General features: G+C 47.7%; 38 protein-coding genes and 3 pseudogenes (2 of these 41 running past the window's edge). 24 read left to right on the forward strand and 17 right to left on the reverse strand.

What is annotated here, in order from left to right:
* Positions 1 to 1,331, forward strand: the 3' portion of a protein-coding gene (locus EPB59_RS17565; RefSeq protein ID WP_154174097.1) for a M4 family metallopeptidase. Its footprint begins 508 nt before the window's first position; 1,331 of the gene's 1,839 nt are visible here — the last part of the coding sequence; its start codon lies off the left edge, out of view; it ends in the stop codon at positions 1,329 to 1,331.
* A gap of 70 nt (positions 1,332 to 1,401) precedes the next feature.
* On the opposite strand, the gene EPB59_RS17570 is transcribed toward EPB59_RS17565, so the two are convergent.
* The 3 genes from EPB59_RS17570 to EPB59_RS17580 form a co-directional block, all read right to left on the reverse strand.
* Positions 1,402 to 3,798 carry a VolA/Pla-1 family phospholipase gene (locus tag EPB59_RS17570; RefSeq protein WP_154174099.1) on the reverse strand — a complete coding sequence of 799 codons (2,397 nt, stop codon included), beginning with the start codon at positions 3,796 to 3,798 and terminating at the stop codon, positions 1,402 to 1,404.
* Between the two features lie 15 nt (positions 3,799 to 3,813).
* The gene (locus EPB59_RS17575) at positions 3,814 to 5,049 is read right to left on the reverse strand and encodes an outer membrane protein transport protein (RefSeq protein WP_154174101.1); all 1,236 of its coding nucleotides are present in this window, start codon (positions 5,047 to 5,049) and stop codon (positions 3,814 to 3,816) included.
* 381 nt (positions 5,050 to 5,430) lie between these two features.
* A complete protein-coding gene (locus tag EPB59_RS17580) occupies positions 5,431 to 7,491 on the reverse strand; it encodes an alpha-amylase (protein ID WP_154174103.1) in 2,061 nt (686 codons plus the stop codon).
* 288 nt (positions 7,492 to 7,779) lie between these two features.
* On the opposite strand from EPB59_RS17580, the gene EPB59_RS17585 reads away from it, so the two are divergent.
* From EPB59_RS17585 to EPB59_RS17630, 10 genes and pseudogenes are all read left to right on the forward strand, one after another.
* Complete coding sequence (locus EPB59_RS17585) at positions 7,780 to 8,703, forward strand: aldo/keto reductase (RefSeq protein WP_154174105.1); 924 nt, start codon at positions 7,780 to 7,782, stop codon at positions 8,701 to 8,703.
* 374 nt (positions 8,704 to 9,077) lie between these two features.
* Positions 9,078 to 9,728, forward strand: a complete 651-nt coding sequence (locus EPB59_RS17590; RefSeq protein ID WP_095457581.1) for a hypothetical protein — start codon at positions 9,078 to 9,080, stop codon at positions 9,726 to 9,728.
* Between the two features lie 8 nt (positions 9,729 to 9,736).
* Positions 9,737 to 10,419 (forward strand): annotated as a pseudogene (locus EPB59_RS17595) (ABC transporter ATP-binding protein).
* Positions 10,407 to 11,666 carry an ABC transporter permease gene (locus EPB59_RS17600; RefSeq protein WP_055034245.1) on the forward strand — a complete coding sequence of 420 codons (1,260 nt, stop codon included), beginning with the start codon at positions 10,407 to 10,409 and terminating at the stop codon, positions 11,664 to 11,666. The pseudogene EPB59_RS17595 and the gene EPB59_RS17600 overlap by 13 nt, the downstream one beginning before the upstream one ends.
* Entirely contained in the window at positions 11,659 to 12,408 is a 750-nt protein-coding gene (locus tag EPB59_RS17605) for an outer membrane lipoprotein-sorting protein (protein ID WP_055034246.1), read from the forward strand. The genes EPB59_RS17600 and EPB59_RS17605 overlap by 8 nt, the downstream gene beginning before the upstream one ends.
* Positions 12,405 to 13,661 carry a hypothetical protein gene (locus EPB59_RS17610; protein WP_431355117.1) on the forward strand — a complete coding sequence of 419 codons (1,257 nt, stop codon included), beginning with the start codon at positions 12,405 to 12,407 and terminating at the stop codon, positions 13,659 to 13,661. The genes EPB59_RS17605 and EPB59_RS17610 overlap by 4 nt, the downstream gene beginning before the upstream one ends.
* On the forward strand, positions 13,662 to 14,717 hold the full coding sequence (locus tag EPB59_RS17615) for a sensor histidine kinase (RefSeq protein ID WP_055034247.1): 1,056 nt from the start codon (positions 13,662 to 13,664) through the stop codon (positions 14,715 to 14,717).
* A gap of 23 nt (positions 14,718 to 14,740) precedes the next feature.
* The gene (locus EPB59_RS17620; RefSeq protein WP_154174107.1) at positions 14,741 to 15,523 is read left to right on the forward strand and encodes a LytR/AlgR family response regulator transcription factor; all 783 of its coding nucleotides are present in this window, start codon (positions 14,741 to 14,743) and stop codon (positions 15,521 to 15,523) included.
* A 369-nt stretch (positions 15,524 to 15,892) separates the two neighbouring features.
* Complete coding sequence (locus EPB59_RS17625; RefSeq protein ID WP_154174109.1) at positions 15,893 to 28,276, forward strand: retention module-containing protein; 12,384 nt, start codon at positions 15,893 to 15,895, stop codon at positions 28,274 to 28,276.
* A 134-nt stretch (positions 28,277 to 28,410) separates the two neighbouring features.
* Complete coding sequence (locus EPB59_RS17630; RefSeq protein ID WP_055050375.1) at positions 28,411 to 29,397, forward strand: GGDEF domain-containing protein; 987 nt, start codon at positions 28,411 to 28,413, stop codon at positions 29,395 to 29,397.
* A 19-nt stretch (positions 29,398 to 29,416) separates the two neighbouring features.
* Here EPB59_RS17630 and yjeH read toward each other — a convergent pair whose 3' ends face one another.
* The gene (gene yjeH / locus EPB59_RS17635; RefSeq protein WP_154174111.1) at positions 29,417 to 30,667 is read right to left on the reverse strand and encodes an L-methionine/branched-chain amino acid transporter; all 1,251 of its coding nucleotides are present in this window, start codon (positions 30,665 to 30,667) and stop codon (positions 29,417 to 29,419) included.
* Positions 30,668 to 30,852: 185 nt separating this feature from the next.
* Between yjeH and EPB59_RS17640 the strand changes: the two genes are divergently transcribed.
* A complete protein-coding gene (locus EPB59_RS17640) occupies positions 30,853 to 31,467 on the forward strand; it encodes a LysE family translocator (RefSeq protein WP_055050376.1) in 615 nt (204 codons plus the stop codon).
* Positions 31,468 to 31,516: 49 nt separating this feature from the next.
* On the opposite strand, the gene EPB59_RS17645 is transcribed toward EPB59_RS17640, so the two are convergent.
* The 3 genes from EPB59_RS17645 to EPB59_RS17655 all read right to left on the reverse strand — a co-directional run bounded on the left by EPB59_RS17645 (position 31,517) and on the right by EPB59_RS17655 (position 34,489).
* Positions 31,517 to 31,741: a hypothetical protein gene (locus EPB59_RS17645; RefSeq protein ID WP_154174113.1), complete on the reverse strand. Its 225-nt coding sequence runs from the start codon at positions 31,739 to 31,741 to the stop codon at positions 31,517 to 31,519.
* A 304-nt stretch (positions 31,742 to 32,045) separates the two neighbouring features.
* Positions 32,046 to 33,482 carry a glyceraldehyde-3-phosphate dehydrogenase gene (locus EPB59_RS17650; protein WP_154174115.1) on the reverse strand — a complete coding sequence of 479 codons (1,437 nt, stop codon included), beginning with the start codon at positions 33,480 to 33,482 and terminating at the stop codon, positions 32,046 to 32,048.
* Between the two features lie 521 nt (positions 33,483 to 34,003).
* Positions 34,004 to 34,489 carry a dCMP deaminase family protein gene (locus EPB59_RS17655; protein WP_055050378.1) on the reverse strand — a complete coding sequence of 162 codons (486 nt, stop codon included), beginning with the start codon at positions 34,487 to 34,489 and terminating at the stop codon, positions 34,004 to 34,006.
* Between the two features lie 898 nt (positions 34,490 to 35,387).
* Here EPB59_RS17655 and EPB59_RS17660 point away from each other — a divergent pair.
* From EPB59_RS17660 to yddG, 4 genes and pseudogenes are all read left to right on the forward strand, one after another.
* A complete protein-coding gene (locus tag EPB59_RS17660; protein WP_055050379.1) occupies positions 35,388 to 35,792 on the forward strand; it encodes an OsmC family protein in 405 nt (134 codons plus the stop codon).
* A gap of 180 nt (positions 35,793 to 35,972) precedes the next feature.
* On the forward strand, positions 35,973 to 37,283 hold the full coding sequence (locus tag EPB59_RS17665; RefSeq protein ID WP_055050380.1) for a hemolysin family protein: 1,311 nt from the start codon (positions 35,973 to 35,975) through the stop codon (positions 37,281 to 37,283).
* A gap of 85 nt (positions 37,284 to 37,368) precedes the next feature.
* Complete coding sequence (locus EPB59_RS17670; RefSeq protein ID WP_195707139.1) at positions 37,369 to 37,926, forward strand: sugar O-acetyltransferase; 558 nt, start codon at positions 37,369 to 37,371, stop codon at positions 37,924 to 37,926.
* 34 nt (positions 37,927 to 37,960) lie between these two features.
* Positions 37,961 to 38,898: pseudogene (gene yddG, locus EPB59_RS17675) on the forward strand (aromatic amino acid DMT transporter YddG).
* A 74-nt stretch (positions 38,899 to 38,972) separates the two neighbouring features.
* On the opposite strand, the gene EPB59_RS17680 reads toward yddG, so the two are convergent.
* Positions 38,973 to 39,869 carry a cation diffusion facilitator family transporter gene (locus EPB59_RS17680; RefSeq protein WP_055050382.1) on the reverse strand — a complete coding sequence of 299 codons (897 nt, stop codon included), beginning with the start codon at positions 39,867 to 39,869 and terminating at the stop codon, positions 38,973 to 38,975.
* A 196-nt stretch (positions 39,870 to 40,065) separates the two neighbouring features.
* Positions 40,066 to 40,944, reverse strand: coding sequence for a LysR family transcriptional regulator (locus EPB59_RS17685; RefSeq protein ID WP_154174117.1), 879 nt, complete (start codon positions 40,942 to 40,944; stop codon positions 40,066 to 40,068).
* Between the two features lie 195 nt (positions 40,945 to 41,139).
* Here EPB59_RS17685 and EPB59_RS17690 point away from each other — a divergent pair, with 195 nt between their 5' ends.
* Positions 41,140 to 41,727, forward strand: a complete 588-nt coding sequence (locus tag EPB59_RS17690; RefSeq protein ID WP_195707140.1) for a class I SAM-dependent DNA methyltransferase — start codon at positions 41,140 to 41,142, stop codon at positions 41,725 to 41,727.
* A 441-nt stretch (positions 41,728 to 42,168) separates the two neighbouring features.
* Here the strand turns inward: EPB59_RS17690 and EPB59_RS17700 are convergent, their stop codons facing one another.
* The gene (locus EPB59_RS17700) at positions 42,169 to 43,086 is read right to left on the reverse strand and encodes a LysR family transcriptional regulator (protein WP_055050385.1); all 918 of its coding nucleotides are present in this window, start codon (positions 43,084 to 43,086) and stop codon (positions 42,169 to 42,171) included.
* Between the two features lie 111 nt (positions 43,087 to 43,197).
* The gene (locus tag EPB59_RS17705) at positions 43,198 to 45,165 is read right to left on the reverse strand and encodes an acetoacetate--CoA ligase (protein WP_154174121.1); all 1,968 of its coding nucleotides are present in this window, start codon (positions 45,163 to 45,165) and stop codon (positions 43,198 to 43,200) included.
* Between the two features lie 234 nt (positions 45,166 to 45,399).
* Here EPB59_RS17705 and EPB59_RS17710 point away from each other — a divergent pair.
* Positions 45,400 to 46,025: pseudogene (locus EPB59_RS17710) on the forward strand (phenylalanine 4-monooxygenase); the annotation flags it as partial.
* A gap of 157 nt (positions 46,026 to 46,182) precedes the next feature.
* A complete protein-coding gene (locus EPB59_RS17715; RefSeq protein WP_154174123.1) occupies positions 46,183 to 46,521 on the forward strand; it encodes a 4a-hydroxytetrahydrobiopterin dehydratase in 339 nt (112 codons plus the stop codon).
* 196 nt (positions 46,522 to 46,717) lie between these two features.
* On the opposite strand, the gene EPB59_RS17720 is transcribed toward EPB59_RS17715, so the two are convergent.
* Complete coding sequence (locus EPB59_RS17720; RefSeq protein ID WP_154174125.1) at positions 46,718 to 48,118, reverse strand: MATE family efflux transporter; 1,401 nt, start codon at positions 48,116 to 48,118, stop codon at positions 46,718 to 46,720.
* A 96-nt stretch (positions 48,119 to 48,214) separates the two neighbouring features.
* Here EPB59_RS17720 and EPB59_RS17725 point away from each other — a divergent pair, with 96 nt between their 5' ends.
* Complete coding sequence (locus EPB59_RS17725) at positions 48,215 to 49,060, forward strand: AraC family transcriptional regulator (protein WP_154174127.1); 846 nt, start codon at positions 48,215 to 48,217, stop codon at positions 49,058 to 49,060.
* Positions 49,061 to 49,098: 38 nt separating this feature from the next.
* On the opposite strand, the gene EPB59_RS17730 is transcribed toward EPB59_RS17725, so the two are convergent.
* Positions 49,099 to 49,998 carry an AraC family transcriptional regulator gene (locus tag EPB59_RS17730; RefSeq protein ID WP_055050391.1) on the reverse strand — a complete coding sequence of 300 codons (900 nt, stop codon included), beginning with the start codon at positions 49,996 to 49,998 and terminating at the stop codon, positions 49,099 to 49,101.
* A 622-nt stretch (positions 49,999 to 50,620) separates the two neighbouring features.
* On the opposite strand from EPB59_RS17730, the gene ectA reads away from it, so the two are divergent.
* The 4 genes from ectA to EPB59_RS17750 are packed head-to-tail and all read left to right on the forward strand — an operon-like array spanning position 50,621 to position 54,314.
* On the forward strand, positions 50,621 to 51,175 hold the full coding sequence (gene ectA, locus EPB59_RS17735) for a diaminobutyrate acetyltransferase (protein WP_195707141.1): 555 nt from the start codon (positions 50,621 to 50,623) through the stop codon (positions 51,173 to 51,175).
* An 11-nt stretch (positions 51,176 to 51,186) separates the two neighbouring features.
* Complete coding sequence (gene ectB, locus EPB59_RS17740; RefSeq protein WP_154174129.1) at positions 51,187 to 52,452, forward strand: diaminobutyrate--2-oxoglutarate transaminase; 1,266 nt, start codon at positions 51,187 to 51,189, stop codon at positions 52,450 to 52,452.
* Positions 52,453 to 52,476: 24 nt separating this feature from the next.
* Positions 52,477 to 52,893: an ectoine synthase gene (locus EPB59_RS17745; protein WP_154174131.1), complete on the forward strand. Its 417-nt coding sequence runs from the start codon at positions 52,477 to 52,479 to the stop codon at positions 52,891 to 52,893.
* A complete protein-coding gene (locus EPB59_RS17750; RefSeq protein WP_195707142.1) occupies positions 52,893 to 54,314 on the forward strand; it encodes an aspartate kinase in 1,422 nt (473 codons plus the stop codon). The genes EPB59_RS17745 and EPB59_RS17750 overlap by 1 nt, the downstream gene beginning before the upstream one ends.
* A gap of 73 nt (positions 54,315 to 54,387) precedes the next feature.
* On the opposite strand, the gene EPB59_RS17755 is transcribed toward EPB59_RS17750, so the two are convergent.
* The 4 genes from EPB59_RS17755 to EPB59_RS17770 form a co-directional block, all read right to left on the reverse strand.
* The gene (locus tag EPB59_RS17755) at positions 54,388 to 55,734 is read right to left on the reverse strand and encodes a magnesium transporter (protein ID WP_154174135.1); all 1,347 of its coding nucleotides are present in this window, start codon (positions 55,732 to 55,734) and stop codon (positions 54,388 to 54,390) included.
* 2 nt (positions 55,735 to 55,736) lie between these two features.
* Positions 55,737 to 56,297, reverse strand: a complete 561-nt coding sequence (locus tag EPB59_RS17760) for a mechanosensitive ion channel domain-containing protein (protein ID WP_055044791.1) — start codon at positions 56,295 to 56,297, stop codon at positions 55,737 to 55,739.
* A 142-nt stretch (positions 56,298 to 56,439) separates the two neighbouring features.
* The gene (locus tag EPB59_RS17765; RefSeq protein ID WP_154174137.1) at positions 56,440 to 57,663 is read right to left on the reverse strand and encodes an HlyD family secretion protein; all 1,224 of its coding nucleotides are present in this window, start codon (positions 57,661 to 57,663) and stop codon (positions 56,440 to 56,442) included.
* Positions 57,660 to 57,671, reverse strand: partial view of an MFS transporter permease gene (locus EPB59_RS17770; RefSeq protein WP_154174139.1) — the 3' end only. Its footprint extends 342 nt past the window's final position; 12 of the gene's 354 nt are visible here — the last part of the coding sequence; the start codon falls outside the window, past its right edge — the gene reads right to left on this strand; the stop codon is at positions 57,660 to 57,662. Before EPB59_RS17770 ends, EPB59_RS17765 begins: the two co-directional genes overlap by 4 nt.

Genomic DNA, 57,671 nt, shown 5'->3' on the forward strand with positions numbered 1-57,671 from the left:
TGGCTTCACAATCACCGGCGCGCCCCTTCTACTTTATGAGTGCCGCAACGGGAGAAGTGCTAGAGCAATGGGATGGGATTAATCATGTTCAGGCAATGGGTTCAGGGCCTGGGGGTAATCAAAAAACAGGTCGTTATGAATATGGCAGCAATGGTTTATCCGGATTCACGATTGATAAAACCGGTACAACTTGCACCATGAATAATAGCGCAGTGAAGACGGTCAACCTCAACGGAGGAACAACAGGCACAACTGCATTCAGTTACGGTTGTACTGATAGCACCAATTACAACAGTGTGAAAAGTGTGAATGGAGCCTATTCCCCCCTCAACGATGCACACTATTTTGGTCAAGTAGTGTTTGATATGTATAGAGAATGGTTGAACACTTCACCGCTCACTTTCCAGTTAACCATGCGCGTACATTATGGCAATAATTACGAAAACGCATTTTGGGATGGCAGTGCGATGACCTTTGGGGACGGTTACACCCGTTTTTACCCATTAGTAGATATCAACGTTAGCGCCCATGAAGTGAGCCACGGTTTTACCGAACAAAATTCAGGCCTTGTGTACCAAGATATGTCTGGCGGGATTAATGAGGCCTATTCGGATATTGCGGGTGAGGCTGCGGAATATTTTATGCGTGGCAGTGTTGATTGGGTAGTCGGTGCTGATATTTTCAAATCATCCGGCGGCTTACGCTATTTCGATCAACCTTCTCGTGATGGTCGTTCGATTGATCATGCCTCACAATATTACAGTGGGCTTGATGTTCACTTATCGAGTGGGGTCTTTAACCGAGCGTTTTATCTTTTGGCGAATAAATCAGGCTGGAATGTACGCAAAGGCTTTGAAGTGTTCGCGGTTGCTAACCAATTGTACTGGACGCCAAATAGCACTTTCGATCAAGGTGGTTGTGGGGTAGTGAAAGCCGCGCAGGATTTAAACTACAACACCGCGGATGTGGTGGCGGCGTTTAATACGGTTGGTGTAAATGCCTCATGTGGTACAACCCCTCCACCGGTCGGTAAAGTGCTTGAAAAAGGTAAGCCGATTTCTGGGTTGAACGGTTCACGCGGCGGTGAAGATTTTTACAGCTTTACCGTGGCGAATTCAGGCAGTGTCGTTGTGTCCATCAGCGGTGGAACAGGCGATGCGGATCTGTATGTTAAAGCGGGCAGTAAACCCACCACATCGTCTTGGGATTGCCGTCCGTACCGTTCAGGCAATGCAGAGCAATGCACCATTTCCGCAGTAGTGGGGACAACGTATCATGTGATGCTGCGTGGTTATAGTAACTACTCGGGTGTCACGTTACGACTCGATTAGGTTCGTTTCTGCTCAAAAATAAAGCGCACTCTTAGAGTGCGCTTTTTCATGGAGGGTAAACCCTGCAGTTTTATTTCAGGACAGCGGTATTGGCAATGGCATCTAAACTGTCATCAAAAAGGAAATCAGCCGTTTCGGTTTGCATCTCAGTGTGATGTGCTAAATCTGCATATCCCGCATCTTGCGGTGCAACAAAGGTCGAGTGTTTCGCCGTGCTGCTAAACTGAACAAAACTGTTTGTGGCGTAAGGTGTTGTCTGTGCTGCATTGACAGAGTTTAAGCTCAGCAAAGTCGCGAGTGGTTCAGTACCTGCAAATTGTGGGCTGAGATACACCAATTGGCCACCAGGGTTACTGACGCTATTAGGTACCACGCTATCGCCATCCACCTCTGAGAAGTAAAGGGCGGTTGTGAGTGCGCCACTGCTCAGTTTGGTACTGACCACTGAATATGGGTCAATAGTGTCTAGCAGAGTTTGTGCAGCGTACGAGAACAGTTGGAAGCCAGAGGTGACTTGAGCCAATTGCTCTTGGGTGGCTAAATTGGTAAACAAGGTATAGCAAGCTGAATCGTCTAGGCTGGCACATTGTGCATCCGCAAACCCTTTGTATTGTGTGCTAGCACTTAATGCCACATTGTGTTTGATCTGCGGACCAAAGAAATCCGAGCCCAATAACAGGTTGGAAATTTGGCCACCTGAGTTTTGAATGGCCGCGCCAGAAAAACTGTATAGCGCATTGGCTGCAGCAGAGCCTAACGTTTTATTGCTCTCGGCCACTGCGGAGGTGCCAACGATGCCACCCAAAGAGTGACCAAGCATACGTACTTTAGAACCAGTACCCACATTGATACTAGAAAGTGGCGTGCCTGTGAACAGCTGCTGTGAAACGGTTAACGCAGCTCGCAGTCCCAATACATCGAGAATGCTTTGGCGCAAGTTATCCCGCGCGACAGCCAAGTAGGTGAGGTTGATGTAAGCGAGCGGATCACTATTGGCTGAGCGTGTGCTGTCTAAACTGCGTTCACCGTGTAGCGGTAAATCAATTGCGATTACGGCAAGCCCTACTGCAGTGAGGTTTTTCGCAAATGCATATGCATTTTCTTTCGCCGAGGTCACACCGTGTTGATAGATCACAATATTCGTTGGGGTACTGCCATGGGGTGTAAACAGCAAAAACGGCACATCTTGCACTGATTTCACTTTCGGCACTGGCGAGTAACGCGTGATATAGCGGTCGGGATCCAGCGGAGTGCCATCTGATTTCGTCAATGTTAGACCAATCAGCTTGAGCTGCTCGCTAGCATCGGTGGCCAACTTACTGGTATCAATGCCAGCTGCGAGCAGTTGGCTACCAATCGCAAATTGCTCATTGCTGTCTGCCAGTGCGGCTTTGATTTTGGCCAAGCTTGGCATTGCAGATTCAAACGGTTGAGTATTCCAGTTACTGCCGGTTTCGAGGTAGTAAGGTAGACGTACCGTGCCTTTGGTTACATCCACGGACGCTGTCGGTGCAGCATTAAATGCAGTGATAACGGCTGCTTTTTTATCTGCACCAATATAAGTACTGAAATTGGTGTCATTGGTCAGTGCTGTCACAAAGTCAACCGGTGTACCTAATTGCATTGTGTAAGCCGTATCGAGCCCGATTCCGGTTTGCTTCCAAATGGTTTCTAGCTGATTGCTGCCACTGGCAAAGGCCGATGCCGTTGCGCCGCGTGTGGCAAACAGCGTATTACTCACTGATTGAGTGGAAAACCAAGTTGAGTAAACGATTTGAGTATCATCTACACCACTGAGTTGGAAAATTTTCTCTACACCTTGAGTGACTTTTTGCAGCGTTGCAATGTCCCCTTCTGCGTAAATCTTTTTCTTGGATTTTAGGGCGGCGTAACTGGAAGATGTGCCAACCGGATTGCCGTTGGCGTCTGAAACGTCAGAGGTCACTGCCAGAATATATTCCGATGAGGCATTGAGTGCTTTGGTCGGCACGATGAGAATTTTATCGGAAGCCGCACTGGAGATAGCGGTGTAATCCACCCCATTGGTTAATAAGGTTTTGATGGTCGGAGACCCAGTCATCGAGTCGGTTAACTCATACAAATAGATGCCGGAAGAGATCACGCCATCGGCTAAGCCTGCGCCTTTAAAATCGAGGAATAGTGGCATAGTGATAGGCCAACCATCCACTTGCCCCATTGCGACCAATGGGTTAGAGCCAGAAGTATTGCTTCCTGGCGGAATTTCTAATGTGCCGTCACTGGCATTCATTAAAGCAAACGAAGGAAGAGGCACGTTAGCATTACTGCCACTTAACGCAAATTTAATGGTGGTATCTCGTTTCAATGCTTGCTGAATATAGGATTCATACTCAACTGTGGTGCTGTCACCAGAGCTGGTCGTTTCATCGCCACAGCCGACTAACCAGAGTGCTGAGCAAAGAAGAGAAATCTTAATTATCTGTTTCATGTTCGGCTCCGGAAATCAGTTAAAACGATAGTTAAATTGCAGCGCGCTGATGTAGGCGACCGCCTCAGAATCAAATTTGAGGTTTTCCCCAACTTGGTTGGTTTCGATGAACGAACCTTTACGGCTTTGTACAAGGGCAAAACCCGCATCCATAGTCAGCTGCGGAGTCACGCTATAGGTCAAACCTGCTGAATACCAAAAGCGGTCACTATCGGGAATGCTCAAAGTTGCCTTGCCGGCTTGTTCATCAAAGGCGAAACCGGCACGCAATGTCCAATTGGCGTTGAGAGTGAAAGTCGTACCGACAGACCAGCGGCCGTTGTCTTCGTATTTCTCTATTTTCTGGAAACAAATTCCATTTTTACATTGGCTTGAGGTGGCACTCAGCTCTTTAAAACTGCTCCAATCGGTTTGTTGATAGCTGTAATGCACCGCCCATTGATCATTCAACTGATGAAAACCAGACAGTTCCCAAATGGCAGGAAGTTCAATTTTCAGTTGTCCCGGCACCACAGCACTGGTGGCGATGCCTGAGTCGTAACTGGAAAAGTCGCCATCATCAAAGTTGAGTTTAACGCGTGAACGGTAGCCAAAACCGATGCGGTTTTTATCATCCAATTCGTAAAGTGCGCCAATATTCCAGCCGAAACCCACGGTTTCACCGGTCATGCCAATCAAGTTGTCACTAGGGCTTCCACCAAGGAATGGGGCTAGTCCGCCTTTATGGCGCGTTAGCTCTGCTTTTGCGGCGACCAGATCCAAACCAAAACCAAGACTGAATTCTTGATTAACGCGATAGGCAATATTGGGGTTAAGGTTAATGGAAATTAAAGAGGTATCTCCCGCTAAATCGCCCGCATAAATATCATTGGGATAGTCTGTTGCCACGCCGTAAGTGGTAAACATGGCAAAACCCCATGCCCATTGGTCATCAATGGGGCTGATGTAATAAGCCGCAGGGACAATTTGCATCGGCGCGACATCTTTCATCGATTGATGGTTTGACAGGTCATCTACGTTGACTTCGGGATCGACGATAGACAGTGCACCAGAGAATTGTGCTGTATCGAACAGCATCATGGCGGCGGGGTTGCGTGCCAGTACACTGGCGTTATCGGCGACGGCGGCTTCGCCGGAAAAAGCGCGGCCTAAGCCTGATGCAGAGTGTTCGGCTACTTGAAAGCCTGCTGCGCTGGCGTGCCCCGCTAAGAGCACGCTAATACATGCAGCAAGTGAAGATTTGTTCAACATTCTCGACCTCCTGAGGTCTTAGTTATTGTCGTTATTCCATTGACGATCCTGCAAGTCACTTACCCACCTCAATGTGCGTTTGGACTGAGCAGTACAAAGCGATTTGGGTGCGAGAAAGATCAAGCATAGTTTGATGTTAATTTTGTGTTAATTCGATGTCAAAGGTAATGGTGGATTTATTTTCAAGAGGGGGCGAAAGATAGAGATTTAATCCAGATGAATCAATGAATTAAATGGATTTTCTGGTTGTACCAGTATAAGTTTGTCGAGTTTACAGTAAGTTACATCGAAAGGTTGATATTGCACACTTTTCTAATCTAAGCCGAGGTTTGATAGAAGGTTTAACCAGAGGCATTATTACTATGCCTCTGGTTGATGGGGTTAGCGACCGATAAACGCGACGATGACTTTATCGTCACCGAACTGTCGAGTGAACAGGTAAGCGTTGGATTGAGGGATCTCACGATGGATTCCGGCGCCAATTGCGGGATGGCGTTGACGAAATTGTCCGAGCGTTTGCCAGTGTTTGAGTAGGTTTTGGCGCTCGGTATTCCATTCCCAAGGCATGTCAGAGCGTGTTCCTTGGTGGAAATCATCGGCGTAAGGTCCCGCTTCGCGAGCGATTTCATCCCCGTAATAGACTTGGACTGCCCCCGGCGTCAGCAGCAGGGCATTGGCGGCATTGCGCTGCATCTCGAAAGATTTAAAGCGACCGAAGAACAGCTCTGTATCGTGGGAGGACATGTAACTGACCGGATTGAAATCCGGATATTTGGCGAGGGTCTGAGCGTAGTCACGGTACACCATTGCCATTTGGCTTAAACACGCCGCGCCATTATCCATACGTTTTTGGATATCAAAGTTAATGAGCGCATCGAAGCCATCATCAAAATAGGGGCTGCGATAGGCACTGTGTCCCCATACTTCTCCCATCATCCAAAACGGTTCACCGCTCTGCTTATGTTCTTTTCGCCATGCGGTTAGGTTTTGGCTAGCTTGCTGCTTTAAGCGTTGCCACACTTCCCCTTCCACATGTTTGACGGTGTCGATGCGAAAACCGTCGATCCCAAAGCGGCGCACCCAATCGCTTTGCCATTCGATTAAATAGTCAGCGACAGTGTAATGAGGTTTACTGACCACTCGTGTGCCGGGGTTGTTGAGTAACCACTGTGGTGGCGTGACGGCTTGAGTCGACTCGGTACGAAAATCGGGTAAGCCAGCCAAGTTCATGGTGATGTCGCTGCTGCCCGGTGCCGGGTACCCCGGAAGTCCAGCACGTACCCAATCACCTCCCCACCATTGCTTCCAGTTGTTACTTTGGTAATCAATCGCTTGATGAAAACTGTGCCAGTTTTGGTCTGCGTTGGGTTTCCAATCACTCCAGCGTTCGGGCAGCATGGGCGCGTTCACCACTTGTACCGCATCTTGCTGTAAATCGGCGAGTGTCGCGTAACCTGCGTGATTGATCACCGCATCCATCAAAATTTTAATGCCGCGATGATGCGCCTCACGCACTAAGGTTTGTAAATCCTCATCTTTCCCAAAGTTGGCATCGATCTTGGTGAAATCGCGGGTCCAATAGCCGTGATAGGCATAAAACGGGAATGATCCTTTCTCACCGCCACCGACAAATCCGTGTACTTGTTCCACAATCGGGGAGAGCCAAATTGCGTCCGTGCCTAAGCTTTTTATGTAATCGAGTTTGGCGATAACCCCTTTCAGATCGCCGCCATGAAACGTTCCGATCTCCTCTTGTCCGTCTTTTTGCCGACCGTAACTGCCATCATTGCTAGGGTCGGCGTTGTAAAAGCGATCGACCATCACGAAATAAATATTGGCATTTCTATAGGTAAAGGGTTGAGCTTGGGTTTGTTTAGGTTCAAGCAGCACTAAACCGCCACTGTTTGTGGAAGGGGTCAGGCGTACTTTGCCTTGCTCTACGGTCACCACTTGTCCGGTAAAGGCCTCTTTTAGTTGAGTGCCATCGGCGAAGCTGTCAGCCAAGTCTAAAGTGACATCACCGCCTTGGTACACTTCACAGCTGACGTTTGGGATCGGCCGGCGAAATTCGGTTTTGGCTGCTTTCGTTGTTTGGCGCACAAAAGTGAGTGTGTTGTTTTGCGCTTGCCACTGGAATGCGTAGTCGCCAGTAAAGCGTATGCGCAAAGGCAGTTGAGTCGGGGTATTACAATTTAGGGTTAGCGGTGTATTGAACTTGATTTCTTGAGCAGGGGCGGGTGGGCAATTCCCCTCAATCCCGCTGATCGTTAGGGTGTAATCTCCTTTAGTCAGTGGGATCACCAACGGCTCATCGGCTTGCAACGGAAAATCACGACTGTTGGTGGTGGTTGCCACGCTTAAATTCGCGGTCGTATTAGAGGCGGCAAGCGCGGGCAGCGCCAATATTGAGAGTAGGGACAAGGTCAAAGGGTTCAGTTTCATTGTCTATCCTTATTGTTATTACTTCGGCTTACCTATCGTAATGGCGCCGATTTTTGAACTGATAAAGGATAAATCGCTCGACGTCACTCAACATCATTCTCAGCTCTACGCCTTGTTAACTTGCACTGCATCACAACTTGTTACTGGTAGGCGTAGAGCGACATCGGATGTCGGCATCATGGTTAAAAATCCAATCTAAGTCACAACTTCACCTTTGGGTATTGATAGGTTTTGCACCGAGCTGTGCTCCTGCTTAGGATGTGCTTAGTGAAGAACAGGAGAAAGACCATGCAACAACAAGCAACCGTACAGAAAGTCACGATGGCGCAACAAGGGCCAGAACTCTCTGAATTGGTTCAAGGTTACTGGCGGCTGGCCGAATGGAATATGACGCCTCAACAATGCTTAACCTTTTTGAAGCAGCACATTGAGCTAGGGATCAGCACCGTCGATCACGCCGATATTTATGGTGGTTATCAGTGTGAGGCCTTATTCGGTGAAGCGTTAGCCCTTGAGCCCTCACTGCGTGAGCAGATCCAGATTGTCACTAAATGCGATATTAAACTGTGCAATCCGAACTTTCCGGAGCGCAAAATTAACCACTACGATACCAGTGCCGCGCACATCTATCAGTCGGTGAACAATTCACTAGAGCGTTTGGGTGTAAATGACATCGACGTGCTGCTGATCCACCGTCCAGATGTACTGATGAATGCTGATGAAGTCGCGGAAGCGTTTTCTGAACTGCACAAGGTCGGTAAAGTGAAACACTTTGGTGTTTCAAACTTCAGCCCAGCGCAGTTCGATTTGTTGCAATCCCGCTTAGGCAAGCTGTTAGTGACCAATCAAGTCGAAATCAACCCTCTTAATTTTGAGGTGGCGCACGATGGCACTTTGGATCAATTACAACGTTTACGTATTCGCCCGATGGCGTGGTCATGTCTTGGGGGCGGTGCGATTTTCTCCGGCCAAACCGAACAGGCGCAACGTGTACGTAAGGTTTTAGAAGAGATCCGCGCGGAGTTGGGTGCAGAATCGATTGAACAAGTGATTTATGCTTGGGTTCGCAGCTTACCAAGCCAACCATTGCCAATCATTGGTTCGGGCAAGATTGAACGTGTTGAAAGTGCGATTGCGGCACTCTCCTTACAGCTGACGCGCGAGCAGTGGTACCGAGTGTGGGTCGCATCGAAAGGCCATGGTGTGCCGTAACGGTTTTATGGCTCTATCCCCTTAAAGCGGCAGCGGTGTTGGTTACGTTCGTTCACCCCAATCACATCGTTTGCTTATGCTCATGGGGACTCACTTAATGCCTACCTGCAACGCCAAGTTGATTGAGTACGTACGCTCTTGCGCCAGTCTTTGTACTGGCGCAGTTTTTCTCAAGTCATCCTGTCTCTTAACTTGTTGCCTCCCATTCGCTCCCGCTATTGTCCATTCACGCCCAATAAAGACCATTGGTCGCAAACCCCGATAAGCGCGGTTCATATTCAGTAACCTGATCCCATTCCTAATTGCTGCGGCACTGTTGTACGAAACACGGTGAGCAGTTTGGACCGATTATGTTATTGAAAAGGATCGTTCACATGAAAATCTACCCTCTGTTTAACTTCTCATTTTATGCCGTTGCTTTACTGCTCAGTTTAGGTTCTTGGCAAGCCATGGCACAGCCAAGCGAAGCGATGATTGAGCGTTATAACCAAGCAGCACAAGGTGATGAAACACTCGTTGACCCTCTGTATGCCGATTTAGAAAAATTGGTGGAGCAAGAAGGAGCAACACCGCTGACCTTGGTGTATTTAGGCAGCACTCGAACGCTGATGGGGCGTGATGCGTTTTTACCGTGGAAGAAAATGCGTTATAGCGAAGAAGGGCTTGCCACTATTGAAAAAGGGCTTTCTTTATTGAGTGATGACGCGGCAAATTCACAAGAGCGCCGCAATGGTTTGCCGACCCAAATGCTAGCGATCGCCGTGGCAGCGGCGACTTACACGGCCATGCCTGACATGTTTAACCATTTTGAGCGCGGATATGATCTGTACCTGAATTTGTTGGCGGATCCGCAATTTCAAGCGCAGCCATTTGCTGCTACCGCGTGGATCTATCGTCTCGCCATCGTCGCGGCCTTGCGCGCGAAAGATCAGGCGCAAGCCAAACAGTGGCTAGAAACCATGCAGCAAACGGATGCTCAACATCCCGACACCCAACAAGCTCAAACCTTATTGAGCCAAGGGTAGGAGGGTATATGCTTCAATTTCAATCCGTTGAGAAACAATACACGCTGGGTTCGCAAAGCGTATCGGCTCTGCGCGGCGTGAGTGGTGTTGTGCAGCAAGGTGAAATGCTGGCGTTGTGTGGCCCCTCTGGCTCTGGAAAAAGTACCTTATTGAATATTCTGGGCTTGCTTGACCCTTGCTACCAAGGTGAGGTGATGTTGGAGGGCAAGGCCTATCCACGGCGTGGTAAGTCTGCGGCATTATTGCGCCGAAGCCAGTTTGGTTTTGTCTTTCAAAAATTCAACTTAGTGCCGGTGATGACCGCACTAGAGAACGTGGCTTACCCTTTGATGCTCAATGGTTTCAGCCGCAATGACCAGCAAAAATTAGCGCGAGAAATGTTGCTTAAGGTGGGGCTCGAAGACGTCATGCAGCAGCGCCCAGATCATCTTTCGGGGGACAGCAGCAACGCGTGGCGATTGCGCGGGCTTTAGTCCATGGCCCGAGATTGGTGGTGGCAGATGAGCCTACCGCGAGTTTGGATAGCCGAACGGCCACGTTGGTGATCGGGCTGATGAAAAGCCTTGGTCATGAGTTAGGTACCACCTTTGTGGTGGCCACTCACGATGGTCGTATGGCGGCGCAGTGCGATCGCACACTCAATTTGGTTGACGGACAAATTTCTGTGGAGGCCATGCAATGGGCAAGTTGATCTCTCAAGCGTGGCGTTTAGCGGCGCTGAATCTGCAACGCAATCGCCGCCGTAGCTTACTTTCTATCTCGATCATTGCCATTGCGGTACTGGCGTTAACCTCCGCAGGTGGTTATGGGCTTTACACATACGATTCGCTACGTGAATCGACCGCGCGTGACGTTGGGCATTTAACCATTAGCCAGTCTGGTTATTTTGAACAAGAGGAAGAAACCACGCTCGCCAATGGGCTCGCAGACAGTGAACACATTCGCCAAGCCTTACTGGCGAACCCTGCAATTCGTGGCATTCAGCCTCGAATTGAACTCACGGGACTGGTGTCGAATGGCGTGAAATCCACCATTTTTGTTGGGCTTGGGGTGGATTACAAAGAGTTTGATATGAAAGGGCCGTTTCTAGATGTGCGAGCAGGGCAAACCTTGCAAGATCCTAAATCTCCGCGCTTTGACTCTACTCAACCGCAAGTGATGCTTGGGGTTGATCTGGCGCGCAACTTAAGTGTGGGCGTCGGTGATTGGGTGACGTTACTCGCGACTACTGCGGATGGCGCACTGAACGCGCTGGATTTTCAAGTGCGTGGTCTGTACTCAACGGGCGTACCGGAACTGGACAAACGTCAGCTTTATCTGCACTTGGCTTCCGCGCAAGAGCTGCTCAACTCAAGCAAAGTTAGCACGTTATCTGTGTATCTATTCACCACAGAGCAAACAGAAGCTGTGCAAGCGTGGGTTGGAACACAGTTGAGCAAACAGCCTTTAGCTCAGGATCTCCAAGTCACGCCATGGCAGCAGCTCGCATTTTTCTACTCCCGAGTGAAAGATTTATACGATCGACTGTTTGGTGTGATGGGAACCGTGATGGCGTTGGTGGTGTTTGTGGCACTGTTTAATACCTTAACCATGTCAGTCAGCGAAAGGACTCGGGAAATCGGCACTCTGGCAGCACTGGGAGCATACCCGAATGACATTGTGGCTGGGTTTATGCGTGAAGCGACCTTGCTGGCGCTGTGCGGCTCACTCTTAGGAGCCTTGCTTAATGGAATGACCATCGTGGCAGTACGTGTAGCGGATATTCAAATGCCACCGCCTCCGGGCAGAACCGAAGGTTATCCCCTAGATCTCTATTTCTCGTTCACTCTGGTTGGGCTTTGTACGATCGGAACGGTGATGATTTGTGTACTCGCGGCGTGGTTTTCTGCCCGCAAAGGCGTGAGTAAGCCCATTACGGAGGCATTAGCGTATGTGTAAATGGATAGCAACTTTGTGGTTGGTGCTTGGCTGGGCGTGTAGTGCTGCCGCAACTGAGTTGGATGTGGTCAGCATGGTGCAAAAAGCCGACGAGTATCGACTCAAAGAATCGGCTGCCAAAGTGACTTCGGTGGTTAAGCTTTATCACGATGATCATTTGGAGAAAACCAATCAATATGATGTGTATGTGCGTGAAAATCGCGAGTCGCTAGTGCTGTTTCAATCGGCGACAGAAGCGGGGCAGAAAATGCTGATGCTTGGCGATAACTACTGGCTTCTGATGCCGAAAAGCCGCCGCCCAATCCGCATTACTCCGATGCAGAAGCTGCTTGGTGAAGCCTCGGTGGGGGATATTTCAACGTTGACTTGGAGTGATGATTACCAAGCAAGTTTGGAGGGGGAAGACTCGGTGCAACGTGATGATCAATCCAGTGTTGAAACGTACCGCTTGTCGCTCAAGGCGAAAACTGCAGGCGCGAGTTATCAGGCGATCACCTTGTGGCTAAATAAAGCGGATGCCTCCCCTGTTAAAGCCGATCTTTATTTGCATTCAGGCAAGTTGGCTAAAGTTGCGTGGTTTACGGTGCAAGATGAACGCGTCATCGAAATGATTTTGCAGGATAAAATTCAAGCGCAGAAGCGGACGGTCATTCAATACCTAGCGGTGCAGCCATTACGGTTGGCAGACAAGTTCTACAACCCTGCGTATTTAATCCAAAACCCGTCATTGGAGCAGAAATGAACAGGATGACCAGAGGACTGAGCATCTTCATGTTGGGGAGCACGTTTCCGCTCTTGGCACAAGCAGAGCCAAGCTTCGACTGGGATTGGATGGTAAGTGCTGCTCACATTCGTCCTAGTGATTCTTCCTTGTTCACTTCTGTCACCGGGCAACATTCGGAAACGTATGAACAGATGGATGCATTGCTTGATCTGCAAACACGTTGGCAAGGGTGGACGACGAGCCTCGCACTCACCGCTTCTCCGCTCTATGACAATGGTGATCAGTCCCGCGATACCACCTTCACTCTCAGTGAACTGTTCTGGCAAGGGGAAAAAGAGGTGGCAGGAAAAATGCTGAATATTACTGCCGGAAAAATTCGCCTCGATTGGGGTGTTGGCTATGGCTATCGGCCGTTGGATCTCTTTTTACCGTATCGCCGTAATCCATTAGGCATTCAGGTTGAAGAAGGCGCCGGCGTGCTGGCTCTCTCGTCTTACCAAGGGCTAGGGGAGTGGACGTTGATTGCCACCGACAGTTCTTGGCAACGTTCGAGTGAAGCGCAATGGGGAGAGAGTAATGAACAGCAAGGTATTGGGTTGCGCCACTACCGTTTAGTGGGAGAGAGTGACATTCAAGGCATTGTGTATTACGACAATGTGCGGCGTGGTTTGGTGGGTGGCTCTTGGGTCTCTGTGCTCAATCCTGCTTGGAGTGTACACACCTCGTGGCTTTATCAACGAGAATATTGGCAGTATCAACCACAAACTGAGCACCCGCTCGAATTGGTTAAAAAGCAGCATGCCGCGCAATTTTTGTTTGGCTTAAACTGGGCAAATGCTGCGGGACACAATGTGATTGCCGAATATTGGTACGATGGGCGCAGTTGGAATGAGCATGAATGGCAAGAGGCAATCAACACGGCAAAACAAATGCATGCGGCTGGCCTTACTCAAACCGTTGCGTCATACGCGCAAGGTTATCAAGCCGCCAATATTGTTGCGCATAACGTCATGTTGAATTGGACATGGGATGGTGCCACGGGTCGGCCGTTGGGTATCGATAACGTAACGCCGACCATCGACCTGCTATGGTCGGCCGAAGATGGAGGGCTCATTGTGACACCGTGGCTCAATTGGCAGGCGTACGATAGTGGTGCCTCCTCGTTGGAACTGGAACTTGCAGCACGCTTTTTTAGTGGGAAATCAGACTCGGCGTATGCAAATTTACCTGATAACGCTAGGATTCTGTTCAATCTAAAAGGAAAATTCTAGATGATGGAACGCTTTGATATTTCAATCTCCGATGTAAAAAGCTTGGGGTTTACCACGCTATTTTGCATCGTGATAGCTTTGACCACGATGACCCTGTGGGAAGGGGATTTTTCTGAACATCTTGTGATCAGTTTAGGTTACGGCTATAGCGCATTTTTATCGGCACAATGTATTCAACGGCGTTGGCCTGAACTCTCAAAACGCTTGGTTAATGTGTTGTCATTAAGCTGCTCGGTGGTGTTGGGGACTTTAGGCGCGTATTTTTGGTTGCATGAGTACCCCGGCTTCGATGATTTTTCCGCGTATAAACCGATCATGGTGCTCGGTTTTATTTTTTCTGCCGTGTGCTTTTTATACTTCTACTCTCATGAGCAGAAGTTATTGGCACTCGGTGCATTGGAAGCCGCAAGACGGCGTCAATCTGAGCAGGAAAAGGCCTTACTTCTGAGTCAGCTTAAGCAACTACAAAGCCAGATGGAACCGCATTTCCTATTCAATACCTTGGCCAACATAAATGCGCTAATTTCTGTTGAACCCTACAAAGCTCAACTCATGCTCGAAAAATTGACGGAATTGATGCGCGGTGCAATGCGTTTGCGGCGCACCAATACCGGCGATTTGCGTGAAGAAATCCAGTTGATTGATGCTTACTTGGGTATTCAAAAAATTCGCTTGGGTGATCGGCTAGAGTATACGCTGCCCGAACTGGCTGAGTGGGGTAAGCTCGGCATGCCGCCAATGCTCATTCAACCTCTCGTGGAAAATGCGGTATCGCATGGCATAGAGCCTAAAGCTGAAGGCGGAATGATCAATATTCGTATCGATGTCGCGGGTGATTGGTTTGAATTAACCGTTGCAGACAACGGCATGGGACTCAGCGATACCCCCAAAGGAAACGGTATTGCACTGGAGAATGTTCGTCAGCGTTTATCTGGTTTATTTGGTCATGAAGGATTACTGACCGTAGCGCAAAATTGTTCAGGAGGCGTGACCGCAACAATTCGGGTGCGACTGCACCATTTGCAAGCGTTACAACGTGCCACGTATGGCGAATGACATTACAAAAGAGCAGATGAACGATGAACTCAACTTATACCGCGGTGATTGCAGATGACGAGCCTTTATTGCGTCATCACCTGAACAAAATGTTAGCGGATCTATGGCCTACGCTAGACATAGTGGTGAGCGCGGAAAATGGCGAAATGGCATTGCATGCGATAACACAGCATCAACCGGATGTGGTCTTTCTGGATATTCGCATGCCCAAACTGGATGGAATGGAAGTGGCGCGTCGTTTGTTGTCATTACCTAAAGTACCTCTGGTGGTGTTCATCACCGCTTACGACGAGTACGCAGTCAGTGCTTTTGAAGCTAACGCGATCGATTATCTGCTTAAACCGTTTTCTGTTTCACGTTTGGCGGATTGTTGTGAAAAGTTGCAACAGCGATTGTCACGTCAAACTTCGCCCACTCCTGATTTAACGCAGCTATTCCAGCAATTTGAGCAACTGATGCGCCATACCAAACCTGAGTATCAAGTGTGGCTGAAAGCCAGCAAAGGCGAAGAGATACATTTGCTCTCGGTCAGTGATGTTTTGTATGTGAAAGCGGAGGATAAATACCTCTCTTTGTACAAAACGGATGGTGTTGCTGTGCAAGAATATCTGCTACGCGCTTCCTTGAAAGATCTATTATCTCAACTAGATCCCAACCAGTTTTGGCAAATTCATCGCTCCTTAGTGGTCAATGTCGGGAAAATAGACAAAGTCACCCGTGATTTGAACGGGAAAATGTGGGTGCACATCGATCGGGTACAACTTCCCGTGAGCCGCGCCCTGCAACATCTGTTTAAAGCGGGTTAGCACTCCGCTTTCATATCCTTCCAGCCTGTGTCCTTAAGCCGAATTCACAAGCGTCCAATTTGAGCAATATTGTGAATTTCGAGCCATTTCACAATTGAGACGATGTATATATAGTTTTGGTATGAGTAGTTATTTAGTTATGCATCGCGTATAACTTAATCGGGAAGTTTAGTTACAAAATTATAATTACTTCCACTGAAAAAATAGATCTATCCCTAAACTACTTGAAATCATGGATAGGCCGCGGTGCGCTCCTCGTTATGAACATCAGTACACGATGCGATGTGGAGTGAGAAAAATGCGCATGCCTCGATCATTTTAAATAGCCAAGGGTAATCACCACTTATCGCGAGAAGAAATGGGGGCAGTATGGAATCTCAAGTCGTCACTCAACCAGTAACCGTAACCAACGTGGTTGGGTATGTCGTTGCCGTTAATGCACAAGGCCAAGCGCGAACGGTGAATACAGGGGATGTACTGCAACCGGGTGACATTCTTATTACGATCAACCACTCAGAAGTGGCGTTGCAGACCCAACAGGGCACTGTGCAAGTGGATGCGAACTGTGTGGCTTGTTTACCTGTCCTCTCTTTAGATGGTCAGCCTGAGGTTCAAGCTGCGCCGGTCCAAGGTGAGATCAACGTAGATCTTGCGCAGCTTGATACAGCGAATTTTGATGAACAAGCTATCGCCGCGATTCAACAAGCGATTTTAGATGGTGTCGACCCGACAACCGCATTACAAGCGGCAGCCGCTGGTGGTAATGCGACCGGTTCCGCTAACGAAGGTGCGGTCACCATTGCCTATAATTACCCCGAAGTGCTTGCCAGCACTGCATTTGATACCCACGGTTTTAATCAAACCTTTTCGACAACTCAAACTTTCGTTAACCCACTGCGCTTTGCCGCAGGTGGTGAAAGCCTGAGTTCGCAAGTCACCGAAGGTTCTTTGTCACTTGGCACTTATCCGCAGACGTCGACGGTCACTACGTTAATTACTGCCGGTAGCCTTGCACTGCTGCCTGCCTCTTTTGTACCTGAAGCAGCCTTTTTAACCTCGCTGCTTGCCGAACTGAACCAAGACATTACTTCTTCCGGCCAACCTGTGGTTTTCCGTTATGATGCCGCGACCAATAGCATTATTGGTGAGCAAAACGGTAGCACAGTATTAAGTATTGCGATCAGCGCAGAATCTGTTGGGCGAGATTTGAACTTGACCGTCACCACCACGCTGAGCCAGCCGATTGACCATCTACCGTCGGTGGGTGGTGGTTTGGTTTCGATCAGTGGTGATCAAATTTCAATTGCACTCCAACTTACGGGAACCGACAGCAACGGTAACGTGATCCAAGCCCCCATTGATGTGGTTGTGGCCATTAATGATGGTAGTGCGCCGGTGATGGTGGATGAACCCACCCTCAGCCTGAATGAAAATGATCTGCCAACGGGATCGGATGGTGCGGATTCACTGACCGTGTCTGGCCAGTTTGATACTCAGTTAGGCTCCGATCAGGTTGCGTCTTATCAGATTGCTCCCAGCACTGCTAACCCTATCGCAGGGCTGACTTCGCAAGGTGAAGCGGTGATCTTAGGTGAACCCACATTCATCGATGGTAATCGAGTTTATCAAGCCACCGCAGGCGGCCGTGATATTTTCCAACTGACGCTCAATGCCGACGGCAGTTACCAGTTCGTGTTACAAGGCACTCTGGATCATGCGGTGGGCAGTGATGCTCTGACCATTAGCTTGCCAATTGTCGCGATAGATTACGATAACGACAGCTCTGCGCCGGGCAATTTGAACATCGAAATTCAAGATGATAAGCCTTTAATTACGGGTGTTGAGCCACTCACCGTGGCTGAGAAAACACTAGATACTGGCTCGATCGGTGGTGGTGCGAGTTTGGTTGCCGATGGCAATTTTACTACCACTCAAGGTTCAGATGGCGTGGTGTCTTATCGTTTAGACAGCCTAACGGATGCCGTAGCAGGTATCACGTCAGGTGGTGTCGCGGTGACATTGAGCGAATCGGTTGATGCTAACGGCAATTACACCTATACCGCGACGGCTGGTGGTGAGCCAGTATTCACTCTGCTGCTCAACCAAGATGGCAGCTACCGCTTTACCTTACAAGGTTCACTCGATCACGCGCTCAACAGCGATGAGTTGTTGGTCAATTTTACCGTGGTCGCGACCGATTTTGATGGCGATACTGCAAGCATAACTTTGCCAGTAACGGTAAAAGACGACAAACCGTATTTCACCAATGTCACCAGCTTGAACGTTCATGAAAACGATCTGCCGCAAGGTTCTGATGTGACAAAAGAGCCACTCACCGCGAGTGGTCAGTTTGAATTAGTGCAGGGCTCGGATCGCGTATCGAGCTTCACGCTCGATGGTAGCGTCAATCCAGTACAAGGGTTGACCTCAAATGGCGTAGCGGTCACGCTGTCAGCGCCTGTCGATGATGGCAATGGCAACCTGACTTACACCGCGATGGCGGGCTCAGTGACTGTCTTTAGCTTGACGCTAAATAGCGATGGCACATACAGCTTTACATTGTCAGCACCGGTTGATCACGCGCTGAATAGCGATAGCCTGACACTGAATTTCAAAGTGATTGCCACTGACTTTGATGGCGATAGCGACAGCATAGTACTGCCGGTCAAAATCAATGACGATAAGCCTTACTTCACCAATGTACAGGGCTTGTACGTACATGAAAACGATCTGCCGCAAGGCTCAGATACTGATAAAGAGCCCGTGACCGTCAATGGTCAATTCCAGTTGGTGCAAGGGGCCGATACCGTATCGAGCTTCACGCTCGATGGTAGCGTAAACCCAGTACAAGGGCTGACTTCGAATGGCGTGGCGGTGACGCTGTCAGCGCCTGTCGATGATGGCCATGGCAACCTGACTTACACCGCGATGGCGGGCGCAGTGACTGTCTTTACCTTGACCCTGAATTCTGACGGCACCTACAGTTTCACGCTGGCGGCGCCGGTTGATCACGCGCTGAATAGTGATAGCCTGACACTGAATTTCAAAGTGATTGCCACCGACTTTGATGGCGATAGCGACAGCATCGTGCTGCCGGTGAAAATCAATGACGACCGTCCGCATTTCGTGAATGTGCAAGATCTGAACGTACATGAAAACGATCTGCCACAAGGCTCCGATACTGACAAAGAGCCGGTGACCGTTAATGGTCAATTCCAGTTGGTGCAAGGGGCAGATACCGTATCGAGCTTCACGCTCGATGGTAGCGTAAACCCAGTACAAGGGCTGACCTCGAATGGCGTAGCGGTCACGTTGTCAGCACCTGTCGATGATGGTCACGGCAATCTCACTTACACCGCGATTGCGGGTGCAGTCACCGTCTTTACCTTGACCCTGAATTCTGACGGCACCTACAGTTTCACGCTGGCGGCGCCGGTTGACCATGCGCTCAATAGCAACGATTTAACGCTCAACTTCCAAGTGATTGCCACCGACTTTGATGGCGACAGCGACAGCATCGTATTACCCGTTAAAATCAATGACGATAAGCCTTACTTCACCAATGTGCAGGGCTTGTACGTACATGAAAACGATCTGCCGCAAGGCTCAGATACGGATAAAGAGCCCGTGACCGTCAATGGTCAATTCCAGTTGGTGCAAGGGGCAGATACCGTATCGAGTTTTGCGCTCGATAGCAGCGTCAATCCTGTACAAGGGCTGACTTCGAATGGCGTGGCGGTGACGCTGTCAGCGCCTGTCGATGATGGTCACGGCAACCTGACTTACACCGCGATGGCGGGCTCAGTGACGGTCTTTACCTTGACCCTGAATTCTGACGGTACCTACAGTTTCACGCTGGCGGCGCCGGTTGACCATGCGCTCAATAGCAACGATTTAACGCTCAACTTCCAAGTGATTGCCACCGACTTTGATGGCGACAGCGACAGCATCGTATTACCCGTTAAAATCAATGACGATAAGCCTTACTTCACCAATGTGCAGGGCTTGTACGTACATGAAAACGATCTGCCGCAAGGCTCAGATACGGATAAAGAGCCCGTGACCGTCAATGGTCAATTCCAGTTGGTGCAAGGGGCAGATACCGTATCGAGTTTTGCGCTCGATAGCAGCGTCAATCCTGTGCAAGGGCTGACTTCGAATGGCGTGGCGGTGACGCTGTCAGCGCCTGTCGATGATGGCCATGGCAACCTGACTTACACCGCGATGGCGGGCGCAGTGACGGTCTTTACCTTGACCCTGAATTCTGACGGCACCTACAGTTTCACGCTGGCAGCTCCTGTAGATCATGCGCTCAATAGCAACGATTTAACGCTCAACTTCCAAGTGATTGCCACCGACTTTGATGGCGATAGCGATAGCATCGTGCTGCCGGTGAAAATCAATGACGACCGTCCGCATTTCGTGAATGTGCAAGATCTGAACGTACATGAAAACGATCTGCCACAAGGCTCCGATATTGACAAAGAGCCCGTGACCGTTAATGGTCAATTCCAGTTGGTGCAAGGGGCAGATACCGTATCGAGCTTCACGCTCGATGGTAGCGTAAACCCAGTACAAGGGCTGACCTCAAATGGCGTAGCGGTGACGTTGTCAGCACCTGTTGATGATGGTCACGGCAATCTCACTTACACCGCGATGGCGGGTGCAGTCACCGTCTTTACCTTGACCCTGAATTCTGACGGCACCTACAGCTTCACGCTAGCGGCACCGGTTGATCACGCGTTGAATAGCGATAGCCTGACACTGAATTTCAAAGTGATTGCCACCGACTTTGATGGCGATACGGCGAGCATCGTGCTGCCGGTGAAAATCAATGATGACAAACCCTCGTTTATTAATCGCCAACCCTTGAGCGTCAATGAAGATGATCTGCCACAAGGCTCGGACAACAGCAAAGAGTCGCTGAGTGCCAGTGGCCAATTTACCGTAGTGCAAGGCGCGGATCAGGTGGTTAGCTATCAGCTCGATAGCAGTGTCAATCCGGTGCAAGGGTTAACCTCAAATGGTGTTGCCGTGGTGCTCTCTGCACCAGTGGACGATGGCAACGGTAATTTAACCTACACTGCAACGGCGGGTGGTAACCCAATCTTTACCTTAGTGCTGAATACCGATGGTAGTTATACTTTCACCCTGTCTGGTCCGATTGATCATGCCGCAGGCAGTGACAGCAAACAGCTTAATTTTAAAGTGTTGGCAGTGGATTTTGATGGTGACGCAGCCAGCGTGAATCTGCCCGTTACGATTATCGATGACAAACCGACCATTACCGGTGTGCAAGCGCTATCGGTCGATGAGGATGATCTAGCTCAAGGCTCGGATACCACGAAAGAATCCTTAACTGCCACCGGACATTTCACCACGACGCAAGGTGCGGATCATGTGGTTTCCTACACGCTGAATCTTACTACCAACCCATTGGCCGGAGTGACTTCTGGTGGTCAAGTGCTAACTCTGTCTGACAGTGTCGATGCCAGTGGTAACCATACTTATACCGCGACTAAACCCGATGGCACGCTGATTTTTACCCTGCAGCTCAATGCGAATGGTAGCTATCAGTTCACCTTATCAGGGCCACTGGATCACGCTGCAAGCCGTGATGAATTGCTGCTGAATTTCAATGTGGTGGCGACGGATTACGATGGCGATACCTCAAGCATTGTATTGCCCGTGACCGTGGTCGATGACCAACCTTCTGTGATCAGCGCGCAAGCCTTGTCGGTCAACGAAGATGATTTGGCTTCTGGCACCGATCAAACGAAAGAATCAACCACTGCCAATGGCCAATTTACGACCACCCAAGGTGCAGATGGCATCGCCCATTATCAGATTGATACCAGTGTAAGCAGCAACACTGGGCTGACTTCACAAGGCCAACCTGTGGTATGGGGCGCGCCTAGCATAACCACAACCAGTAGTGGTCAAGTCTATACCTATCAAGGCATCGCCAATGGCGTGGTGATCTTCACCCTAGTGCTAAGAGCCGATGGCAGCTATAGCTTTACCTTAAACGGCGCGGTAGATCATCCTGTTAATGCTGATCAGCTCATTCTGAATATTCCAGTGCTGGCGCAAGATGCGGACGGCGATACCTCACCGATCACCTTGCCTGTCACTATCGTGGATGATGTACCGATCCTGCATGATAAAAATATCGCCTTGCAGGAGGGGGCTTCGGCATCGTCGGTGAATCTATTCTCGCGTGACAATAACTTAAGCCCAGATACACAAGGCGCAGATCGCGGAGTGATTACTCACTTTAGCGCAGTAGATGAAGCGGGGCGTGATATCCAGTTCCGTGAAGGCAATGTGCTGAGCAATGATATTGAGCTCAATGGCGCCGAGAAAACCGTCACTGTGGTGGAAATTGTTAATGGTGTGAGCCGCGATCTTGGTACGTTAACCATTCAACCTAACGGTACGGCCACTTTCACTCCAGTTGCACAGTTGGATCACACTGATGGAAACGACATCAAATTTACGGTGGATGTGACGGCGACCGATTACGATCACGATACCTCGACGGAACAGCTCAACATTACGATTTCCGATCACAAAGCGACCATTACTCAGCAGAAATTTACGGGCTATGAAGACCAAGGCCACGATGCGGCTCTGAACTTGGTGCCTGCGGGTGAGCAAAGCAATGCGCAAGATAACTTGGGTGGATTACCGGTTGAAGCTCTGAAACTCGCTTTGCAGGTCAACCTGTATGACGTAGACCAAGGGGAAAGTCTAGGTGAAGTCTCGATTTGGAATCCAAACCAGATCCGTGGCGATTTCTATTATTTGGATAGCGCCAACCAGCTAGTGAAGCTGGATGTCGATCCGGCAAGCGGACATGTTGTGCTGCCTGCCGCACTGTTGCAACAGTCGATCAATGGCACTATTGCCACGGTCGAAAACCTCTACTTTGTGCCGGATCGTCACTACTCGACAGGCAATGGAGGCATGAATGCCTCAGTGAGTGTGGAAATTCTGCACAATGGTGTGCGTGATCATTTCACCAACGGCAACATGCGCATCGAGATTGAAAGCGTAGCGGATATTGCGACTTGGAAGAGTAGCAGTGAGTTTCACTATGATGCGGTGGAGGATGGCAGTAATGTTAGCCTCAATATCGCAGCGGAGACTCAAGACAACAGTAATCCTGAAGCGATCACCTACCAGATTCGTTTTACTGAAAATGGCGCAAATGCCAACTTGGTTTACAGCGATGGCTCGCCGATCCCAACCAAAACCGATGCTAATGGCACTTACTATGAAGTACCGGCCAACAAAATAGCCCAAGTTCAGGTCGATCCGGCGGATAACTTCGCAGGCCAAATCAAACTGGATGTCACGGCCATCACTAAAGAGTCCACCAATTACGTTGCTGGCAAGCAGACGGCGCAATCAGAAACCAAAGAGATTGTGATTGATGTCGCGCCAGAAGCCGATCGCGGTAGTTTCACGGTCAATCGTATTTCGATTTTTGAAGATAATGCTTCCAATCAAAATGCGGTTGATCCGAGTGTTGAGCACGATCCTCTCCTGCTCAGTGAAGTGATTTCCATGACAGGCTCAAGCGATGCGGATGGCTCAGAAGCGCTATTCGTTCGTCTGTCCGATTTTACGGATACGGGCGCCACTTTGGTGTGGTTAGGCTCTGGCCCAAGTCCGATCACGGTTGGAACCTATCCTAACGGGGAAACTTACTATGAGATCCCGCAGAGTGCGCTATCTCAGGTTGAGGTTCTACCAACGAAACACAGCAATGAGAATTTCTCGTTTGTGGTCGAAGGTATTGTGAAAGACACGGTTAACCTATCAACGGGTCAAGCGCAGGATATTGAATCGCTAGGCAGCAAAACCGTCAATGTCACCGTGAAAGGAGTCGCCGATCTTCCGAATGTTGATTTTATTAGCGGCAATACGCAATGGCAGTCATTTAATGACGGTACTCATCAAGGTGTGATGACTACCGTAGCGGAAGATAGCTTAGTCGATCTCAACTTCAGCATCATTTCCGGTGAAATCGCGGACAGCCCGACGGACAGCTCAGAAACCATTTCGGTACTGCTCTCGAACATTCCGGACGGTGTAAAGCTGTTTGACAGTGACGGTACGAGCGTCGATTTGGTGTTTGCCGGCTACGACAGCAACCATAAACCGATTTATCAAGCCAACTTGACGGTCGCTCAGGTAGTCACCGGTATTCAGGTTCAGCCAGTGGCATCATCGACAGCCAATATTGATATCAAGGCAACGGTGATAGTGACCGAAAACGATGGTCATGTTCGCCAAGTGGAAGAGACGATCCGTATTTTGGTCGAGCCGAAAATTGATGTGACCGAAAACTACCACAATGCCGTGTCTGGTAATGAAGATGACCGTATTCATGTCACTTGGGTCCCACAAAACACACCGGGAAATATTCAAAACCCTGATGCGCAAGAGTACTTCAGCCGAGTTGAAATCTCTGGCTTCCCAGATGGTAGCCGAGTGTTCGTCAATAATGTTGAAGTGACCTTAATCAATGGCGTGCTGGTACTTGAACCTGCAGCAGGACAATCGGATCTCGATTTCTCAAATCAGGTTTCCGCGGCGGGCTACATTCAGGTCATTCCTCCGCACAACTCCAGTACTGACTTTACACTGGATACGACGATTACCGTAAAAGAGCAAGACCACGAGTACGTGGATGCGGCTAATCCGGGCCAAGGTATTGCCGAGGAAGTGATCCACGGTTCAATTGGCGTGAAAGTGAATCCGATCGTTGAGCCGGATGGACAGCTGTTAGTCGAAAATGCAGGCAGCGTAACCCAAACCGTGCAAGCTGATCCGAGTGGCAAGATTGATTTCACCATCAATGATGCCAGTGGTGGCCAAGCGGGGGCGAATGTGATTCGCTTTGATAACCTTGATAGCAACACCGCAGGCAGTTATCAGTCCGATGAGTTAGTGGATCAACTGGTGGTCAGCTTTGGCAACGTACCGCAGGAGGTATTGAACCAACTGCTGATCACTGGCGCAATCAACAACGGTGATGGAACATGGACAATCACCAACGAAGCCGATTTCAGCATCAAAGCGCCCAATGGTTTGGTGTACAACAGTAATAACGACCCAGATAACAACGGTTTCAACGACATCAAGATCACCATCACTGCTAAAGTCTATGACCAAGGTGAAGACAGCAGCGAAGTGAAAATCACCAAGCAGGTGAGCACAGAGTTAACCTTGAGTTTCCCCACCGTGGTCACGGGTAATAACAGCGTTGCCGCGCAGCTCAACTGGGTTGGCGATGCCGATGATTTGGTGATTGGCAAAGAAGATAACGCGGTGGACTTGGGGCAACAGATCCAAGACAAACTCATGGTCAATGCGACCGGTTTTGATGCGGTAGCCGACGAACTGAGTATTGTGATTAACGCGAGCGATCTGCCTGCTGGAGCCTCGATTGGTGGGCAAGATTTCAACTTTGTTGATGGTCAATATGTATTTAAAGGCACGCTGAATCCTGATGGTTCAATTTCTGGATTGGAAGGACTGGTGCTGATCCCACCGCGCGATTTTGCGGGGGATTTTAAGCTGCCGATCACGTTTGTGACGACAGATACCCAGTCGGGTGATGAGAAAACATTGACGGCGCAAGTGCCTGTCGCGATCTCTCCGGTTGCGGATGTACCCAGCAGCAGTGGCGATCAGCCACTCGATAATCATGTGACCCCAAGCATTACACTGAATGTGCAAGAGACACTGGGACTGGATGCGAACCATCAACCGACCGATTTGGCGAACGATACCCCAACGCAAGACGGTATCGCCTATGAAGATGGCATTGTGCACCTCAATCTCGCGATTGGCTTGGCGGATAGCCTCAATGGCAGTACGCAAGGCCAAGAAGTGTTAACCGAAGTGACACTGACTTTGAATGACACCAACTCTGGTGTCTTCGTGGATGCCAACGGCCAAAGTTTGGGAACCAGTATTACGCTCACTCAAGCTGAGCTACCGGCTGCACTCGGCGAAATTTACTTCAGACCAGCGCCGAACTATCCAAGTGGTAACGACATCAATACCGTGGGAATTACTGTGACCGGAAAAGTCACTGACAGCACCGTATTTGATGAAACCAACGCCAGTTCACAAGGTGTGAGCAGCAGCGATGCCGATAAAACCTTCACCTCACAAGTCAGTTTTGAAGTGAAACCAGTGGTGGATGACATCACGATTGGTTCTGGTAGTCCGATTTCGGTGACGGGAGATGAAGACAGTTGGATTGCCCTTGCCGATCAAGGCAATGCGTTCAACGTCAGCCTGAATGACAATGATGGCTCGGAACAATTTGTTTCCTTGGTTCTTACTGGACTGCCGACCGATTTCCTCGTCAAGTCACTGTCGAGTGACTATGTGGTGAAAAATAACGGCGGCGGCGAGTGGAGCGTGCAAATCCGCAATCCAAACTTAACCAGCTTGGATCTATCCGCACTGGCGATTAAACCGGCCAAAGATTTCAGTGGCGAAGTGCAATTGGGGATCAAAGTATTTACCCAAGAATCATTGCTTGGTGAACCCGTTGAACACACAGGGCAGTTCACACTCAATGTAACGCCTGTTGGTGATGATGTGGATATTGCTCCGATAACGAATGTTGCTGGCAATGAAGGTCAAGCGATTGACATCAGCCTTGGTGCGCAAATTCTCGATAAAGCACCAAGCTTACCGGGTGGGGCGAATTACACCGAAAACAGCCCAGAGACTTTGCGTGTTGAGATCTCCGGTGTGCCGGATGGCGCATCCTTGAGCTTGGCGGATGGTACTTTGGGAACACCTCTTGGTGGCGGCGTTTGGGTATTTGAAATTAATGCGCAGCAGCTTGATAAAGTGGTGTTCAATTCCGGCGATAACAACCAACTGAATTGGAATGGCAATCTGCATTTTAAAGTGCAGTCCGTGGATACCGGATTGGCAGGCGATCAGCACCTTGGCAGTGCGCAAGAGTTTGATGTGCATGTGGATGTGACGGCGGTGAATGATCGTCCTGAATTGATTAACGTGCAGGATCAAGTGACGGAAGAAGATACACCTCTACTGCTCGATAGCTTTACGTTGGCCGATATTGATGCCCAGTTGGATGACCCGAATGCGGATTATACGCTGCAAATCGGTGTGAATAGCGGCGTGCTGATCATCGACTCATCGCTCAGCAGCGGTTTGACCATTCAGGGCGATGGTACGGGGGCGCTTTCCATCACAGGTAACGTGGCCGAGATCAATGCTGCGATTGGCGCTGGCTTAGTGAAATTCGTCCCATCACCGGATTTTTATGGTCAGGTCGCCGTCACGCTTAACGTGAATGATAACGGCAATGCGGGGATTGAAATTGCGGGCGATGCTTCAACCGCGCACGATAACAGTGCACAGTTTGTGATTGATGTGACCGCGATTAACGATAAACCCGAGGTGGATGGTAGCCATGTAACGACTCAAATTAATGAGTTGTCAGAGCAAAAACTGACTGGAATTGTCGTATCGGATGTGGATTACACGGGAACCCATGCTAACGATGTGATGAGGGTGGCATTGAGTGTGACTGAGGGTGTCTTAAGTGTGCAAGCACCGACAGGAAGCTCAGTTGTTATCAGCTATGCGCTAGATGGTAGTGTGATTTTAGAGGGTAGCCCAGATGCGATTAATGCACTGATTAATCACAGTAGTCCTCTGTATGGTGTTTTTGTTGATGCGACCGCTATCGCGAGTACAGAGATCGAGCTCACGGTGCAAGCCCAAGACATGGGTGTGTATTTCGAAAATGCCTCAGGCATGGCGTTGGAAGAGACCAAAACCTACCCGATTCAGGTCACCCCAGTTGCGAATGCCCCCACATTAAGCATGAATCCTGCGTTGGGCTATGCGCAGCAAATTTATGCTAACCAGAGTGTCAGTGGCCAAGGTATTGCCCTTTTAGGCGCGATTGCGGCGTTAGTGGATTTACACGAAACACTGAGTTTACGCATTGACCATTTACCTACCAATGCAAACTTGGAGAGCAGTGCTGGCACGATAACCGATTTAGGTAATGGCAGTTGGGAAATTTCTCCAGATGCACTGGATAGCCTGAAAGTTGTCGGTTTGGATCAAGGGGTACATACATTGTCTCTGACGGCTATCTCGACAGAAAGTGATGGTAGTCGTGCTGAATCCTCGAATGTGATTGATTATCGTATTGAGATCGCTGCGGATGGTTTATCGCTTGATCACAGTAGTACAACCCATGACAGCTCAGTGATTGCTGACCATAGTGGCATGACGTTGATTTCCGGTAGTGGTAACGATTATGTACAAGGCGGTGATGGAGACGATGTGCTGATTGGCGGTTTGGGCGCCGATATCTTGGTGGGTGGCGCTGGTGCGGACTTGTTCAAATGGACCCTCAACGGGGTAGACGACAAAACAGACCACATTCGGGACTTTAATGTAGTGGAAGGTGATAGCATCGACTTGATGGACGTAGTGCAGGATTTGGGTAATCACCTCACGATGGAGCAGTTATTGAATAACTTAAGCTCGTCGAACCAACTGACCGCTCAAGTCGTTGATAATAATATCGAGTTGGCTGTGACTACCGACAATAATGTGCAGCAGACTATTGTGATTGATAATCTAGCTACTCAGATTGATTTCACCGGTATGAGCTCACTGGATATTATCAGTACGCTGCTTGACCAAAACGTACTGCGTCACGATTAAGATCCTATCGTCATAGCGTAGACTATTGGCCTCTCGTTTATTCGAGGGGCCGTTTTTTTAGCATGGCATTTTTCCATGTCGGATTTCTTTTCCTATACTTCAGGGAAAGCGGTTCGTATTAAGGTTGAGGTTTCATGAATGACAAGGTGTTGGAATCTGTTATCGAAATCACTGAGCAGAAAAACTCACTTGCACTCAGCTATAGCATTTTAGCGACATTATCTCAGCTTTTACCCCTCTCATCTGCAACTCTGTTCCATCACTTAGGTCGTTCTACCGTCATGGTCGCTCGCTTAACCATCACTAAAAATGCAGATGATGGCAGTACGCAGTATCAGTGGTTGTATGATCAAGTGTGTTCGGACAATGGTTATATTCACAAGCAAACTGAGATGTCATTCAGTTTGCAGCCGAATGGTCAGTATCAATGTCGTTGCCCGATACCAATCGAAGAGCATTTTTCTGCCGAATTATGCCTCCATCTCAATGAACCTCCGGAGCAATATCGATTATTGATTGATGGATTCGCCAAGATCTACCGAAATTACACTGTGATTTTGCATGAGAGTGAGCGCGATAAACTGACAGGGCTTTTAAACCGCCGAACCTTAGAAGACCGTTTACGTCATACTTTTGCAATTAACCCAACGGCAGAAGAAAATCATAAACTCTGGATTGCCATGCTAGATATTGACCATTTTAAAGCCATTAATGATCACTTCGGGCATATGATTGGGGATGAAATTCTGCTGATGTTTGCTCAGCAAATGCAGCATTATTTTGGGCATTCCGCGCAACTATTCCGTTTTGGTGGCGAAGAGTTTGTGATCATTTTTGCGAGCGGAAACGAACAAGAAATCAACCGACAGCTGGATGGTTTTCGGCACCATATCCGTCGTCACGATTTTCCTCGGATTGGAGAGTTGAGTTTTAGCGCCGGTTTTTGTTCGCTGAGACCAGGAGACTATCTACCCACCATTTTGGATCATGCTGACAAAGCACTTTATTACGCGAAAGAGCATGGCCGTAATCAGGTGCACTGTTATGAAAACTTGTGTGATGAGGGCAAAATTGCCAGCCCTCAACACCATTCTCCCGAAGACGATGTTGAGCTGTTTTAAATTCTTGCTTCGAGAGTGATTATGATTCTGTCGCTTGAGCCGTCGATTGCCAAGGGCGAACTAAAAGCAGGAAAACCGTGAGCGCGTATAACATCGACCAGCCTAAGCAAACGAAAACCCCAGTACACAATAATAATGCTATTCCCGCCAGATATTTACCCATCCCGGTAAGCAGTTTAAAAGCAGCTAACATGGCGAGTAGATAAACCAAGACAAAGATGCCATTGGCAAGCTTGAGGAAAAACTCCAGATCCAATCCAGTCAAATGGCCAACCAAACAAGAAACAAACAGCACGGCTCCGACCAATATTGTTGCGTGTGCAGGCACACCTCGAATTGAAATTCGAGCCACGGCGCTTTGTGGTCGATATTCGCGTGCTTGAGCCCAAACCATACGTGCAAGGCTTTGCGTGTAAAGATTGAGGCTAGCAAAGCAGGCTAAAAATCCAATCACGCTGATCACCGTTGCCCATCGTGTGCCAAATAATTTATCACTGAGCCACGGGATGGCTCCTCCGTCAAATTGAGCTTGGCCATAGGCGCCAAATTTTAATACCACCACAGAGCAGGCCCAATAGGTCAGGCCAGCCACTAAACTGCCAATCAAAATCGCTAAGGGGAAATCGCGCTGCGGATTGCGAAATTCCTCTCCCATGTGGGCAAAGGCTTCAATACCGACAAAACACCAAAACATCACTGCTAATGCCGCACCAATTGAGAGTAACCCTTCGCGGGTCAATTTTGGCATGACTAAATCGAGTGTGGAAACCTCGCCTCGCCATAAAAAGGCGATCACTAAACTGAAAATAGCTAAAGCAATCATGGTTTGTAATCGTCCAGAGGATTTGGTTCCGACCAGATTTACCCCTACCAATAAAAGAATCGTGAGTGTTTGTGTGAGTAGAGGATTTGCCAAAGGTTCTGGCAGCAAAGCCTGCAAAAAGCTGGCCGCGAGTGTGACGGCCGCAGGAACACCGACAGGAATGACGCTGAGAAATAACCACGCCACCGCGCGTTCAAGGCGAGGGTTAAATGCTTGACGTACAAAATACGCTGTGCCGCCAGCATTTGGGTAACGCTTACCGAGTTGAGCAAAGGTCAGTGCTATCGGGCATATGGCGATAAACAGTACTAGCCACGCCCATAGTGAAAAAGCACCCGCAATCCCCGCTGCAATGGCAGGAACCATAAATAACCCAGTCCCCATGAGCGTAGTCGAGAGTTGAGCCACCCCTGCGCCGAGAGAAATATCCTTTTTCAGTTGATTCACGTTGAGCATCCTGCGCTAAATTTGAGCTTTAGCATACTCTCTTTCATAGCGCCTTTCACTGAATAAAAATTCACTAAAAATCATTCATTCAAAAGTTAGGCACAATATTTATTACTCTTTTATCTATATTTTCCAATCATTTGCTTATATTGTTGCTCGCAGAGTGAATAAGTTTAGGAATTAACATGACACTAACGGTTTGGTTATCGCTGTTTACGATTTGTATCTTAGGCGCGATGTCTCCGGGGCCCAGTTTGGCAATGGTGGCAAAACATAGTCTTGCAGGTGGGCGTAAAAACGGTTTTGCGGCCGCTTGGGCGCATGCATTTGGGATTGGTGTCTATGCTTTTATTACGCTGATCGGATTGGCCGTTGTACTGCATCAATCTCCTTTGTTGTTTAAAACGATCAGTTACGCAGGTGCGGCTTATCTTGCTTATTTGGGTTGGAACGCATTGCGCTCAAAGGGGGGCGTGGCTGCGAAATTGGAATCGGGTGAGTCAGTGAGTGTTTGGCAATCCGCCCGAGAAGGTCTGTTGATTTCGCTGCTTAGTCCGAAAATTGCACTGTTTTTTATCGCACTATTTAGTCAATACGTTGCCGTGGGATCGGATTTTGCGAGCAAAGCTGCGATTGTGTTTACACCGTTTATCGTCGATGGGCTTTGGTACACGTTTATTACGTTGATCTTGTCTTCCCCACGCTTGCTCGACAAACTGCGTGCTCGCGCGGTACTGATTGACCGCCTCTCTGGCCTCGTGTTGATAGCTTTGGCCATTCGAGTGATCTGGACGGTATAAGTTGCCCTTTCTGGGTTTGAGATTCACTCAAACCCTAAGGCTATCGCCACTAGCGACGTGGCGAAATCTCTTCGTACTCACCTTCAATAACATTCGAATGAGTGGTGTACGCTGCTGGTTGATTAAATTGGTAAGCTCGTGCTTTGAGCTGTTTTTGCAAACGTTTACCGGTGATCAACGCGATAATCGTCAGTGGGATCGCCAGCAATAAGCTGAATATCAAAGCAAACACGCCAGTAATCATTGACAGTAAAGTGATCAGGAATCGGTTCATAATGGTTCCTCCAAGTAACAGAGCCACCATACCCTGAATAAGATTAATCGAAAATGAACAATGTTCATTTTCACCACAAATGGACAATCTTGACAGTCCGATGACTTGTGTCGCTGTGGCATCAGCACAAAAAAGCCGCCTACATCAGTGAGGCGGCAAGCTTGAGGGAGAGGTCGGTGTTGCTGATCACCGAAGCGATCAGCGCAGCACGACTTATGGTTTTTATTGTGATGACCCATTCCACCTGCCGTGAGACTATCGAGCTTCTCTGCACGCAGTTTGGGCCTGTTGTGGAGACGGTGATTTATTGAGCGGGATAAGTTGGGTAACGCACACCCATCATCTGTTCCATACAATGTACCACTTGGCAGCTATAGCCAAATTCATTGTCATACCAAACATACAGAACACAACGGCTATCTTGTGCAATCGTTGCTGTGGCATCGACCACGCCCGCATAACGTGAACCCACCAGATCGCTGGAAACAATTTCCGTAGATTCGGTGTAGTCAATCTGCCCTGACAACGGTGAGTTGATTGCTATATCGCGTAAGTAAGCGTTCAGCTCTTCTTTGGTTGTCGAGTGAGCTAAGTTGAGATTGGCGATCGCCATCGACACATTCGGAGTCGGGACGCGAATCGAATTACCCGTCAGTTTGCCGGTTAACTCAGGAAGCGCTTTAGCAACAGCTTTGGCCGCACCTGTCTCAGTGAGTACCATATTGAGTGATGCCGCTCGACCACGACGCTCACCTTTATGGAAGTTGTCGATCAGGTTTTGATCATTGGTAAACGAATGAACGGTTTCAATGTGACCTGAAGTAATGCCGTAGCGATCGTTGACTGCTTTTAACACGGGGGTAATCGCGTTGGTCGTACAACTGGCAGCGGAAATGATGGTGTCTTCGGGGTGAATCACCGACTGGTTGACGCCAAACACCACGTTTTTAATATCACCTTTACCCGGCGCAGTAAGCAGAACCTTACTCGCCCCTGGAGAGGCAAGGTGCTGGCTTAAGCCTTCGCTGTCGCGCCATACGCCCGTGTTATCCACTACCAAAGCGTTATGAATGCCGTAAGCGGTGTAGTCCACATCTTGTGGGGAATTTGCATAGATAACTTGGATAAAGTTGCCATTCGCGATCAGAGCTTTGCGTTCTTTATCAATGGTAATACTGCCGTTGAATTGGCCATGAACAGAATCACGACGTAGTAGACTTGCACGTTTTTCTAAATCCCCGTTTTTACCACCACGCACAACAATCGCGCGTAAGCGCAATGGGTAACCTGCACCACTTTTTTCAATCAATAGGCGAGCAAGCAAACGTCCAATACGGCCAAAGCCATACAGCACAACGTCTTTAGGCTGAATACGGTGTGTGGTCTGTAATGCTTCATCCAGAGCTGTGAGCAGAAAATCATTCAAAGCGTGCGTATCTTGATGCTGTTGCCAATATTGTTCGGCAAGCCGCCCAATATCAATACGACAAGGAGCAAGTTCTAGCGTGGCGATTTGCTGTACCAAAGGTAGGGTTTTATCGATTGGCAACGATTCACCAAGGTAGCGTCGGGCCACGCGGTGAGTTTTAATGATGTCGATGGTGGTCGCATTGATCAACGTTTTACCACACAACACCGTTTCCACCCCTTGCTGGCGATAGAGCTGACCAACTAAGGGAGAGAGTGTTTCAGCAAGAGTTTGGCTTTTTTGCCAGTCTAGAAAATAGTTCTCTGGACTCATAGTTTACTTGGGACCTTTCACGTTAGAGGTTATTCCTTTGCCACTCATCGTGCGTAGCATCAGGAGAGTTATTGGTTTAAACACACCGAAGTAGGGAGTGTGTTGAACAATGTTGACCATTCGATGGCATCGATAAGTCGTTGTTATTTTTATGTGGCGCGATTGTAAAGTTGGGATCGTTTTTCTGCTAGGAAAAATAATGCGCTGAGAAGTCACGCAATAGCGGTGAGTTTTGCGGAGGTTTTCGGTTAATTTGTGCTATTTTCGACGGTTGACTTTTAAAAAATTAGTGACTTATTTCGCTAGGATAACAACGCATGTCAAACTTTTAGTCGATTGATGACGAATTTGTTACAGGAAGAATGTGGCTTCGATCGATGAAATCTGTTTCGGTCAGCAAAAAATCAAACAGATGAGTCACGTAGTCAATCAATGCAAAATTTCCATGTTCGGAGTAAAACTGTGATGGTAAAAAATGGGACACATCAGTCCCATTTTTTATGTTTGCGATGATTATCGAGTTAATGATTGTTTGTCTCAGAGGGCAGTTCAATGGTATTGATGTGTTGTAGCTCAAGTAATGGTAGCCAATGTACTTTGACACCAGCCTGCAAAAACATATCTTGGCTGACTTTAATTTTGTCACCCCAACGAGATAAAAAATCGTCAGATTGTTCTGGACAATGCACTGCTGAGATGCCTGTTTGAATAATCTTTGCTGCGCAATTTGGGCATGGGAAATGGGTCACGTAAATTTCGCACCCATCCAGATCACGCTTCGCAAATAAGATGGCATTCTCTTCGGCATGAAGGGTTTTCAAATACTTCATATCCCGATCATCCGTGCTAGCGCTGTCGGAAATACCGTGTGGATAACCATTAAATCCCACGGATACAATACGGTTTTGTTTGGTGATCACAGCGCCTACCTGTGTGGAAGGATCTTTACTCCACGAGCCAACTAATTCGGCCATCTGGAAAAAACGTTGCGCCCATTTTGAAATCATGTCGTTATTCCTCATCTATTCGCGACATTGTTTAGCTATCAACCACGTACCACAGGTACATCATTGTGAGTGATACTATCCTTATTTTTGTGACAAGAGTCTATACCCATACTTAAATCAACCTAGCTTGTTATTCACTCTGTGGTTCGGTATCAAAGTGGATCTTTCGTACTATTGCCCTATCTGTTGCTTAATTTGTTTCCAGTATCGTGTGTTATTTGGTGGGATCGCTATCACAAAGTGAATCAGGGTCTTAAACGTAGATGTTTCTCAATATAGGATTCATTTTGTGCGAGATCTCTTACATCTCATGTAAGAAATTTAAGTGTTTATCTGCGGTTTTTTAATATCTAATGTTTTTAATTGTTTGATTTAAAATGATAAATTTAATTTATTATTGCGGTTGTCCGAAGTGTAATGAAAAACAGCAGTTGCTGAAATACGCTCATATCGTAAAGTGAATGGGTCAGCAGGAAGCCGACACGGAACAGGAAAGACCCAAGGATTGGTCATCTTCAGGACGAAGATTTCGATGATTCAGGATGAGTGATCGGCAAGGAAAGCGAAGGACATTGGCTGGACGCTTGATAACTAGGATGGTTATAAACGGAAAGTGAATGGACAACTTAAAGGATTAAGCGTGTTCTGTCAGGATGACAGAAGAAGGGACACCGCTAGGAAGGCGATGAAACGGATTGCGCTGAAGGATACAGCAGACTATCAAGGAATAGATGCAGGGAGCACCTATTAGTAGCGGGATTGCTGCGAGTAAGAACTGAACCCCACTAAGCGAAAGCTTAGTGGGGTTTTCTTTTTGCCTCGGTTACCGAGTCTGGCACCTTTCTGGGTGGTATTGTGCTAACATACTGGCGTTCATTAACTTTAGTGAGTTTCGGTTATGCAAGCGCAAGTGAAGTGGGTTGAAGATTTTCGATTTATCGGTTTGTCCAACTCGGGGCATTCTATTGTTATGGATGGCAATGGTGGTGCGAGTGCGCCAAGCCCGATGGAAATGGTCATGATGGCTGCTGGTGGATGCAGCTCTGTTGACGTCGTTGACGGCATGAAAAAAGCAGGGCAAAAAATCCGCGGCTGTACGGCACAGCTTTCTGCGACACGCCGTGAAACAGCACCGAAGTTATTTACCGAGGTGAATATCCACTTTGTCTTGAGTGGCGAAGATTTGGATCAAAATATCGTCGCGCAAGTCACCGCTGATTCGTTAGAGAAATATTGCTCGGTGTGTTTGATGCTGGGCAAAGGCGTTGAAATGACCCACTCATGGGAAATCTGTTCTGAATAACCTTGTTTTTTCAATTATATTGTCTAACTTGAAGTTACAGTAACGTGTGCTGTATTCATCCTTCTACCCGTTTCGTAAGGTATGTGAACTGACGAGACGGGGTAGATGCGCTTATCTACCAGCTTCGTTTGCCTTGTGATATTAACTCTCCTGTTCTGTTGATTTTTTGGGTGTATACCTATGAGTTTTTTCGAAAACATCTCCATCATCATGGCGTTGATTGCTGCCAGTTGTTTTTTTTCTATGTCGGAAATTTCTTTAGCTGCGGCTCGCAAAATCCGTTTACGTCAAATGGCGGATGAAGGGGATGAACGTGCTGAGCGAGTGCTTGAACTACAAGCCCATCCTGGAAATTTCTTCACTGTGGTACAAATTGGCTTAAATGCGGTCGCTATCATGGGTGGTATTGTCGGTGAGTCGGCCTTTACGCCTTATATCAAAGTCTTGATTGAGGGGATCATCCCCGCTAACTGGTTAGCACAAGCCAGCTTTATTTTGTCATTTATGCTTGTGACCAGCATGTTCATTTTGATTGCCGACTTAATGCCCAAGCGCATTGCGATGGCAATGCCAGAGCGTATTGCGACCAGCTTGGTGGGCGGTATGCTGATTTGTATCACGTTACTCAAGCCATTCGTGTGGTTCTTTAATGGATTGGCCAACTTACTGTTTCGTGCGTTGAGCGTGCCGACTGAGCGCAATGATGAAATCACGTCAGATGATATTTATGCGGTGATGGATGCCGGTGCAGAAGCTGGGGTACTTGATAAGGGTGAACAGCAGATGATGGAAAGTGTGTTCGAGATGCAGACTATTCCAGTTACTTCTGCCATGACGGCTCGCGAGAGTTTGGTTTTCCTCAGCCTCAATGACAGTGAAGAGCAGATCAAACATAAGATTTCCAATCATCCGCACAATAAGTTTTTAGTGTGTGATGGGCAGTTAGATTTGATCAAAGGGTATGTTGATTCGAAAGAATTACTAATCCGCGTGATTAACGGACAAGGGATGAATCTAAAAGAAGGCAGTGTGGTTAATGGCTGCCCAATAATTCCTGATACATTAAGCCTCTCTGAAGCATTAGAATATTTCAAAATTAACCGTGTCGATTTCGCGGTGGTGATGAACGAGTATGCGCTCGTGGTAGGTGTGGTGACGTTTAATGATTTACAAAGTGCCGTGATGGGAACTTGGGTACTGGCCGAAGGCGAAGAACAGATTGTGGCCCGTGACGGTAACTCATGGCTAGTCGATGGCGTTACCCCAATCACTGATGTGATGCGTAGTTTTGCTATTGAAGAGTTCCCTCAGCAGCAAAACTACGAAACCATTGCCGGATTTATGATGTACATGCTGCGTAAAATTCCACGCCGTACTGATTCTGTCGTTTACGCTGGTTATAAATTTGAAGTTGTCGATATCGATAACTACAAAGTGGATCAACTGTTGGTCAGCCGAATCGAACCACTGGAAGCTGTTGTTAAAGAATAGAGGAAATCAATTCGCGATTGTTTGCACTTTTCATTTGTTGGCTTGGCGTTAACCTTGGATTTTGCTTGATGATCGGGGGATACGAATGAGCGAATTAGACAAAATGCTGAATGGCGAAAACTTTGATGGAGCCTCCACTGAGATTGAAGCCTTACGCTGCCAAGCGGCTAAGCTAAAACTCGCGATTAATCAAAGTGTTGAGGAGGAAGATCGTTACGCATTGCAAACGGAACTGTTTGGCTCTCTGGGTGCGCAGAGTAGTGTGCAGCCTCCTTTTCACTGCGAGTTTGGTAAAACCATTCGTATTGGTACACATACCTTTATCAACATGAATGTGGTGATGCTCGATGGTGCGCCAATCACGATTGGTAATCATGTTTTGATTGGCCCTAGCACTCAGTTTTATACCGCATCCCACTCCTTAGATTATCGTCGCCGCCAGTTATGGGAGACTATTTGTAAACCGATAGTGGTTGAAGATGATGTATGGATTGGTGGCAACGTGGTGATCAATCAAGGAGTGACCATTGGTGCTCGCTCTGTGGTGGCGGCGAATTCTGTGGTAAACCACGATGTCCCCCCTGATACTTTGGTGGGTGGTTCACCCGCCAGAATTTTGCGTTCACTGAACGTTCTGACTTAACCTCGTTCTCGATTTAAACCACTTTGAGGCTACTTTGAAACAGCGTCTGATTACTCACAAACATACCTTATTCGGTGTGGCTGCAATTTTACTGTGGGGCAGCTTGATGGGGTTAACCCGCCGAGTCGCTGAAGAGTTTTCACCGATTGGGGGGCGGCGTTGATCTATAGCGTGAGCACGCTATTCCTCTTGGTCACAATGGGAATCCCACGCCTAAAATCCCACTCTACTCGCTATGTGCTGATTGGCGGGGCGCTCTTTGTGAGCTACGAAATCTGTTTGGCGTTAGCACTGGGTATGGCGAATGATCGATTACAAGCGATTGAAATGTCGGTGATTAACTATCTTTGGCCTGCATTGACGGTGTTGATTGCGGTACTGATGAGTCAACGTTCGGTCAGTGTTTGGGTTTACCCTAGTGTCGCTCTTGCTTTTATCGGTGTCGCGTGGACGATTGTGGCTGATCAAGGTATCTCAGTGGCAGATTTATCGGGCCGTATCGCTACTAACCCGATGGTTTATGCCATGGCGTTCATTGGGGCTTTTATTTGGGCCATTTACTGCAACGTTACCCAGCGTTTAGCACAAGGACAAAATGCTATCGTGCTATTTTTTGGCGCCACGGCAGCCACATTGTGGCTTCAATATGCGGTCAGTAATGAGCCAACGCTTGAATTCACTTGGTCAAATGTGACGATATTGCTTCTCGCCGGAGTGGTGATGGGGAGTGGTTATGCGCTGTGGAACGTCGCGATTTTGCGCGGAAACATGCTGCTGCTTGCCACGCTTTCTTATTTTACACCGGTCATCTCGACCTTGTTTTCATCGATGATCTTGGGGGTTGTACTTGGGCTGAGCTTTTGGCAAGGTGTCGTGATGGTGACGTTAGGATCCTTAATTTGTTGGTGGGTTACTCGTGAACCTAGTGCATCTAAAGAGAACCAAGCATCGGATCCGGTTTCCAATCAGTAACCATGAAATAAGCCCGCAATGACGCGGGCTTTTTGTTGTCATCCCTAAACCACCGCTTTAGCGGTGGTGATTGCTTAGCGCGCAACGCTCACAGTCAGTTGTAACTGATAAGGGAGTACAGCAAGGTTTTGTTCTAAATGTTTTTCGATGCGCTGAATGTCTTCAATTGCAATCGAATTCTCTTCGGTGGTTTTCAACGCGACTTCCACCCAAAGTTCGCGTCCCACTTTGGTCACCCCATAAAGTTCTAATGGCTGCTCGGCCTGTGTTTCAGTCGCTTGAATACTACGGGATACTGTTTGTTGAATTTCATGGCTCGGTGCCATCAATAGCATCTCACGCAGAGCCGATTTGAGCATACCAAGCGGGAGTTTAATAAAGTAGAACGACATCAGTAACATCATACTAGGGTCTGCATACAACGCGTAATGTTCCCATGGTGTGAGGCTAATCAACCAAGCCACAATAAAGCCCACCATCACCACCAAGCTGAGTAGGGTATCCATTTGCCACTGTTTGACTTCGGCTGCAATTAAGCCCGATGGATGACGTCGACTCAATCCAGCCATTTTCCACCAAGCTAAAGTACAACCGGCCACACTAAAAGCACCAAATAAGGTTGCAATCGAGGGATCTACCGCTCGCCCCCCATTGAGTAGTGCCGTGAATGCTGAATAAAGCGAATAGCTGACAATCAATAAAATCACTAAGCCTTTTATGGCAATCACTAAAGGCTCCAATACCGCGCGCCCAAAGGGGAAGCGCGCATCAGAGGGCTTTTGTATATAACGTGAAACGGCGAGCGACAATAATGTTAACAGTAAACTGACTAGCGAATAGACACCGTCAAAAACAATGACCATGGAGCCAACGAGTAGACCGACGAGCAAGCCGCTGCCAGCAAAGCCTGATGCAATAAGGGCGGAAAGCGTCAATACACGCTTTTCATTAAAATTGGTTTGAGAACACATCGTTAATTTCCTCGTAGGTTTCGCCGCTCATTCTGGCGACTAATCCCTTTTACGCAACGTGAAAATATGCAATTAACGAAAGCCTAAAATGATATATGCAATATATTATTAATATTCAAATAGTTAGAGAGTAATTCTACTGTCATGATTATTGGCGCTGAGTGCTGACAGTAAATCAGAAGCGAAGGAGACAAGTTTAGAAATCAAACAAATAATCGCTGAGTTTGTCACTTATCCACAGTACCACTGGGTTTTCACTGCTCCCTATTGGCTGAAACAGGCAGAAATCCTCTTGGGTTAAACCGTATGTGTGTTTGATTACGGTTAATTTCTGTTCACGGAGATAATGTCGGATCAACGGCTCGGGTAACACTCCCCAAGCGTGCTCGCTCATGATGGTATTGAGCATGTACTCAAAGCTGGAAAAGCCAATGTAGCGACGGGAAAAGGGTTGTAAGTTCGGGTTATCTTTCTCATTGAGATAAACCATGACCGCTTGCATGAACTTACGCAGCTCTTCATCACTGACTCGTTTTTGTTTCACTAATGGGTGATCACAGTTGCACACTGACATCATGCGAATTTTACCCAGTGGCTGATAGGTGATTCTTGGGTCATCAAGCCGTTCGTAATCCACGCCAAAGGCGCAGTTGACCTGTTGAGTTGCGACTAGATTGGCTAAATCACCGCTCGATGCCAACACCATATTGAAAGAAGTATTGGGAAAAAGCTTGTGCAACTGGCTAGCAATTTCTTGCCAGAAATGGTCGGGGAGCGAATCATCACGCGCAATCCACATTTCGGCAGCAAACTCACTGCAAGCCTGTGCGCAAGTTTGACGTATACGCGATGCCGTGATCAGCAAACTTTCACAATCTTTGTATACCGCTTTTCCTGCCTCAGAGAGCGTAAGGTAATTGCCAGCACGAACAAAAAGTGCCACGTTTAGCTCCTTTTCAAGTGCTTTAATGGCCATGCTGAGTTTCGTTCGATTGCAATCGAGTTGGCGGGCAGCTTCTGAGACTGAGCCAGTATTGGCAATAGTACAAAATGCTTCAATTTGTGATAGGTTCATAGCGGAGCCAAGTCATTCAAAGTGTTGGGATCATAAACAAAATTGCAGCGTCTGCCTATCTGAACAAATTCTCGGCAAATAAAGCAAAAGTGGATTTTCTTGGCAAAGAATGCGTTGTAACTCTATGAACTCTACTTCATTTTGGTTTACTCTTGGCAGCATTGCCCGAATACAAGAAGTAATACGGAGGCCATGATGGCACACGACTGGGATGAATACGCTGCAAACTGGGAAAATGACCCAGCGACCCATGCATTTGCGCAAAGCGTATTCCAACAACTGACAAAAATCCTCTCTTTGCAAGGAAAGCATATTTTGGATTTTGGCTGCGGCACGGGATTGCTAAGTCAGCTAATGTCACCGCTTGCCCGCGATATTGTTGCACTCGATTCCTCAGAAGCCATGATTGAGGAGCTTGACCGCAAAGAATTACGTAATGTGGAACCCGTGGTGGATTCTCTTACTCGTGGCTTAGTGGCGCAACATCCTGCATTTCGCAAGCAGTTTGATTTGGTTGTCGCTTCATCGGTGTGTGCTTTTCTACCGAATTTACAAGATGTGGTGGATATCATTGTCACTTTAGTTGATGAGGGCGGGTACTTTGTGCATTTTGACTGGTTGGCTGAGGAAAGTGGTATGGCTAGTGAAAATGGCTTAACGCAATCCGGCATTGAATCTGTGCTGAAGAGTGCGGGTTTTTCTGCCGTTGAAACTCGCGTTGCCTTTGATGTGGTTACCGAAAAGGGAACCTTACCCGTTGTGGTTGGTATCGCCCGTAAGTAAGTCATTTCCCTTAATGAAATGAAAGACTGGATACAAAATCCCGATAATATTGGCCGCTGCATTATGCCGCGGCTTTTTGTTGTCATCCTTAAACCACCGCTTTTAGCGGTAGTGATTGTTTCTGGGGATTAAAGACACGATTTTTACATGTGTCGCTGTTTTGCATATTGATTACGTTAACAGTGTGATTTGTATATCTTTTCCAAATAGTAAATTGATCATTTACATAATTTCACTAACAAAAACTAAACCTAGCACCTAAACTAATGACTGAATAATCAAGGACGAAGCTCAGTTCCCCGAGTGTACGTCTCAAATTTCTGTTTATTGACTGACAACTCATGGCTAGGGTTATTAACAAAAATCAAAAACAGAGCAACAAAGAAAAGGGTCAGCATATGCTGACCCTTTTCTTTTACTGCGTTTTTCAAACCACTATTTTCAAACCGCGCTAGAGAGCAGTTGCTGGCATAGCCAGCGGATTGCTCGATCATTCATGCTCGGTTTATTCCAAACGAGGCTGTAAGCGACTTTTCCATACTCGAAAGGTAATGATTTCTGAATTAATCCTTGAGCTTGCATGGCTTTATCTGCCCACATTTTTGAGCAAGTTAAAAGGAATTGGGTTTGATGACATAAAATAGCTGCCGCACCAAAATCGGGGGTGGCGACCGCAATGCGTCGAGTTTCGTGTTGTTGAGTCAGATATTTTTCAAAGTAAGGATCGCTCAGCTCATTATCGAGAATACCGATATGTTTGTGGGCAAGGTAGTTTTCAACACTGAGCTCCTGATCGACCAGAGGATGCGTTGGGTGCATTAAACAGACCAGCTCATCGGATGCGATGACTTGCCAAACCAAATCTTGAGCGAAAGTTGGGGGCTGACTCAGATCGTGCGGTAAAAGAATGAAATCGATCAAACCGCTTTGTAAAGCATCAAAACCATAATGTTCTTTGGAGTGAATCGTCATCGACAGTTCCGATGAGCATTCTGCGAGTATGGCGGTGATTTTGGGCGCAAACAGTTCCAGAGTGCTTTCTCGCATCGCCAAGCGGTAGTGGCCTTGGTATTGAGTGGGATTAAACTCGCTGCAATGCAGTAATCCGTTCATGCTCGATAAAATCTGGTGCACGGTAGGACCCATTTGCTGCACATAAGGCGTCGGGATGAGCTGATTACCATCACGGTAGAAAAGCTCATCATTGAGCAATTCGCGCAATTGGGCGAGAACTTTACTGATACTGGATGGACTGACACAAAGTCGAGCGGCGGTTTGGGTAACACTGCGCGTATTAAGCATGACATGCAGCGCAGTGAGGTGTTTTAAGCTAAAGCGAGTGAGATGAATATAATCCATAAAAAGCCAGTACAAAGAGTCACTTGGCCAAGAATACCACTGTGGCACGAAAAACAAACCGATAATTTTACTTAAGAAGTGCGGTACACATTGCTCGTTTTCATTTTTATTTTATGCCAAGAGTAAGTTTTCTATTTCACGCAATGCTTGTGGGTTAGCAATCGCACTGATGTTTTGAACCTGTTCACCATGACACACTTGCTTGACCGCCAATTCGACCAATTTACCGGATTTAGTGCGTGGGATTTCGCTGACCGCGTAAATGTGTGCAGGAACATGCCGTGGAGAACAACGCTCGCGCAAGAGAGTGCATATTTTCTGTTTGAGTGAATCATCCATATGCACATGATTGGTTAATTGAACGAAGAGAATTACTTGTTCATCGCGCTCAACGCGCCGGCCAATGGCTATCGAGTCTAGAATTTCTGGTAGTGCATTCACCTGTTGGTAAATTTCAGCCGTGCCAATTCGAACTCCTCCGGGATTGAGTACTGTGTCACTGCGCCCGAAAAAGACTACGCCTCCAGTGGCGGAAATTTCAATCTCATCACCGTGGTGCCAGACACCTGGAAATTTATCCCAGTAGGCTTGTTGGTAGCGGCTTCCATCATCATGCCAAAATCCGATTGGTTGATTGGGAAAACTATTGCGACACACCAACTCGCCGCGTTCAGTGGTTATTGCGTTACCTTGAGTGTTGTATGCCACGACATCTAGCCCTAACCCAGCACTTTGACACTCTCCTCGATACACCGGAGACATAGGATTACCTAGCACAAAGCAGCCACAAATATCGGTGCCTCCAGCAATTGAAGCTAAATGCAGATCGGATTTGACATGCTCATACACATAATCAAATTGTTCGGGATAAAGCACAGATCCTGTTGAGCAAAGGGTTTTCAAATGGGGCAGTAAGTAAAAGTCACAAGGAGAGAATTGATTTTTCTGTAATGTTTCAAGGTACTTAGCTGAAGTGCCAAACAAGGTAATATTGGCTTCATCAGCGAGAGCCCACAGTGCGCCAGCTTGCGGGTAGAGTGGATGCCCATCATAAATCACTAAGGTGGCGCCACTCGCCAGTGCAGAAACATGCCAATTCCACATCATCCAACCTGTGGTGGTGTAGTAGAACACCCGATCTTGCGGTTGAATATCACAATGCAACTGATGCTCTTTCAGGTGATTGAGTAATGTACCTCCAACGGAATGGGTAATGCATTTGGGTTTTCCGGTGGTACCTGATGAATAAAGTACAAATAAGGGATCATTAAATCCGACACGGAGGTACTCAACGCCTTTAGGTTGATAACTGGCTAATAGAGATTGCCAATCAGAAAAACTGTCGTTGAAATCCGCGTTAAAACTGCGTTCTTGTAGGTACTCGATTTGGCACGTGTTCACTAAACTGGGCAGACCAGCAACAATTTGTGCATTGCGTTCTTGCATGTGGAAAGGTTTGCCATTGAAGGTGTAACCATTACAGCAGAACAGAATTTTGGGTTGTACTTGACCAAAACGTTCAATCACGCTTTCCACTCCAAAATCAGGAGAGGTGGAAGTCCAGATCGCGCCTAAACTGGTTGTTGCCAACATTGCGATCACAGTTTCCGGTAAATGGGGGAGATAGCCTGCCACGACATCGCCTTGTCCGATGCCATTTTGAATTAGCCACTGTTGTACGACCGAAACGTGATCACAAAGTTGCTGCCAAGTCAGTTTTTTGGTGTGCCCATTTTCATTTTTGAACCAAATGGCTGTGCATTCAGGCGACTGAAAAGCGTATGACAACAAGTTTTCCGCATAGTTGAGTTGAGCCTGCGGAAACCAGATCGAATCACGAGCAGGGATCATCTCCTTACCAAAACGAGGTAAGCCTTCTCCAATAATGCAGTTTCCGCGATAACCGATCACATCGCAAAATTGCCATATTTCGAGCCAGAGTTTTCGTGTCTCGTTGATAGACCATGAATGCAAAGCGGGATAGCTGTGTATCGCTTCACCTTGCATATTCACATGCTCAATAAACTGCTGCAGGTTGGAAGCAGAAATACGTGCTTGGCTTGGTATCCAAAGTGGCATAGCTAACCTCTAATCTAAGAGTGAATGTGGCCTTATCACTGTGAACAAGTTTTGTTCTCGAATCATTGAAAGTCAACTAAGGGCGACATGAACAGGCTCATGAAAAATAACCAAAAAGCGCATGATTGTAAAAATATTGTTACAAGTAAGATGTCGTGATTAACCGAAAGTGCATTGGCAGTAAGGGTGGAGCTAGGTAGGCTTAATGTAACGATATTGTTATGGAGTAGGGCGATGAGTCACTATCACTCTAAACCCGTTGATGACCACGGTCATATTGATTGGGATAAGGATGAACATGAGATCTGGCATGATTTGATTACCCGTCAACAGGCCGTAGTGAATACTAGAGCTTGCCAAGCCTACTTAGAAGGTTTGAGTATGCTCAACTTACCGACCGATCGTTTACCTCAATTGCCAGAAATAAACCGAGTGCTGCAGCGCGAAACTGGATGGCAAGTTGAACCCGTTCCGGCCTTGATCAGCTTTGATCGCTTTTTCGCCCTACTGGCGGCTAAGAAATTTCCCGTTGCGACTTTCTTGCGTCGACGGGACGAGTTTGACTATTTGCAAGAGCCGGATTTTTTCCATGAGGTGTATGGTCATTGCGCTATGCTTACTCATCCGGATTTTGCCGTTTTTACCCAGATTTACGGCCAATTAGGGGCGGCGGCCAGCCCTAAAGAGCGTAGTTTTTTAGCTCGGCTATATTGGTTTACGGTGGAGTTTGGTCTTGTACAAGAACACAACCAAATCAAAATTTACGGCGGGGGATTTTGTCCTCACCGGGTGAAACGGTTTACGCGTCAGAAAGCACAATCCCAAAACGTGAGCCGTTCGATATTATGCAAGTGCTACGTACGCCTTACCGCATCGACATCATGCAGCCAATTTATTATGTGTTGCCTGACTTGAGTGAACTTTATCAATTCAGCCAACGCGATTTGATGGCGTTGGTGTGTCAAGCTATGCAAGACGGCTTACTCCCACCACTATTTCAACCAAAGGAACAACAACATGCTGGATGAATTACGTTGTGAAGCGTGCAGTGCAGACGCTATCGCTTTGGCACCAGAAGAACAGCAACAATTGCTTAGCGAACTTGATGGTTGGGCATTAATTCACCGTGACGGTGTAGCTCAATTAGAGAAGGTCTATCGCTTCAAAAATTTTAAACAAGCGTGGGCGTTTGCCAATCAGATTGCAGAATTAGCCGAGCAGGAATTTCACCATCCTGCGATTTTATTAGAGTGGGGGAAAGTGACCGTAACTTGGTGGAGTCATTCCATCAAAGGTTTGCATAAGAATGATTTTATTTGCGCAGCGAAAAGTGACGCTTGTTTACTGATCTTGTAAGGAGTCAAGCTCGCCATGGTTTTTAGCTGCTGTGGGCGAATGAGTAGGGGATGATGTCACACATCCCATGTTTTTCATTTCGCGTTGTGCGCGGTGGAACCGCCCACGGCAGTGTGCAGTGCTGAGTCATTTGGGCATGAATTGTTCTCGTAAGCATAAAGAGAAGAGAGATCATTTTGCCCAGTACATGATGAGGCTACTTGCCTAGAGTCGTTACAACCTCTATCGAGGGCTCACTGACCAGATTGTTAATCCAGCGTTTTGAGCTTATTCGCTGTGCAGTAAGTCCAATTTTGACCCACTCTTCAAGCCAAATCACCATTAACACCCAATGTAGTGGCCACCCCCAGACAATGCCTGTTAGATACGCGAGAGGAATGCCCACTGCCCATTGACCAAACAGATCAATAAAGATGCTGTAACGGATATCACCACCACTTTTTAATACCCCGCCAATCCCGACCATGTTAAATACTTTAAACACCATGCCAAACGCCATCACAAGGCACACATGGAGCGCCAATTGATGGTTTTCTAATGGACTATGGCTAATGACCCAAGCAAGTAGCGGTTTGGCAGCCATGCAGAGTAAAGCGAGCACTAAGGCTAAGCTGCAACTGGTGATGACATACCACCATGCGGTGCTTTCTACGCGCTGATAGTTTTGTGCGCCTATTTCATTGCCTAAAATGATCGATGCTGCGACAGCAAAACCAAGGAAAGCGGAGATCAATACACTTTCGACGGGAGCGAGCAGTGAAATGATCGCCAGCTCTGAAACCCCTAATTGCCCCACAATCACGTTGTAGACTAAAAGCCCGGCTGCCCAAGCGCTGTCATGGATGAGCATGGGCCAAGCAATCTTAAAATAACGTTGACGATGACGGCGTTGTAAGCTCTCCCGCCAATGATGTTGGTTGGGCAGCAAGTGGGCATAACGGCGTTTGACCAAGATGAACAATAGTGCGGTTTGGAATAAGCGCGACAACGTTGTTCCTAGGCCTGCGCCGAGTACCCCAAGTTCTGGAAATCCGAATAGACCGAAGATGAGTAAGGCATTGAGGATAGCGTTGACGATAATGGCAAAAATACTTACGCGCGTTGGGAGCTTTGCTTCCCCAATACTGCGTAATGCGCCTTCTAACGGCACCACTAACGCGGTACAAAATAAACTGATCCCCGTGACCCACAGGTAATCTGTTGCTTGTGAAACATAGTGTGGATCATCGGCGACGAGCGTTACGATACTTTCAGGCATCAAGCTGTACATCAATGCGAAAGGTAGTGTGAGCACGACCGCCATTATCCAAGATTGGGCAAGCGTGCGGCGAACGCCATCCAAATTGCCCGCGCCAAAGTATTGAGATGCCAGCACACTGACTGCGCCACTGGCTCCGACAATCACGATCAAATTGAAGAAGAAAATGCGGTTACCAACCCCTACCGCGGCAGTGGCAGATTCTCCCAACTGGCTGACCATGAAGATATCGACCACGCCTAATAGCGAAAACAACATGGACTGCATTGAGACAGGTAAGCCGATTTGGAGTAATTTTTGCCAAAATGGTCGGTCGAGTTGGCGAAAGTGGGCAATCATGTGATCTGACTCCTTGGAATGAATGTGAGTAGTGTAGATCTCTGTGCCATCGCAGTATTGTGTTAAAAACTCCAAAACTATTGCCAAAATCTCATCATGCATGAAAAACAAGAGAGCTATCTGATCTCAGAGAAAACCCAACATGAGGTTATCGATCAAGAACATGTGCTCAAGCTAGAGCAAAGTGGCGTAGTGCAATGTGGCATTGCGACTTGCCGCGAGTCCTTCAATGTTTATCGAAAATTGCCCAAGCAACATATGTTGTTGTTTACGATTCGTGGTAAAGGTTGGTTAAACACTCAAGGCCAACATTACCTGCTTGAACCGGGTTCAGTGATGGTGATTCCGGCAGGTGTGGAAAATGGTTTTGGCATTGAAGAGGAAAATTGGCAGTTAGCTTGGCTGTTTCTTTCTGCGCAACGAGAATGGCCAAATCATCTCGGTGAACAGATCCACTACGGATTCACGCCAGCAGCCGATGTGATGTACACCTGCATTCAAACCTTATTGCGAACCCAAATTTTGCCCGAAGACATCGGCCAGCCTGTTGCACAAAGAGCGGTTGAACAAATTGAACTGTTACTGGCAACACCGGGTGAACGACAGATGCCCCGCGCTCAAATTCGCCTCAATCGAATGTTTGAACGCGTGCAGAAACAGTTACACAAAGAGTGGCCGGTCAGTGCGATGGCGGCGCTTGTACCGTGTTCAGTGGCTCATCTGCATCGCCTCTGTTTACAGTATTTTGGGCATAGCCCTACCGCACATTTAACTCGGTTACGTATGGAATATGCTGCGCGTGAGTTAGCTCGGTCTGATTGGCCCATTCAACAAATTGGCGACATGGTGGGGTATCCCAATGCCGCCAATTTTAGTTCCCGCTTTAAAGCTTGGAGCCGGATGACTCCGCGAGCGTATCGCTCACACCACTACAAAGATTGATGCTGTTTTAAGCCGTTGCAATGATTGAGTGTTGTCACTTATTTCACTGCGGTGCAAAAACTCACATCGGCGTGATGGGTGACAGGATCATAATGGTGATAAAGCTCAAAGCAGGGGCGCTGATCGGTTTCCAATCCTTGTTCCACCACCAGGCCCATGTGCTCATTCCAAAAGTGGCCATATTGGCTTTGGTCTGTCACCTGGCGTCGACTCGTAAAATACTTGCCCCCTTCAAAATGGGTGTACTCGATCGATTTGCCAACCTCTATGCCTTCAGGCACCAAAAGAGCGATATCTGTGCGGCATTTTTCTGCGGGCGTTAGTTCTGGATTATCGTGATAGATAAAAATACAAGGGCACTGGGCAAAACCAGCAGGCCCCGCCCATTGATACAGTTTTTCAACTGCGGGTGGGTAATTTTGTCCATAAGGCCCGGTCACACGTACATACGCGAGACCACAGGGAGTGAAGGATTCGATCGTCATACTTTGTCTCCATTGCGTTGAATTGCTATCAGTATAGGCGGCAGCATTGGCTAACTCGTTTCCATTCTTGCGCAATGAGTGTCCAATCTTGCTGTTTCTCATCAGCTGACTGAACGCTTCGATATCTTGGCATTCGCGAACTTGGCTTGCCGTAAGCCCAAAGTGCTGTTTGAAGGCTTTCGCAAAGGCTTGTGAGCTAGAAAAACCAAAATCCAGTGCGACTTCAGTAATCGAACGCTTGTGATAAAAAAGTACGCTGGCGGATTTTTCCATTTTAAGACGGCGCATAAAGTCGGCTAATGTCTCGCCAACCACCGCTTTGAAAATTCGATGAAAATGATAAGGCGATAAATGAGCTTGTAGCGCGACTTCTTCGAGGTTAAAAGGCTGATCAAAATTCGCTTCTAGGTAACGCAATACGGGACGGAGCCGCTGCTGGTAGTCAGTTCTCATTACTTTCGCCTCAATGAAGCCAACGGAGAGCTACACTTTACCGCGCGGGATCATAAGGTAAAGTTCAGGTTTGGAAAATGTGTTCAGTTTCTCAACTTGTCGCGATGTGATGCCGTAAATCGAGTTAGGGAAGGCGAAGCGCAGAAAGAAAAAAGCCAATCACAAAAGGGTGATTGGCTGATAAAACAGTGTGAACAACTTCATTCACTAACAACGTCAGTTGGCTAGGTGACCCTCGGCTTAACTAAGGGTCATAAGTATAAGTGCACTATCCATGCCAACTTTATATGCACTGATTTGTTCATGTTTCAATCCGTTTTTATGGCTAATTAGCCGACTACCTGTTCATCTGGTTGCATTCTGCGATTGCAAATTGCAAAAGCTTGCAATCCGCTTCAAATCAGCATGATTTTATCAATCTCCATGGTCGTGAGAGTCTCGAATGAGATCTCAGGACGATCTAAAACCGCACATTATTGTTCCAGTTCAAATTAATTTTTTGTGAAATTTTTACTATGTTATTCTTTTTATCCCAATTTTTTCGAGTGTTTTGTTGAAAATTGATTTTATCCTGCTAGGGTAAAAAAGGAATTTTAATTTGAACACGAAGGATTTTATTGTAATGTTTACTGCCTCGCCTTGGATGATTTATCCGCAAATCATGCACAAACCCACACCGCCATGGGCATTTCGGATGCCGACTCAAGAAGATGGTTTATCGATTCATGAGCTGATCGCACTGTGTGCACCGCTCGACCAAAACTCAACGTACTGTAATTTTTTGCAGTCTAGCCATTTTCAAACCACGTGTTTGATTGCGGAGCAGCAAGAGTTGTTGGTGGGGTTCGTTTCTGCTTATCGCAAACCAGACAAACCAAATGAATTGTTTATCTGGCAAGTTGCTGTGCATCCATCCGCACGTGGGAAAGGCTTAGCCTATCAAATGCTCACGCATTTGTTAGCGCGTGAGGATCTCGCCGATATCAGCGTTCTTGAAACCACCATCACGCAGTCGAATCAAGCGTCTTGGCGGTTATTCCAGAAACTGGATAGAGAGCAAGGAAAGCAAGGTAGTGTGTCCACTTTTTTGGATGAGACCTGTCATTTTGAAGGCGAACACGACACGGAATATCTCTATCACATTCCTCTTCATTCATCGAACTTACAAAAAGGGTAACAAATCAGATTATGAATATTTTCAAACACCATGAATCTCAGGTGCAATCTTACGCCAACCACTTTCCGGTGGTGTTTACCACAGCAAAAGGTAATTGGTTACATAGCCAAAGTGGTGAAGCGTATCTGGATTTTCTGGCTGGTGCGGGCTCACTGAACTACGGCCACAACAATGCAGTGCTGAAACAAGCATTGCTTGAATACATTGAACGCGATGGCTTAACTCATGGGTTGGATATGCACTCGCAAGCGAAAGCACAGTTTATTCAAGCATTGCAGTCATACATTCTTGAGCCGCGTGGTCTGAATTATAAAGTGCAGTTTACTGGCCCAACAGGAACCAACGCAGTAGAAGCCGCGTTGAAACTGGCACGTAAAGTGACGGGGCGTCAGAACATCGTGACCTTTACTAACGGTTTCCACGGTTGTTCATTAGGTGCACTTGCCGCAACGGGAAATCAGCATCATCGCCAAGGTGCGGGTTTAGCACTTTCTGGTGTAAGCCGCTTGCCGTATGAAGGTTATGCGGGAATTGATGGGTTAACCCTGTTTGAAACGATGTTGCAAGATAACTCATCCGGTTTAGATAAACCGGCGGCGGTATTGCTAGAAACCGTACAAGGAGAAGGTGGTTTAAATGTCGCATCTGATGCTTGGTTACAGCGTTTGCAAACGCTCTGCCGCGCTCAGCAAATTTTATTGATTGTGGATGACATTCAGGCGGGCTGTGGTCGTACTGGCACCTTCTTTAGTTTCGAGCCAAGCGGGATTGAACCGGATATGGTGACCTTATCAAAATCACTCAGCGGCTATGGGTTACCAATGGCGATAGTGCTGCTTAAGCCTGAATGGGATCAATGGAAACCGGGAGAGCATAACGGAACGTTTCGTGGGAACAACCATGCGTTTGTCACTGCGACACGCGCGTTGGAGGCGTACTGGGCTAATGAGGATTTTCAAACCCATATCGCCGCGCGCAGTGAGCAAGTAACGCAAGCATTACAACACTGCCTGCACCTTTATCCAACGCTATTTTCATGCGTTAAAGGCCGCGGCTTGATGCAAGGGTTGGCTTGCCATAATGGGGAGATTGCCCGCGATATTGCAGCGATTTGTTTTCAAAATGGGCTGATCATCGAAACGGCAGGCGCAGAAGATGAAGTGCTGAAAGTGTTTTGTCCCTTAACCATTACCGAAGCGGATCTTGCACATGGCCTTACCATTATTGAGCGCAGTGCAGCACGCATCGCACCACGTGGATTGCAACAAGCATCCTAACCCACGCTAAAGCAAGGAGAAAGCATGATTGTTAGAACACTAGAAGAGTGCCGCCAAAGTGAGCGACGAGTGGTGGCAGAAAACTGGGAAAGTGTGCGCATGTTATTGAAAGATGACCGAATGGGCTTCTCTTTCCATATTACGACCATTTACGCCAACACCCAGACGCATATTCATTACCGTAACCACCTCGAATCGGTGTACTGCATGTCGGGAGAGGGGGAAATTGAGCTCGTGGGTGGCAAAACCTACCCAATTCAACCGGGGACGTTGTACATCCTCGATCAGCATGATGAACATTATCTGCGGGCTTTCTCAACCGATATGGTGATGGCTTGTGTATTTAACCCGCCACTGACGGGACTCGAAATTCATGATGCGGAAGGTGTGTATCCGCGGGATGAGAGCGCAATACTGTCACAACACCTTAAGGAGAAATGATGCCTTACACGGTAGAGAAAATCGGTGGTACGTCAATGAGTGCCTTTGATGCGGTCTTGGAGAATATTTTCCTCAGACCTGAACAGCCGTATGGGCGTGTGTTTGTGGTTTCCGCCTACTCAGGGATTACCGATGCGTTATTGGAATGCAAACGCACAGGCGCACCGGGGATTTACCAAAAAATTGCCAAGCATGAGGAGAGTTGGCGTGACGCCGTTTATGCACTTGAGCAGCGCATGTTATTGATCAACGAAAACTTGTTTGCCGATGCGATGACGCGTTTGCGTGCCGATAAATTTATTCGCGCCCGTTTAGCGGAAGCCATCGCGTGTATTCAGAATATTTTGCAAACTTGCCAATATGGGCAGTTTTCGCTGCGCCATTACTTACCGCAAATCCGAGAGTTTCTTGCCTCGCTCGGTGAATCGCACAGTGCTTATAACACTGCACTTAAGCTCAACACACTGGGCGTTAACGCCCGATTTGTGGATTTGTCGGGTTGGAATGAAGCAACGCAAGGCAATCTTGATCAGGTGATTGAGGAGGCATTTCGCGAGATTGATGTGAAGAGTGAACTGCCGATTGTAACGGGCTATGCCTCTTGCCAAGAAGGGTTGATGCGCACCTATGATCGCGGTTACAGCGAGATGACGTTCAGCCGAATTGCTGTAGTGACGGGAGCAGAGCAAGCGATCATTCACAAAGAGTATCACTTGAGCTCGGCCGATCCGCGTTTGGTCGGGGCAGAAAAAGTGCGCCCCATCGGTTTAACCAATTTTGATGTGGCGGATCAGTTGGCGAATTTGGGAATGGAAGCGATCCATCCCAATGCGGCGGCAGGGTTAAGACAAAGCAATATTGATTTACGGATCAAGAATACTTTTGAACCAGAGCATTCAGGTACATTAATTACAGTGTCACATAATCCGCAGCAAGATAGAGTCGAGATCATTGCTGGACGAGGTAAAGTGTTTGCACTGCACTTGTTTGATCAAAGCATGGTTGGGATGATGGATAAAGTCAGTCATGAGCTGATTGAGTGGATACGTGATGCGAAAGTGCAGTTGATTGGTAAAGAGATGAATGCCAACTCGGTAACCTATTATTTGAGTGGCAGTAGTGAACCACTCAATCACATTCGCTATCAAGCGGAAAAGCGTTATCCACAAGCGAAAGTCTCTGGGCGCATGGTGGCACTGATTTCCGCAATTGGCGCGCATATGGAGACCAATAAAGTGCTGGCTCAAGGGCTTCAAGCACTACTGGAACATCAGTTGCAACCCATGGCGGCGCACTCGTCGATGCGTAATGTGAATGTGCAGTTTGTGGTGGATGATGCAGATTACGCGAACGGCGTGTGTGTGCTCCATCATGCGTTAATGCCATTCAGTCCACCCGCGAAAACCAGAAAGGTGGCTTAGAAATGAGCCTTATGCGAGGGCAGAACGGGTCTGCCTTCGCGATGGAGCCTTGCTAAGCGACAACATAACGAAGCTACAACATTACCAAACTGGCGGTACCGAGGAAGGCAAAAAAGCCGACCACATCGGTCACGGTTGTGAGAATAACCGAACCTGCCAGTGCGGGATCGAGCTTGAATTTATCCAGAATAATCGGGATCAACACCCCAAATAATGCAGCGGTAATAATGTTGACGACGATCGCCAGTGCAATGGTGGCTCCGATAACGGGTTGTTGGAACCAAAGTGCCGCCATACCACCGATAATCAGCGCCCAGACGAGACCATTGATCGAACCAATTCCTAGCTCATTCTTGAGCAAAGCAAAGCGGTTACCCACGGTGATCTGATTGAGCGCCATCGCGCGCACCATCAAGGTTAAGGTTTGGCTACCCGCAATACCGCCCATGGAAGCCACAATCGGCATCAGTACCGCTAAGGCCACAACTTGCGAGATGACATCTTCAAATAGGCCAATGGTGATCGAGGCGAGAATGGCGGTGAGCAGGTTAATGCCTAGCCACAATCCTCGTTTTTTCGAGCTTTTGAGCACGGGAGCAAACAAGTCATCGCCTTCATCCATACCCGTACCCGCCATCAAACGCGCCTCGTACATTTCGCGTTGCACGCTAAGTGCAAAGTGCCAGTCGATCTCGCCGATCAAAGTATCATCGTCACTTAGCACGGGAACCATCGGCAATGTCGTGTGCTCAAGGGCATCCACCGCGTCAGACAAGGTTTGTTGAGCATTCAGTGTGACGACATCTTCTTTATGTAGATTTTTGAGTTGAGTGGCTTCTTCTGCTTGGAGTAAGTCACTAAAGCTGACTAAGCCCCGGAACTTTTTGGCTTTGTTGATCAGATAAATGTACTGAGGTGAGTCGTAGTGGTATTTATCCAACAGCACTTTGGCACGACGGACACTGATACTAAAAGGCAAGGTATAGACTTTTCGATCCGCCCAGTGGCCAATTTCGTCATCCGCAAACTCATTGGCTTGGTCGTATAGCTCTAGTTCATCGCGGTTAATAAGGCTTAATGCTTCACTGATGATGTCATCGGGGAGAGAGTCTTCCCACTCGATCAGCGATAAGTTGTCGAGTTTGGCGAGCGTGAGTTTTAACTCGATTTCCGACAGCGCCTTGATCACGGAGATACGCACTTCGGCGCGCATTTCGGTCAGCACATCAATGTGCATCTCCAGTGGCAAACTTCGCCATAAACGAACCCGTTGTTCAACGGGAAACGCTTCTAGAATCAAGGCGATGGACCCTTCATCTAAGCCATTTTCCACCATTTCACCGAGCAGGTGGGTTTGCTCGGTTTCTTCTGCGGTGGCAATTTGTTCAATCTGCTGAGATAAGTCTTGGTATTCGCTCAAATTTATAATCCCTTAGGTAGCTGTTTTTTCTCTGGCTTCTTGACCGCTTTCTCGGGTGCCTTCTTTAAGACAATCACAGGGCGAACAATAAATAAGTTATTGGGGTAGAGGACTCGGTTGCCATCAAGGGTCTCTAATTCGACATTGAGCAGTGCCATATCGATGATTTTTCCTTCGATAAAGTTAGCGCCATCAACAACCCGAACCCAACTGCCAATTCGGCAATGGTTCTGTACAAACAAAATCAGGAATGCCGTCACGTTACTCAATAGTGACCAGCCGGCAAATAAACCCACCCCAAGCAAAGCAAATAGAGAAGATCCGACCACGAGCAAACCGCGTAACTCCACGCCCCACAAAATTAAAGTGGTAAATAACATCACCAGAAACAGTAAAGTGCGGATCAACCAGCGAGCACGTTTCAGGCGATGAATATCCACTCTTCCGGTAATCATGCTTTCAAAAAGACGCAGAGTTAGCCGTGAAATAGGAGGGTAGAAAAGGATGATAGTCGCGGTGATCAACCATTTATAGTTTGTTTGTAGTAAGGCTAAGTAATCCATGCTGCTTCTCACTTAAGTGGAGAAATTACCATAACGGAATTGTATGTAATTACAATGTATAGCCAAGCGAAAAAAGGCTATGCAGGGACGGAGTGGTGAATTTGCCACCTCTTTGATTGAAGTGGCAAATTAATCGCGGGTTTTAGATAGAGTAGAAGAAATACAGCTGTGATTTCATGCGTAGGATAATGCCGCGAATCACATCGAGAAAGGCGAGGAATGAGATGGGTTTTTCACCACTCACCCAAGCTAACCCGACTGAACCCACTGGAACGTCGTAACCTTCAGGTTCTTCAATTTTTAAGCGCACAAAATGGTGCTTGTTGCGTAGGTTTTGTACGGTGGTTGCGGCAACGTTTTGATCAAAGCCCATCAAGTTGCTTTGCGCTTCTCCCGTCGCTTCAACAATGCCTTCTACCGTGGCAGAAAAAACTTTACCTGGATAAACCGATGAAGCAAATTCAGCCAATTGCCCTGCTTTGATATTGCGAATTGCTTGATGGTTAACGCGCATCAGCACGTATTTCTCGTTAGTGTACATTTGTAAACGCGGCATCATGGCGACTCGCTGTCCTTCACGCAAAATGAAGTTGGTAACAAAGCCATCGGCAGGGGCGTAAACTTTTGTACTGTCTAATTCCCATCGAGCTTTGGCTACGGTTTCGCGGGCGTTGTTTAGATCATTTTCACGCTGGTTGATGGTCAGTTGCGCCTGTGTAATCGCTAAATTCGCTTTATCGGCATCTATCTGCTTCTTCGCCAGTTGCGATTCGATGGTAGTCAAATTCTGCTTCGCCACTTGTACCGCTGTGCTTTGTTTATCCATATCCGCTTGAGTGATGGTGTTTTGCACCACGCGGTTTTGTTCGCGGTAACGCTCCAACATTTTCTTTTGCAGCAAGTAATCTTCACGAGCAGATGCCAATTGGCTTTGCGAAACGGCGATGTCTTTGAGCATGGATTGATAACTGGCTTTGGCGATCTGTACATCGCCGCTGGCACTCTCTAAAGCCACTTTGGCTGCACTTTCGGCAATCAGGGCTTGGTTAAACGCAATTTGGTAAGGCGTTGCATCAATCTCATAGATCAATTGCCCTTTTTGAATGGTTTGGTTTGGCTCAATGTAAATTTTACTTACTTTGCCAGTGACATTGGGTGAATCTGGACGCAGTTGGATATGGGGCGATTGCACCACTGAGCCGCCAGAAATATCCATTGGCGTATAGTTGATGAGCCCTACCCACACAAACATCAGCCAGCCAATGCCTCCTATGTAGGCAAAACTCTGGGTAACTTTGTTCCACGGCATTCCGACCAAACGTAATAGGTAGATAAAGAGTGCCCAAACGGCTAAGCCTTCGATCATGCTGAATG

Origin of the sequence: Vibrio metoecus, from assembly GCF_009665255.1 — a bacterium.
GTDB lineage: Bacteria > Pseudomonadota > Gammaproteobacteria > Enterobacterales > Vibrionaceae > Vibrio > Vibrio metoecus_B.

Excerpts from the sequence above, each read along its gene's own strand:
- EPB59_RS17725 (WP_154174127.1), top strand. The coding sequence starts at position 48,215 with ATGCATGAAAAACAAGAGAGCTATCTGATCTCAGAGAAAACCCAACAT.
- EPB59_RS17685 (WP_154174117.1), bottom strand. The coding sequence starts at position 40,944 with ATGAACCTATCACAAATTGAAGCATTTTGTACTATTGCCAATACTGGC.
- EPB59_RS17715 (WP_154174123.1), top strand. The coding sequence starts at position 46,183 with ATGCTGGATGAATTACGTTGTGAAGCGTGCAGTGCAGACGCTATCGCT.
- EPB59_RS17570 (WP_154174099.1), bottom strand. The coding sequence starts at position 3,798 with ATGAAACAGATAATTAAGATTTCTCTTCTTTGCTCAGCACTCTGGTTA.
- EPB59_RS17625 (WP_154174109.1), top strand. The coding sequence starts at position 15,893 with ATGGAATCTCAAGTCGTCACTCAACCAGTAACCGTAACCAACGTGGTT.
- EPB59_RS17700 (WP_055050385.1), bottom strand. The coding sequence starts at position 43,086 with ATGGATTATATTCATCTCACTCGCTTTAGCTTAAAACACCTCACTGCG.
- ectA (WP_195707141.1), top strand. The coding sequence starts at position 50,621 with ATGTTTACTGCCTCGCCTTGGATGATTTATCCGCAAATCATGCACAAA.
- EPB59_RS17720 (WP_154174125.1), bottom strand. The coding sequence starts at position 48,118 with ATGATTGCCCACTTTCGCCAACTCGACCGACCATTTTGGCAAAAATTA.
- EPB59_RS17610 (WP_431355117.1), top strand. The coding sequence starts at position 12,405 with ATGAACAGGATGACCAGAGGACTGAGCATCTTCATGTTGGGGAGCACG.
- EPB59_RS17650 (WP_154174115.1), bottom strand. The coding sequence starts at position 33,482 with ATGAGTCCAGAGAACTATTTTCTAGACTGGCAAAAAAGCCAAACTCTT.
- EPB59_RS17670 (WP_195707139.1), top strand. The coding sequence starts at position 37,369 with ATGAGCGAATTAGACAAAATGCTGAATGGCGAAAACTTTGATGGAGCC.
- EPB59_RS17615 (WP_055034247.1), top strand. The coding sequence starts at position 13,662 with ATGATGGAACGCTTTGATATTTCAATCTCCGATGTAAAAAGCTTGGGG.
- EPB59_RS17630 (WP_055050375.1), top strand. The coding sequence starts at position 28,411 with ATGAATGACAAGGTGTTGGAATCTGTTATCGAAATCACTGAGCAGAAA.
- EPB59_RS17760 (WP_055044791.1), bottom strand. The coding sequence starts at position 56,297 with ATGGATTACTTAGCCTTACTACAAACAAACTATAAATGGTTGATCACC.
- ectB (WP_154174129.1), top strand. The coding sequence starts at position 51,187 with ATGAATATTTTCAAACACCATGAATCTCAGGTGCAATCTTACGCCAAC.
- EPB59_RS17765 (WP_154174137.1), bottom strand. The coding sequence starts at position 57,663 with ATGATCGAAGGCTTAGCCGTTTGGGCACTCTTTATCTACCTATTACGT.
- EPB59_RS17645 (WP_154174113.1), bottom strand. The coding sequence starts at position 31,741 with ATGAACCGATTCCTGATCACTTTACTGTCAATGATTACTGGCGTGTTT.
- EPB59_RS17640 (WP_055050376.1), top strand. The coding sequence starts at position 30,853 with ATGACACTAACGGTTTGGTTATCGCTGTTTACGATTTGTATCTTAGGC.
- EPB59_RS17705 (WP_154174121.1), bottom strand. The coding sequence starts at position 45,165 with ATGCCACTTTGGATACCAAGCCAAGCACGTATTTCTGCTTCCAACCTG.
- EPB59_RS17605 (WP_055034246.1), top strand. The coding sequence starts at position 11,659 with ATGTGTAAATGGATAGCAACTTTGTGGTTGGTGCTTGGCTGGGCGTGT.
- EPB59_RS17690 (WP_195707140.1), top strand. The coding sequence starts at position 41,140 with ATGGCACACGACTGGGATGAATACGCTGCAAACTGGGAAAATGACCCA.
- EPB59_RS17575 (WP_154174101.1), bottom strand. The coding sequence starts at position 5,049 with ATGTTGAACAAATCTTCACTTGCTGCATGTATTAGCGTGCTCTTAGCG.
- EPB59_RS17745 (WP_154174131.1), top strand. The coding sequence starts at position 52,477 with ATGATTGTTAGAACACTAGAAGAGTGCCGCCAAAGTGAGCGACGAGTG.
- EPB59_RS17590 (WP_095457581.1), top strand. The coding sequence starts at position 9,078 with ATGAAAATCTACCCTCTGTTTAACTTCTCATTTTATGCCGTTGCTTTA.
- EPB59_RS17620 (WP_154174107.1), top strand. The coding sequence starts at position 14,741 with ATGAACTCAACTTATACCGCGGTGATTGCAGATGACGAGCCTTTATTG.
- EPB59_RS17730 (WP_055050391.1), bottom strand. The coding sequence starts at position 49,998 with ATGAGAACTGACTACCAGCAGCGGCTCCGTCCCGTATTGCGTTACCTA.
- EPB59_RS17655 (WP_055050378.1), bottom strand. The coding sequence starts at position 34,489 with ATGATTTCAAAATGGGCGCAACGTTTTTTCCAGATGGCCGAATTAGTT.
- EPB59_RS17665 (WP_055050380.1), top strand. The coding sequence starts at position 35,973 with ATGAGTTTTTTCGAAAACATCTCCATCATCATGGCGTTGATTGCTGCC.
- EPB59_RS17750 (WP_195707142.1), top strand. The coding sequence starts at position 52,893 with ATGCCTTACACGGTAGAGAAAATCGGTGGTACGTCAATGAGTGCCTTT.
- EPB59_RS17580 (WP_154174103.1), bottom strand. The coding sequence starts at position 7,491 with ATGAAACTGAACCCTTTGACCTTGTCCCTACTCTCAATATTGGCGCTG.
- EPB59_RS17600 (WP_055034245.1), top strand. The coding sequence starts at position 10,407 with ATGGGCAAGTTGATCTCTCAAGCGTGGCGTTTAGCGGCGCTGAATCTG.
- EPB59_RS17660 (WP_055050379.1), top strand. The coding sequence starts at position 35,388 with ATGCAAGCGCAAGTGAAGTGGGTTGAAGATTTTCGATTTATCGGTTTG.
- EPB59_RS17585 (WP_154174105.1), top strand. The coding sequence starts at position 7,780 with ATGCAACAACAAGCAACCGTACAGAAAGTCACGATGGCGCAACAAGGG.
- EPB59_RS17680 (WP_055050382.1), bottom strand. The coding sequence starts at position 39,869 with ATGTGTTCTCAAACCAATTTTAATGAAAAGCGTGTATTGACGCTTTCC.